This is a genomic window from Psychrobacter sp. NPDC077938, assembly GCF_044542635.1.
GTDB lineage: Bacteria > Pseudomonadota > Gammaproteobacteria > Pseudomonadales > Moraxellaceae > Psychrobacter.
This window is the reverse complement of sequence record NZ_JBITUW010000003.1, coordinates 23,801-81,471: the sequence shown is the minus strand read 5'-3', so window position 1 is coordinate 81,471 and position 57,671 is coordinate 23,801. Positions and strand designations below refer to the sequence as shown.

At 40.7% G+C, this 57,671-nt stretch carries 39 protein-coding genes, 1 tRNA gene and 1 pseudogene (1 of these 41 cut by a window edge); 26 read left to right on the top strand and 15 right to left on the bottom strand.

The genetic code is table 11. From position 1 onward, the window contains the following. The 4 genes in view from ACIGBM_RS06445 to ACIGBM_RS06430 are tightly spaced (at most 15 nt apart) and all read left to right on the top strand, a layout consistent with a single transcriptional unit that may run on beyond the window. Positions 1-806, top strand: the 3' end of a protein-coding gene (locus ACIGBM_RS06445) for an efflux RND transporter periplasmic adaptor subunit (RefSeq protein WP_397477166.1). It extends 1,027 nt beyond the left edge of the window; only the last 806 of its 1,833 coding nucleotides appear in the window; its start codon lies beyond the left edge, outside the window; the stop codon is at positions 804-806. Positions 807-821: 15 nt separating this feature from the next. After that, positions 822-3,017: a hypothetical protein gene (locus tag ACIGBM_RS06440; RefSeq protein ID WP_397477165.1), complete on the top strand. Its 2,196-nt coding sequence runs from the start codon at positions 822-824 to the stop codon at positions 3,015-3,017. After that, positions 3,010-5,025 (top strand): hypothetical protein, encoded by a 2,016-nt coding sequence (locus ACIGBM_RS06435; RefSeq protein WP_397477164.1) that lies wholly within the window; start codon positions 3,010-3,012, stop codon positions 5,023-5,025. Before ACIGBM_RS06440 ends, ACIGBM_RS06435 begins: the two co-directional genes overlap by 8 nt. Further along, positions 5,022-5,840, top strand: a complete 819-nt coding sequence (locus tag ACIGBM_RS06430) for an efflux RND transporter periplasmic adaptor subunit (RefSeq protein ID WP_397477163.1) — start codon at positions 5,022-5,024, stop codon at positions 5,838-5,840. The genes ACIGBM_RS06435 and ACIGBM_RS06430 overlap by 4 nt, the downstream gene beginning before the upstream one ends. A gap of 88 nt (positions 5,841-5,928) precedes the next feature. Here ACIGBM_RS06430 and ACIGBM_RS06425 read toward each other — a convergent pair. Beyond that, a pseudogene (locus ACIGBM_RS06425) lies at positions 5,929-6,087 on the bottom strand (IS982 family transposase); the annotation flags it as partial. 232 nt (positions 6,088-6,319) lie between these two features. Continuing rightward, entirely contained in the window at positions 6,320-12,031 is a 5,712-nt protein-coding gene (locus ACIGBM_RS06420) for a UvrD-helicase domain-containing protein (RefSeq protein ID WP_397477162.1), read from the bottom strand. A gap of 628 nt (positions 12,032-12,659) precedes the next feature. On the opposite strand from ACIGBM_RS06420, the gene ACIGBM_RS06415 reads away from it, so the two are divergent. The 9 genes from ACIGBM_RS06415 (at position 12,660) to ACIGBM_RS06375 (ending at position 26,983) form a co-directional block, all read left to right on the top strand. Continuing rightward, positions 12,660-13,682, top strand: a complete 1,023-nt coding sequence (locus tag ACIGBM_RS06415; protein ID WP_397477161.1) for a cyclic GMP-AMP synthase DncV-like nucleotidyltransferase — start codon at positions 12,660-12,662, stop codon at positions 13,680-13,682. Positions 13,683-13,690: 8 nt separating this feature from the next. Then, positions 13,691-15,382, top strand: coding sequence for a ThiF family adenylyltransferase (locus tag ACIGBM_RS06410; RefSeq protein ID WP_397477160.1), 1,692 nt, complete (start codon positions 13,691-13,693; stop codon positions 15,380-15,382). Next, positions 15,367-15,882, top strand: coding sequence for a Mov34/MPN/PAD-1 family protein (locus ACIGBM_RS06405; protein WP_397477159.1), 516 nt, complete (start codon positions 15,367-15,369; stop codon positions 15,880-15,882). The genes ACIGBM_RS06410 and ACIGBM_RS06405 overlap by 16 nt, the downstream gene beginning before the upstream one ends. A 3-nt stretch (positions 15,883-15,885) precedes the next feature. After that, on the top strand, positions 15,886-17,520 hold the full coding sequence (locus ACIGBM_RS06400) for an SAVED domain-containing protein (protein ID WP_397477158.1): 1,635 nt from the start codon (positions 15,886-15,888) through the stop codon (positions 17,518-17,520). Between the two features lie 38 nt (positions 17,521-17,558). Continuing rightward, positions 17,559-19,952 (top strand): AAA family ATPase, encoded by a 2,394-nt coding sequence (locus tag ACIGBM_RS06395; RefSeq protein ID WP_397477157.1) that lies wholly within the window; start codon positions 17,559-17,561, stop codon positions 19,950-19,952. Further along, positions 19,949-21,226: an McrC family protein gene (locus ACIGBM_RS06390; RefSeq protein WP_397477156.1), complete on the top strand. Its 1,278-nt coding sequence runs from the start codon at positions 19,949-19,951 to the stop codon at positions 21,224-21,226. The genes ACIGBM_RS06395 and ACIGBM_RS06390 overlap by 4 nt, the downstream gene beginning before the upstream one ends. Positions 21,227-21,539: 313 nt before the next feature. Further along, positions 21,540-22,601: an HNH endonuclease gene (locus ACIGBM_RS06385; protein WP_397477155.1), complete on the top strand. Its 1,062-nt coding sequence runs from the start codon at positions 21,540-21,542 to the stop codon at positions 22,599-22,601. 124 nt (positions 22,602-22,725) lie between these two features. Then, the gene (locus tag ACIGBM_RS06380; RefSeq protein WP_397477154.1) at positions 22,726-24,861 is read left to right on the top strand and encodes an ATP-dependent nuclease; all 2,136 of its coding nucleotides are present in this window, start codon (positions 22,726-22,728) and stop codon (positions 24,859-24,861) included. Beyond that, on the top strand, positions 24,854-26,983 hold the full coding sequence (locus ACIGBM_RS06375) for a UvrD-helicase domain-containing protein (protein WP_397477153.1): 2,130 nt from the start codon (positions 24,854-24,856) through the stop codon (positions 26,981-26,983). Before ACIGBM_RS06380 ends, ACIGBM_RS06375 begins: the two co-directional genes overlap by 8 nt. Positions 26,984-27,149: 166 nt before the next feature. Here ACIGBM_RS06375 and ACIGBM_RS06370 read toward each other — a convergent pair whose 3' ends face one another. Genes ACIGBM_RS06370 through ACIGBM_RS06355 form a run of 4 tightly spaced genes read right to left on the bottom strand, consistent with a single transcriptional unit; the run spans position 27,150 to position 29,257 of the window. Then, positions 27,150-27,470: a hypothetical protein gene (locus ACIGBM_RS06370; protein ID WP_397477152.1), complete on the bottom strand. Its 321-nt coding sequence runs from the start codon at positions 27,468-27,470 to the stop codon at positions 27,150-27,152. 10 nt (positions 27,471-27,480) lie between these two features. Beyond that, positions 27,481-27,774, bottom strand: coding sequence for a hypothetical protein (locus ACIGBM_RS06365; protein ID WP_397477151.1), 294 nt, complete (start codon positions 27,772-27,774; stop codon positions 27,481-27,483). After that, positions 27,771-29,015, bottom strand: a complete 1,245-nt coding sequence (locus ACIGBM_RS06360; RefSeq protein WP_397477355.1) for an Arm DNA-binding domain-containing protein — start codon at positions 29,013-29,015, stop codon at positions 27,771-27,773. The genes ACIGBM_RS06365 and ACIGBM_RS06360 overlap by 4 nt, the downstream gene beginning before the upstream one ends. Before the next feature lie 26 nt (positions 29,016-29,041). Then, positions 29,042-29,257 carry a hypothetical protein gene (locus ACIGBM_RS06355; RefSeq protein ID WP_045456309.1) on the bottom strand — a complete coding sequence of 72 codons (216 nt, stop codon included), beginning with the start codon at positions 29,255-29,257 and terminating at the stop codon, positions 29,042-29,044. A 188-nt stretch (positions 29,258-29,445) separates the two neighbouring features. Between ACIGBM_RS06355 and ACIGBM_RS06350 the strand changes: the two genes are divergently transcribed. Continuing rightward, positions 29,446-29,616, top strand: a complete 171-nt coding sequence (locus ACIGBM_RS06350) for a helix-turn-helix domain-containing protein (RefSeq protein ID WP_397477354.1) — start codon at positions 29,446-29,448, stop codon at positions 29,614-29,616. A gap of 476 nt (positions 29,617-30,092) precedes the next feature. Here ACIGBM_RS06350 and ACIGBM_RS06345 read toward each other — a convergent pair. Further along, positions 30,093-30,167: transfer RNA gene (locus ACIGBM_RS06345), tRNA-Gly, on the bottom strand. A gap of 260 nt (positions 30,168-30,427) precedes the next feature. On the opposite strand from ACIGBM_RS06345, the gene ACIGBM_RS06340 reads away from it, so the two are divergent. The 3 genes from ACIGBM_RS06340 (at position 30,428) to ACIGBM_RS06330 (ending at position 34,692) form a co-directional block, all read left to right on the top strand. Continuing rightward, complete coding sequence (locus tag ACIGBM_RS06340; RefSeq protein WP_397477150.1) at positions 30,428-32,098, top strand: alpha-keto acid decarboxylase family protein; 1,671 nt, start codon at positions 30,428-30,430, stop codon at positions 32,096-32,098. Positions 32,099-32,287: 189 nt separating this feature from the next. Beyond that, positions 32,288-32,623 (top strand): GlpM family protein, encoded by a 336-nt coding sequence (locus ACIGBM_RS06335; RefSeq protein WP_397477149.1) that lies wholly within the window; start codon positions 32,288-32,290, stop codon positions 32,621-32,623. 278 nt (positions 32,624-32,901) lie between these two features. After that, positions 32,902-34,692 carry a potassium/proton antiporter gene (locus ACIGBM_RS06330; RefSeq protein WP_397477148.1) on the top strand — a complete coding sequence of 597 codons (1,791 nt, stop codon included), beginning with the start codon at positions 32,902-32,904 and terminating at the stop codon, positions 34,690-34,692. A 155-nt stretch (positions 34,693-34,847) separates the two neighbouring features. Here the strand turns inward: ACIGBM_RS06330 and ACIGBM_RS06325 are convergent, their stop codons facing one another. Further along, positions 34,848-35,768: a LysR family transcriptional regulator gene (locus ACIGBM_RS06325; protein ID WP_201567603.1), complete on the bottom strand. Its 921-nt coding sequence runs from the start codon at positions 35,766-35,768 to the stop codon at positions 34,848-34,850. A 320-nt stretch (positions 35,769-36,088) separates the two neighbouring features. Here ACIGBM_RS06325 and speB point away from each other — a divergent pair, with 320 nt between their 5' ends. The 6 genes from speB to ACIGBM_RS06295 all read left to right on the top strand — a co-directional run bounded on the left by speB (position 36,089) and on the right by ACIGBM_RS06295 (position 44,758). Continuing rightward, entirely contained in the window at positions 36,089-37,057 is a 969-nt protein-coding gene (speB, locus tag ACIGBM_RS06320; RefSeq protein ID WP_057760617.1) for an agmatinase, read from the top strand. Positions 37,058-37,206: 149 nt separating this feature from the next. Then, positions 37,207-38,928: a 5-guanidino-2-oxopentanoate decarboxylase gene (locus tag ACIGBM_RS06315; protein WP_397477147.1), complete on the top strand. Its 1,722-nt coding sequence runs from the start codon at positions 37,207-37,209 to the stop codon at positions 38,926-38,928. Between the two features lie 105 nt (positions 38,929-39,033). Next, positions 39,034-40,845, top strand: a complete 1,812-nt coding sequence (dld, locus tag ACIGBM_RS06310) for a D-lactate dehydrogenase (RefSeq protein WP_397477146.1) — start codon at positions 39,034-39,036, stop codon at positions 40,843-40,845. Next, on the top strand, positions 40,826-42,232 hold the full coding sequence (locus ACIGBM_RS06305; RefSeq protein WP_397477145.1) for a YjiH family protein: 1,407 nt from the start codon (positions 40,826-40,828) through the stop codon (positions 42,230-42,232). Before dld ends, ACIGBM_RS06305 begins: the two co-directional genes overlap by 20 nt. Positions 42,233-42,387: 155 nt before the next feature. After that, a complete protein-coding gene (locus tag ACIGBM_RS06300) occupies positions 42,388-43,899 on the top strand; it encodes an aldehyde dehydrogenase family protein (protein ID WP_397477144.1) in 1,512 nt (503 codons plus the stop codon). Positions 43,900-44,146: 247 nt separating this feature from the next. Then, the gene (locus tag ACIGBM_RS06295) at positions 44,147-44,758 is read left to right on the top strand and encodes a TetR/AcrR family transcriptional regulator (protein ID WP_397477143.1); all 612 of its coding nucleotides are present in this window, start codon (positions 44,147-44,149) and stop codon (positions 44,756-44,758) included. A gap of 42 nt (positions 44,759-44,800) precedes the next feature. Here ACIGBM_RS06295 and ACIGBM_RS06290 read toward each other — a convergent pair whose 3' ends face one another. The 7 genes from ACIGBM_RS06290 to ACIGBM_RS06260 form a co-directional block, all read right to left on the bottom strand. Beyond that, a complete protein-coding gene (locus tag ACIGBM_RS06290; RefSeq protein ID WP_379544581.1) occupies positions 44,801-45,427 on the bottom strand; it encodes a CDP-alcohol phosphatidyltransferase family protein in 627 nt (208 codons plus the stop codon). A 67-nt stretch (positions 45,428-45,494) separates the two neighbouring features. Next, a complete protein-coding gene (locus ACIGBM_RS06285) occupies positions 45,495-46,127 on the bottom strand; it encodes an ATP-binding cassette domain-containing protein (protein WP_397477142.1) in 633 nt (210 codons plus the stop codon). Between the two features lie 132 nt (positions 46,128-46,259). Then, positions 46,260-48,023, bottom strand: coding sequence for an ABC transporter permease (locus ACIGBM_RS06280; protein ID WP_397477141.1), 1,764 nt, complete (start codon positions 48,021-48,023; stop codon positions 46,260-46,262). Then, positions 48,020-49,318, bottom strand: a complete 1,299-nt coding sequence (locus ACIGBM_RS06275; protein ID WP_397477140.1) for an ABC transporter substrate-binding protein — start codon at positions 49,316-49,318, stop codon at positions 48,020-48,022. Before ACIGBM_RS06275 ends, ACIGBM_RS06280 begins: the two co-directional genes overlap by 4 nt. Before the next feature lie 169 nt (positions 49,319-49,487). Next, positions 49,488-51,536, bottom strand: a complete 2,049-nt coding sequence (locus ACIGBM_RS06270) for an FAD-dependent oxidoreductase (RefSeq protein WP_397477139.1) — start codon at positions 51,534-51,536, stop codon at positions 49,488-49,490. Between the two features lie 362 nt (positions 51,537-51,898). Next, the gene (locus ACIGBM_RS06265; RefSeq protein WP_102078490.1) at positions 51,899-52,303 is read right to left on the bottom strand and encodes a hypothetical protein; all 405 of its coding nucleotides are present in this window, start codon (positions 52,301-52,303) and stop codon (positions 51,899-51,901) included. 455 nt (positions 52,304-52,758) lie between these two features. After that, positions 52,759-53,292: a DUF2058 domain-containing protein gene (locus tag ACIGBM_RS06260; RefSeq protein ID WP_397477138.1), complete on the bottom strand. Its 534-nt coding sequence runs from the start codon at positions 53,290-53,292 to the stop codon at positions 52,759-52,761. A 406-nt stretch (positions 53,293-53,698) separates the two neighbouring features. Here ACIGBM_RS06260 and ACIGBM_RS06255 point away from each other — a divergent pair, with 406 nt between their 5' ends. The 3 genes from ACIGBM_RS06255 to ACIGBM_RS06245 form a co-directional block, all read left to right on the top strand. Next, complete coding sequence (locus ACIGBM_RS06255; RefSeq protein ID WP_397477137.1) at positions 53,699-54,562, top strand: universal stress protein; 864 nt, start codon at positions 53,699-53,701, stop codon at positions 54,560-54,562. Between the two features lie 92 nt (positions 54,563-54,654). Continuing rightward, positions 54,655-55,338 (top strand): cupin domain-containing protein, encoded by a 684-nt coding sequence (locus ACIGBM_RS06250; RefSeq protein ID WP_397477136.1) that lies wholly within the window; start codon positions 54,655-54,657, stop codon positions 55,336-55,338. Between the two features lie 924 nt (positions 55,339-56,262). Beyond that, a partial coding sequence (locus ACIGBM_RS06245; protein WP_397477135.1) for an Ig-like domain-containing protein occupies positions 56,263-57,671 on the top strand: 1,409 nt, incomplete at its 3' end.

The window sequence follows — 57,671 nt, the reverse complement described above, 5'->3', positions numbered from 1 at the left end:
ATTTGGCGTATAAGTTTTTAGGTTTTATACTAATCCTATCGATACTAGCAGTAACGTTGATTCCTGTTGAAAAAATTATCAATGCACCATTATATTTAGAAGGTGAACAGCGTTATACCATTACAACGCCTCAACAAGGCTACATTACTGAGGTGTTAGCTCGCCCTGGTGATACAGTAAGAGTCGGTCAGACATTAGCAAAGCTTGAAGACAAGGACCTCAAGATAGAAACAGCGGAGCTGGCTAGTCAGCTAGAGCAGGCTGAAGGTCAGTTTCGACAATCTATGGCAGCGCTAGATGCGGCTGCTAGTGGACTTGCTGTGAACCAAAAACAGCAAGTCCAGTCAAAGCTTGATTTGGTTAATGAAAAAATCGCGCGAACCAATATAAAATCTCCTATTTCAGGCGTGGTAGTGAGTGGAGACTGGCAACAAAAAGTAGGTACACCAGTAGAAGTCGGTTCAGAGCTTTTTCAGGTGGCAGATGTCTCAAGTTATCGGGTAATTATGCATATACCAGATAAAGATATGAGTGAGTTAAAGGTAGGGCAAACAGGGAAAATGAAACTGACTAGCTTACCTGAGCAGACTTATGAATTTACTGTTACTAGATTGACAGCAGTTGCAGAAGTTAAAGATGGAGAAAATGGTTTTGTAGTCGAAGCAAGATTGAATAAGACGCCTATCCAGATCAATCCAGGCATGCAAGGGGTTGGTAAAGTTATAGTGGGTGAAACCAATTTGGTTAGCAGCTGGACTAAGTCATTAATAGATTGGATACGACTGAAAGCTTGGTCAATCTGGTAGGATAGCCGCTTACTTATGCAAACCTTATTTTCAGAACATTGGCATCTGGTCAAACACGTAAAACCAAAACTAAGAGAAGCCGTAGATGTCTTTCCTCGACGCCTTCGAGGTAGGTCATGGATATTTTTACATGACCAAGCCACTCAAAAGTTTTTGAGACTAACTCCTGAAGCGTGGATGATCATTAAGCTCATGAATGGCCGAAAGGACCTAGAGGCTATCTGGGAAGAGAGCTGTCTGGAGCAGCAACAATTGCAGCAAAATCAGCGATTTTATAATGATAGCTCAGAAGTCATCAGTCAGAATGATCTAGTGGGTTTACTAGGGCAGTTATATAGCAATGACATGCTACAAACCCAGATGTCAGCAGACTCTACTGAAATTGTGAAGCGATATCGTAAACAAAAATTTCAGGCATTTAAACAATCTTTTTTAAATCCAATAAGTATCAAAATACCTCTATGGTATCCAGATCAATGGTTCAGTCGTCAAACTGCGACCGCCTTGCGCATTTATACTTGGACCTTTTTCGTTTGCTGGTTGGCGGTTATTGTACCTGCTATGTTTTTGGTAACCTCACATTGGGAAGCACTTACTGCCAATCTGTCCGATAGAATTTTATCCACATCGAATTTGTTTATTTTATGGTGCACCTATCCTATAGTTAAAGCGGTTCATGAATGGGCACATGGAATGGCAGTCAAGGCATGGGGCGGGGTAGTACGCGAAATAGGGCTTATGCTAATCATTTTTATGCCAGTGCCTTATGTAGACGCAACCTATTCTTATCGATTTACCTCTAAATGGGTCAGAGCATTAGTTGCGGCGACGGGTGTAATGGCGGAGTTGTTTTTAGGAGCCCTCGCCTTATTTGTGTGGTTAAACGTCGAGTCAGGATTGGTAAGAGCCTTTGCTTTTAATGTTATTTTCATTGCAGGTGTTTCAAGTCTACTGGTCAATGGCAATCCATTGATGCGTTACGATGGATACTATGTTTTGACAGATTTAGTTGAGATCCCCAACTTATCACAGAGGGCTAAAAATTACTGGATTTACCTATCAGATCGCTATATGTTTGGCGCAAAGGATGCCAAGCCTCCTATGGGCTATGACAAAGAGCGTTTATGGTTGTTTGTATATGGCTTTATCGCTCCAATTTATAGGGTGTTCATCATATTTACGTTGATATGGTTCGTCGCTCAAAAGTATTTCTTTGTTGGCATTCTTATGGCAGCTGTATCTGCTTGGATGTCTTTTGGTTTGCCCATATATAAGGGAGTTAAGCACATCTATAAAGGTAACTCTCTTATTAAAAAAAGGGTGCAAGCGAAACAACGTTTTTATCTTTTTTTAGTATTAATAATTCTTTTACTGACCGTTGTTCCTTTTCCCTTTTATAGTGTTCAACAAGGTATCGCTTGGTTGCCTGAAAGCAACATTATAAGAGCAAATACTAATGGAACGATAGAATCTGCCGATATATCAGCCAGTAATCATATCAATAAATCAGAACGAATTGTATTGCTGAGTAATCGTGAACTCACACAGCAACTTGAAAACATTCAGCAAGAAATATTGGCGCTAACTTTAAAGATGAGGCAAGCACAATCTACTGATATTCAAAGCTTTTATGCTCTAAAATCTAAGTATGATGCATTGGAAAAACAAGAACAGATCTTAAAAAAAGAGGTTAATGCTTTAGAAGTATTGTCTCCTATTAAGGGGGTATGGTATCCAAAGTCTATTGATAAAATGATTGGAACGTATCTTAAGAAAGGCGATGTTTTAGGATATGTAGCACCTAAACAAACTCAAACTATCAGGATGGTCGTTGAGCAAGATGTCATGAACCTTATACAAGAACGTTTAAAAAATATTGAAATTAAATCTACTACTGACTTAGGGAAAAGTTATGATGCAATAATTGTACGTCGAACTCCTAAAGCTGCATTTGAGCTTCCATCGGCTGCTTTAGGGATTAATGCGGGTGGTAATATTATTGTGGACCCTAGTGATACTAGTGGCAAAAAATCAGTAGATCGAGTGTTCGATTTAGAGTTATTGGTAAATCAAGATCAGCTTCTAAAACAAGAGCAACCTTTAGGCTTTAACGATCGAGTTTACGTTCGTTTTGATATGGGCTATATGCCCTTAGGCTGGCAGTGGATGATTAAAGGCCGTCAACTTTTCCTTAAGAAATTCAATGTTTAATTCAGTATTATTACGCAAGTTACGTCAAAACCCTTTAGTCCTTTCAGAGGGAGGAAGGGAGGAGAGCAATCCCAATCATCCTAATAAACTCATTAGGACTTTTTCTAATTTACAGTCATTTTATGCAGTAAAAAGTTATAGACGATCACAAGCTACTTCAAGCGCTAAAGCTATTAGGAAACTAACGCAACAATATGCGACTTATGACGACTTCAAGCTACGACAATGTTTTGAATTAGCAATAAAGAGCTTAATCATAAACAAAGATATGACGCCTCAATTAAATATAGCTCAAGCATGTGTGGGTGAAGCTATCTATCGGACATTCGGCTTTTATCCTCATGATGTTCAGTACTTAGGCGCTCGTGTACTCTTAAGTGGGCAACTTGCAGAGATGCAGACAGGTGAAGGTAAGACTGTAGTCGCTGCCATAGCCGCTACTATAGCGGCAGCTTCTGGTGCAGCAGTACATGTGTTAAGTACAAACGAATACCTAGCTACTAGAGACTGTGAAGAGATGACGCCTCTGTTTGATTTTTTTTCTATCTCTAGTGGGTCCATTTCTTCTGAGATGGAAATTGAAGAACGTCAAAAGCAGTATGCTCTCCAAATATGCTATGTTAGTGCTAGTGAGCTTGTGTTTGATGTTTTAAAAGATGAGCTCAATATAACGAATGGAGAAACAAGAGTAAAAGCGAGCTTGAATAAATTCATTCATAATATCTTAAGTAATAGCGATCAGCATATCGTTCCAGCATTACATTTTTGCATTGTGGATGAAGCAGACAGCGTGCTGATAGATGAAGCAAGCACGCCTTTAATTATTTCGCAAGAATCTGAATCTATTATGGAAAAACTTGTCTTGCGATGGGCTTTAGATGAAGCAAGAAAATTAATAGAAAGTAAAGATTTTATTGTTGATTTGGTGAACAATGATATTGAGCTATTAAAGAATTTTGAGCGCAATATATCATTGCCTCCTGAAAGTGTAAGGCCTATGTGGCATACAAAAGCTTGGCAGAAGTTAATCCTCAAAAAAGCTTTAAATGCATTGCATCTATTTCACTTAGATGAACATTATATTATCGCGGAAGAAAAAATAGTTATCGTTGATGAAGCGACTGGTAGACCAATGCCAGATAGAAGTTGGGAACAAGGTCTACATCAGTTGATTGAACTTAAAGAAGGGTTGGATATTTCTAATACAAGACAAACTATCGCCCAAATTACATTCCAGCGTTTTTTTAAGCGGTACATACTTTTGGCAGGATTGACAGGAACTGCTGCTGAAGTAAGCCGCGAGATGTGGAACGTCTACGAGCTCAAGGTATGTATTATACCCCCTAATAGAAAAAACCTTAGAAAGAAAATGAGCACAAACTGTCATTTAACGCAGGATGATAAATGGAAGTCTGTGGCAGATGAAGCTGTCAAAGTGGCGAAAAATGGTCAACCAGTACTCATAGGTACACGTAGTGTAGAGTCTTCAGAAAAAGTACTGGATTTTATCAATAAGAATAATAATAACGAAGGATTAACCATCCATCTTCTTAATGCAAGACAAAATGAGCAAGAGGCCGATATTGTTGCTCGAGCAGGATTAAGCAAAACAATTACAATAGCTACCAATATGGCGGGACGTGGAACAGATATCAAATTGGATGAGACAGCTAAAAATAGTGGGGGATTGCACGTTATTCTCACGGAACATCATGATTCTAAGCGTATTGATAGACAGCTGATTGGGCGCTCAGCTAGACAAGGGAATCAAGGTTCTTACCAAGAGATTGTTTGTTTCAATGATACATTGTTATTTGCTCATAAAAATATTTGGCAAATCATAGGAAGTAATATCTATTTACCCATATTGAGAACATATCTATATTCACGAGCAATGAAAACTGCTCAAAATCGTGCACAGCAAAGACAATATGAAATCAGAATGAATACGTTGAAACAAGACCGCACTCGTCAAAAACAAATTGGGTTTATTGGAAAGTTAAAATGATCAACAATGATAAATTTCGAAATAGTACTGCTGCTATTATTTTTCTTCTATTTGCTCCTCAATTTGCGCAAGCTTCAGGATTTGGGTGCATGTTAAAGCCCATAAAAACTGTAGACATTCGCAGTCCTGTAGTAGGCAGATTAAGTAGTGTTCAAGTAGAGCGGGGCAATTACGTTAAAAAAGGGCAAGTGCTTGCACGGCTAGACAATAGCGTTGAGCAAGCTTCTACAAACTCGGCAAAATATCGCTCACAGACTCAAGCTCAAATCATTGCTGCCCAAAATCGAGTAAATGCTGCTAGGCAAAAGATGGAAAGAATGAAAATCTTATCCGATGCAAAATTTATGTCTACACAGGCCTTAGATGATGCAAATAACGAATTAAAAGTTGCTGAGTCTGAACTAGATGCCAGTATTGAAAGTCAGACCTTGGCAAAGTATGAGTATAAAACTTCACTATCAGAGTTGAATCGGCGTACTATAAATAGCCCGTTGAGTGGTGTAGTGACAGCAAGGTACTTAGATGCTGGATCGATAGTTAGTCCTACTGATGGTGAGCATCCTATCCTGACCCTTGCACAGACTGATAGATTAAAAGTTCAAATCATTGCACCAGTCAAATATTTTAATCGATTTAAAAAAGGTGGCCTTATAACCATCTCTCCTGAGGCACCTTTTAATCGTCAAATAAAGGCGAAAATTGCTGTTAAGGATTCAGCCGTTGATGCGGCTTCCGGTACTTTTAGCATAATATCTTATATAAATAATCCAGGAAATAAAATACCAAGCGGTATATTGTGCTCAGTGAAGTATTAAGCGTTTGCCATTAGGTATAGCAAAGTATTGAAAGGTAATGTTCTAACCTGAATTCGGAATAAATTCTCTATTAAGCTACTGATGGCATTCATATTGCCTTAACTTCTTGAAAGCCAGCCACATTTTTGATGGTGGGTTTATAGAGAAACCAGCAGTAAGCGATTAGTCCTGACAGCAGATTGGTGATGAACCCAGTCACACTACGATGGCGAGAGTGCTCAATTTGACACAGATTTTTCAACTCATCTGCTCGTATAAAGCACTAATAATGTTAATGCGTTTTTTTTGCTTGCAAGTTGTAGCTGTCAATATAAGGCTTGCAAATAGGTACCTAGCCATAAGGACGCATAGTTTTTACCATAAAGCCACTCTCGGCTAAGTAAACAACGGGGTTAGCCTTACTGTGTAAAGTTATTGAGTTTATTGGTTTTTAAAATCAATCAGCTAATATAAAATGAATTGCTTGTTTAAGTTTATGCTCACCTACACTCCACATTAAATTGAACATAAGGCACAATTAGATAATGGCTACCCTCGCTGCCATGATAACCCGCTTTTTCATACCAAGAGATATCCTGCTGATAAAACAGGGTAGTTGTAAAGCCAGCCATCAATAGATGTTGATTACCTTGCCCTTGAGAAGAATATGCTTTAGAAAAAGCTTTAGAGAACTGAGCGATTTGTTGACCTTTAGCTGAGTAAAAGCCATCGCTTTTCTTATCTTGTTTATAGCAAGCGACATCAAATAGTCCCAGAATGTTATCTCGTGTTTTCGCCCAGCTATCACGGCAAAACGTCTGTTCTACAAACGTGCGACCTTCGTCATTAATCAGTGCGCGCGGCGTCAATACCAGCTCATCCAAACGCATAAAGCGATGAAAAGTCAACATTGAGGGCGGACTAATTACAGGCAGGTCAATTTTCTCAGCATGAGTAAGCAATATTTTAGCTAGGGTAGGGTGATGCGCTTTATGATGGAGTAGTAAGCTCAACGTTTGCTTAGCCCGTGTCAGTGCTACATATAATGGCCTATCATGACTATAATCTGCCTGAGCGTTTGAAGATGAGTTTGAGAGTTGATCATCAATGACATAAATATGATCAAACTCCATCCCTTTCGCACTATGATAAGTGATCAATATAACCTGTGTTTTATCATCGTATAGAATAGACTCTATCGCTTGTAATACCTGCTCATAAGTCACGTTTTCTATATCTTTTGTGCGGCTAATAATCGCATCCCAAGCTTTATCTAAATGGTTTAAGCTTTGCTTATCTCGCCAGCATTCCAAAAATTCAGCAACATTACCCTCAATAAAGTCTAAACGTTTCGCGCTCAAATCTTTAAATAGCGCTTGTCCTATAAAGCTATTTATGGGAGTAACTTGCTCATTCTCATTATAGCGCTGACTACTAATATTTAGAGCTTCAAGATAATGCTGTATGGCATCGAAATATGACCATTTAGGGGCTAGTACGGCTATGGTTTCTGGCGCTGCATTTTTTTGTTCATTACTCGCTAAGCGCTGCTCAATATCAGACGCGATCCATGCTGCCATGTCAACGCCTTTGGTTTGCTGGTAGTAGCCATAGCGAATAGGACTGTTAGGATAGGGTTTAGTCGCCTTGATGCTATGCTCAGCCTGCTTTAGACGCTCACTACTTGGCAATGTAGTAGCTATAAATTCATTGGCAAGCTCGACTATATTATTAGCACTACGATAGTTATTGAGCAGATAGTATTTTTGCTCAGTATTAACGTGGTAGTTGTCTGCAAACTGCTGGATATATTGAATACTAGCGCCACGAAAGGCGTATAGGTTCTGGTCGTCGTCACCAACCACCATCAAATAGCCGCGCTGCTCAAAGTTATCATCAGTAGCATCACTATCAGCATCTATAGCAATATAGCTATCATTGGTGTCGCTATTATTGTCATCTTGTGTTTGTAGATCTGCTAATAGCCCAATCATTTGATACTGATATTCATCGATATCTTGAAACTCATCGACCATGATGTACTGAAAGTGTTGCGGCCGCTCTTGTAGTTGACTGATGGCCTGCTCAATCATCCACTGATAGCGAGCATTATCACGGCGTTTTTGTAAGTTTTTCTCTTGGCTTAAATGCTCAATGCGCGTGGCAATCTCATCAAGCGCGGCATCGGGTGCGTCTTTTTCACTCAGTCCTGTGATTTGCCGTGCCAGCCCATGAAATGTTTGAATGGTAACATTGATCGCATGATAACCAATCAAAGCCAGTAAGCGCGATCTTAGTTCAGCTACTGCCAAACGGTTATAAGCCAATATCAAAATTTTCTCAGGCTTGATTTCTTCTATCATTAACAGATAAGCGACTCTATGTACCACCACGGTGGTTTTTCCAGATCCTGGACCAGCCAGTACCATGGCCGCACGGCTTGTTTCTTTGATGATTTGTACTTGAGTGTCACTAAAATATTTAGGCAAAATCTCTTTTTCATAATCTTTGATATAAGGTTTATGCACATCGATATCGTTGTTAATATAGGTTTCAATGACCTCAGATAGCGGCTTAGTAAAGTAGTCCTCAATCAACGCTTTTTGGACATCAGCGTCTGCCTGTAGCCAAAAGTTCAGCATATGGATGCGAGCGCAGCGATCTTGATAATGGGTTTGCAAATACTGATAGGCGTTTTCATGATACTTTGAAGTGGATTTTCGGTGTTTGCCAATAAAGAAAATAGCATCTTGCGTGTCGTCTAATCGGCTAAGCTCAATCAGCTCTAAGCGCTGTAACTGCTCAAGTTGGGTCAAGATAGTATCAGGATCGCGCTTTAATTTTTGGGCTAAAGTATCTAGATGAAACTCTTTACCATCGCCATCTTTTTTATCGGGTAGGGCAGGTAGCAGATGCGCTTCATATAAAGGTGTCAAATCTGCTACGAGCACTTTTGCATAGCGAACCCAGCTCTCCCAATTGTCTGGCAGATCCTCATCAATTTGCCAAAATTTAGTCTGATTTGTGGAGGAAACAAACACTTGGGTCGTACCATGATTGCGCGTTTTTAAGATACCTAGTGCTCGAAACATAGGTAGAATATGACGTTTACTAGATAAATTATGGCGCTGCTGAATCAGCCAGTTGTCGAGTGCTTTGGTATTGAGCTGGGTGGTGCCTTGCATTTCTATCGCTTCAGTGCCACTTAGCGCGCCATAGCTGCTATTTAGACATTCCTCTAAAGCAGTAATAATACGGCTTAAGCGATTAAATTCACCCTTTAAATAGCGGTGTGTATATTTTAGTCGTACACGTACCACAACTTGCCACTGAGCATGACCTTGATTGACCAACTCACGTAACCCTTTTAAGAGTGATTTAACAGAGTAGCCAAGTGCCAGTGCCAATTCAGGTAAATGGTAGCGAGTAAGGCCCGTATTGTTATCATTACTAGATCCTTCGTTACCGCCAGTCTTAGCGCTAGCTATGTTTGTTGTCACCGTGCTTAAGCTATTATTTGAAAGCTGCTGTAATTGAGTATATAGATTAGACATATTAGTATGTTTGCTGGCAGGCGGTTGGCTTGAGAGTTTGATACTGATCCAAGCCGGTTGCTGGTCTTTTTCAGTCAGCAATCCGTAACGCTCGAGCGCCAATAAAGCCACTCTTACTTGGGTATTAAGTTGTTCAGTCTCGTCATCTGGTGCAAGTATGGGCGCTAGTACACTGCTAGGAAACCATTGATCTTGCATGGGTTTACTGAGAGCTGGACGTATGGCTGTCCAACAGTCTCTTAAGGTATTTGTATTTGGTATGCGTGACTCACGCTCTTGGAAAAACAAAGCTTCAATATCTCTTTGACCCCATAGCATATATGCTGCGCCGACCTCGTACGACTTACGTGCTGCACGGCCAATCTCCTGAATATAAGACTCAAGGTTATTCGGCGGCCCACTATGGATAACAGTATGGATGCCCTCTTTATCAATGCCCATGCCAAAAGCATTAGTACAGACCACTACGTCTAGTTCATCATTTTTAAATTTTTCAAGTACACTCTTTTTCTGCCCCTCATTTAATTTAGAATGATAGGCGGCGGACACTAAGCCTTTTTGGGCGAAATCGTCAGCATATTGATCACAGCCTTTACGGTTACGCAGATAAACTATAACTACGCCTTTTTCAGGATGTTCTGGATATTGGTTTTCGTACCAAACTTTGCGCTCATTTATAATGTTATAGATATGTGCTTCACGCTCGTCCTTGGCTGCTTCTATAAAATGCGCAGTAATATCGTCACGCCAAATCTTAAGGCTTTCGATAGGGGTACCATACTGTACCAAAGGTTTATTGTCAGTTAAGGCAGTAAGCTTATTTACCAGCTCACTTTCTAAATCATCTTTGACACGTGTGGAGGCTGTGGCGGTCACTAAGCTTATGGTGGGTGGTAAGAATTCCGACGCGTTACTGCTAATATTTGTTCTAGATGCGTTAGTATTGTCCTGATCAGATATCACTTCTAACATATCAAGCTGAAGTTTACCCTCTTTAATGTCTTTTTGGCGCTCAAGCTGCTTTGTAAAGTGTTCTCGAAGCTCGTCGCTATAACACGCCATCATGTGATCGGCGATACGCAAAAAGTCTGGCCGAAAATCAGTGCCCCATTGGCTAAGCGTATGCGCCTCATCTAATACCCAAAATGCTGGTGGGCGATTTTTGAGTAGTTGACGAATACTATGTGTACGTAGCCGCTCTGGACTCATATAAATAATATCGATATCGCCTTGCCAAATACCTTCTAAGATGTCTTTTTGGGTTTCTATGGACTGCCCTGAAGTCAGATAAGCAATACGGTTGGCGTAGTCTGGCAAATCAGTATGCAAGTTGACAACTTGGTCTTCGATTAATGCCTTTAAAGGCGATATCACTACGGTCAGCTGACGTTGGTACCTACTTAATATCAGTGCAGGTAGCTGGAAGGTCAAGCTTTTACCGCCACCTGTTGGCAATATGCCAAGAGGGATGTCCTTATTCATCAGTACTGCTTTGACAATAGATATCTGTCCTTCGCGCAAACGCTCAAAGCCAAAAAAGTGCTGACACTGTTGATTAATCCAATCTTCACTCGGCTCACGCAAATGCCAAAAAGTATTTTCAGCTTGGCTAAAACTACGTCTGTGGAAAGGATGCTTGATAAGCCATACTGGACGGCGTGCTTGTGGCTTATCAAAATATCTTAGCCAGTTAATAAAGGTGGCTAAACCAAGATGTTGCCATAGTGTTGAGTGCGCTTTATCATCATTGCTTATATGAGTATTGCACATACAACTTTCTAATAGGTTGATAAGATCAGTTCGATTTCCTGCGGGCAAGCTGTCAAAGATAGCTTCTATATCAAAGATATTGTCTTCATCTATAGCAAAGTAGCTTTGACGGCTGAACATATGCAAATGCAAAAGCTGTGGTAATAGCTTGTGCAGTAGTATTTGCATATTGGTAGGTAGGATTTGCCACGCCTGTGTGCAAAGTCCAAACACACAGCGACTTTCTAAGCAGTCAAGGACTGGATTATTATAATCGACATTGGCTTTGTAGAGCTTAGCTAAGGCGTGACTAGGCTGGTGTGGAATAAATAGGCAGCTCAGTATCAGTGTATCCCAAGCTTTCGCTTGCCAGCCACGCAGTTTGTCAGAACCGTCAAGCTGGTTTGTTGATAATGTATGTTTATAGCTAGTGGTCGATAATGCGTCGTTTAATAGCGAATATAGGTGAGGTAAATCAAACTCAATTAGATGATGGCCACCTAAAAAATCAGCTTTATTTAATAGCTCATAAACGACATCTGACTGCTGTCGAAATTGCTGAGCATTAAAGTGCCAATAGTAGTCGTTGATTAAGAAAGCACCATCTATTAATTTCTCATTTTCGGGGTTAATCTCTAAATCGAGCCAGAGAGTTTGTTGTGGATTCAACTTTGAGAGTAGTTCAGAGGCACTCTGAACGGCTGTTAATTTCTCTATATACTTCGTTGCATTGAGACGTAGAAACTCCGGTAAGCTGTTTGGCTTTGATGTTTGCATATCTGCTGTAGATGGAAGTGCACTATTGATGGGATCAGAGATATCGTTATGACTGTTTTGAGGACTCATCTGCCCAAATATTCTGGAAGGTGAAAAAGAAGTAGGTTGGATAAAATCTGGTAGGTCTGACATGCTTTCAGCTTCTAAGTAGTAAGTAAATAAACGAACTATAGTATACAATTTTCTTTGTCTTAGCCAGGGTCATAGTGGGCGAGCACTTGCAAGTATTATCATATTCTTAATAAACCCTAATATTAATAACAGCATCTAGGTAAAAACCAAAGCTATAAATATAGTGCTAACGCCGAGTACTATCTAGGGTTAGCATCATATTTTTTTTGGTTATGAAGATATAGTTACTGTCAGTGCTTAATCAGATAGTCTGCACATTAGCCGCACGACTAAATAAGCCTTTTGAGAAGGAGTTGTTGGATATTTTTCAGGCTTGATTTGATTGGAGACGGGTTAGCTGTCGCATGTAACCTAAGGAGGTTAGATGCGTTTTAAGTAGGTATGAGAAATAAACTATTCAGAACTATAACTATCTATCATGAAAGCGGTTCAAGAGTATTAGATAAAAATACTTGTAATTTTTTAGATAATATTAGTAGCTCGTTATGAGTGCTTAGGTTGGCATTGCAATTAGTCCTACTCTTTACGACACACAATGTCGTTTCTTATGGTTTATATCTATCAATGTCTATAGAGACTTGATATATTCTATAACCATTAAAACTTAATAATTGTTGAGAGGTGTAATATGGCAAATTTGCAGAAGCAGTTCTTAGAGTTTCATGATGCTATTAAATTAGGCACTTACGAAGAGAACGACTTTTTACGTGAAAAACGCGACCTAATCATCGATAAGCTTAAGAGTAAATTGGCGGAAAGAAAAGACGATGGTTATCCTCAGTATGAAAGAAGCTTTAATCAAGGAAGCTATGCTTTAAATACAGGTATCCAACCTATAAGAGACGGTGATTATGATATTGATGTTGGCGTGCTTCTTGACTGCCATAAAGAAGACTATAAACCGGTCGAATTAAAAGAGTTAGTCGCAGACTGTATAAAACACAATAACCGGACTGTAGAAGTGAGTCGTTCATGTGTGACAGTGACATACATGAAAAATGGCAAACCAGATTATCATGTTGATTTGCCAATCTATGCTAAGTCTAGCAACGCATACGATGATACATACTATCTAGCTAAAGGTAGAAAAGGGTTAGCTGAAGATAAGCGAGTTTGGCAGGCAGCGGATCCTGAAGGTATCAATTCAATAATTAATGGCTTATACAAAGGTAATGATACCTATGAAAATAACGGTTCTGATCAACGTAAACAGTTTCGTAGATGCGTACGCTACTTAAAGAGATGGCGTCATCATAAATCTGTTGGGATTCATAGCATTGGGCTGACCATGGCAGCATATTATTGGTTAGAGCCCGAAGTAGAAGTTAAAAATGATGGAGAAGTTCTATTAAGCTTGGTCAAAACTATCTTGAATAATTTTGATTACTTTGGTCGTCTCAGCATGAATCTGCCTATAACACCCGGTGGCGATTTACTGAAGTCTGTCAGTGATGAAGACATGGCTACTATCAAGGAACGTTTTGAGACACTAAGGGATAATTTACAGTCAGCTGTCGATGAGCCAGATGCGCATGAGGCCAGTAAGACATTAAGAAAATTTTTTGGTGATGACTTTCCAGTAGTAGCCAAAACTGATAAAGCCAAAAGAAGTAGTGAAGCACCGTATGTGAGTACTGGCTCATCAGCATAGGTAATGTTATGAAAATCAGCGATGGCATACAGCAAAGCTTCAAAAATTATATTCAATCTCTTGGTGGTAAAAGCATTGAGAGCTATGATAAAAAGGATGGTTTTATAGCCATTGGCTTTGATTTAAATATTCATGGTCAGTCAGTTCCTTTATCAGTCAAATATGTTGGTCAAAAGCGTTGGCTATCTTTGCCGACAGTATCGGTTGCTCCGTGCACCTTGCCAGCGTTAGCTCATGTGGGTAATGACGGCTTGATATGTGTCACAGATCATCAAGGTGAGATGTTTGATAGCGCTGACTTATTTGGTCTCTTCAAATATGCTGTAGATACGGCTACAGGCATTCTGACGAATGCCCTTAAACTGTACAGTGTTGGAAACAGAGAGGCTTTATATGAAGAGATCGATGGTTATAATCAAACAGTCGTATCAGCTGCCCCTATTATTATTGCGACACATAATCCGAATCAGTCTGACAGCTTATATGCATGGTGTATTAACTTTACAAGGCAACGCAATACACCTCAATGTCATCACATCAAATGCTTAGTTGACGGAGCTAGTCAACATCCACCTAGCTCCAGCCCTTATACTGCTATAAAAGTAACTAAAATAATCCTGCCTCGTATTGAGGATTTTGTTATTCCTAATCTTTTTACATCCTTCGATGAACGTTGGTGGGAACAACAAACTTTAAACTTCAGTACCCAACAGTTAGACAGCTTAAATAAGAAAAGTAAGTTTAAAATCGTTCTCTTAGAGATACCCACGCCTAAAATGCATACTTACTTGGTCATCTCCTATTATCAGGATATGGCTTCGAATAAATATCGTAATTTTAAGGTACAAACATTACAGCGCGGTTGGCGCGAGTATTTACTTAATCGTACTGGCATTGAGTCTCAATTTTTAAGTAAAAAGACGGTTGTGATAGCCGGATGCGGTTCAGTTGGGTCAAGAGTTGCAGAGATATTGGCTGAGTCAGACGTCGATAAATTAGTACTGGTTGATTATGATGATATGAAAACCGACAACATTATGCGGCATTACCTTGGAATACAAGATGTCAACCAATCAAAGGTTAGTGCTCTTAAAAATCGTCTCCAACAAAACATACCTGAGTTAGAAGTAGTAATCTACAAAACTACTATCTTAAATTGGCTTAATAGCCAGAATGATGAACAGCTATCTGAAATTCATTCCATAGTGCTAGCTACTGGTCACCCTCCAACAGAACTAGAGGTATGCCGCCGCTTATATACTTACGAGGGAAACGTTCATGTTGTATCTGGTTGGCTAGAGGCTTACGGGTTGGGTGGTCATACTCTAGGGTTTAGAAGCAATGAGAATACCTGTTTGAAATGTCTTTACTATGATGACGATGGCAATCCTTCAAATTATATAAAGACCAGTTTATTTAGTAACCCTTCAGGCATAGTTTTATCAAAAAATATTACTGGATGCGCTGGAGCGTTCACAGCATATGGTTCAGTCCATGCTATGAAAACAGCAGTAATAATGGCTGAATATGTAATCGAGAATAAAGTAGGATTACAGTCGTGGTGCGCTACCAATAAGTTACCGACCAACTATAACTTGAAGGCCACTAAACATCATACATTGGCTCTACAAAATGGTGGCTACTACTCACAGCCTTTAAATACTATTAAAGTGGCAGGTTGCTCATGTTGCAGTACCTAAATAACCGCATCGTATGGAAGGAAAATAATAAAGCATACGATGGCGCAATAGCAGAGTCTGTCATAGCCACATGGTTTGATTTTAGACAATCACGAGCCAAATCCAAGGAAGCAGGCGGTATATTATTAGGTAGCTATTATCCAGACAGTCATACCATAGTAGTCGACGACTTAACGACGCCAATGTTCAGAGATAAGCGTACTCGAACCACTTTCTTTCGTTCCAAGTCTCACGATAAAGCTCTGAAAAAATATTGGAAAGATACCAAAGGTTTTGGTGGTCTTCTAGGGCTATGGCATACACATCCTGAGCCAAAACCTAATCCATCTGTTACTGACTTGAATGATTTAGCTAGTCAATTCACTAGCTCTAAATACCTATCAGAACGCATTTTGTATGTCATCGTTGGTACTAGTCATATTGGATTTTGGATTGCCTACTCTCAAAACTCTAAAATATTTCTAGGCTATTTACCTTTTTCTACTGAATTGGACGATTAAATAATGACTACAAATAACCTATCTGCGGTAACTCAGATCCCGCTTGATCAAGCCCTAAATAAAAATATATTTACCGATCTTAACTCAGCCAAACAATATCTCGACCATCTTAAAGGTACAGGACTACAATGGGATCATGTCGGCTTTCTTTCAGACGCAAGCTACCACAACTTACTGACATTGTTGTTCAGTAATAGTGAGTTGATTGATATTTTTAGATTTTCTCTTCAGCGTGACGATAATGAAAAGTTGGTTTCATACATAAGTGATAGCTATGTAATAGACACGAGGTTAAGAGTTTCTGAAAAGGAAGAGTTTGGTTTAGAAGATTTTCAGACATTAGAAAGTTTTAAGGAGCTATGGGATGAAATTACAGTTAGCTCTAATAGGCTCAACGCTAAAAAAACTACTGAATTATTCAAACGCTGGAGTTTAGGTCGAGAGAAAGTTACAGGAAGAGGAAACCAATTCAGTGAATCAACTAAACGTATCGTTATGGAAGAGAGTCATGGTAGATGCATGTTTTCTGGCTGTGGTTCAAGATTAGATTTTGATTCATTATCAGGACATAGGGGTAACTTCGGTTATATGGCTCATAACATTGCAGCCTCTGAGAGTGGCCCTAGAGGGGTAATGTACTTATCAAAAAATCTGGCTGACGAGCCAAGTAATGTTCTATTATTGTGTGATGTTCATCATAGGTTAGTAGATCGAATAGCAACTTTAGATTATCCTGCATCTAAATTACAAGCTATGCGAACCATACATATTCAGCTATGCAACAACCTTCTCAATGCATTGAGTTATACACCTGTTCCAGTATATTTTATTCCGTGGAGCGTAAATGGACAAAGTATAGAAATGCCAGATCCGATATCAATTTCGAAATCATTGAACGTATTCAATTGCAGGGCTAAACACGATTTAACTCCTTTAGATTGGGGTGTAAGTGATTCAATGCAAAATTCTTATGAATTTCATAAAAGATGTTCTGAGCATATAGGAGACTGTGTTAATCAAATAAAAGCATGGACTAAAGGTAGTAGCGCAGCTGTGTTCGTTTTAGGTCCAACTTTTGCTTTAATAGGTTTTGGTGCGAAATTTGGTAATAAATCTAAATTAATGCCAATGCTCCGTTACAGAGATGCTAGTAGTTGGATGTGGCCTGGAGTACAGCCTAGAGAAGATGCATTTATCATTGACGAGCCAAAGATTGACTCAAAGCATTCAGAAGTTATTGTTAGCATTAAGTTAACTTTCCCCGCTGCGATGATTGATTCAACAATTGACCATCTTAATCAGCAAGCCCAAGACAAGCTTCCAATAATAAACATATATCCTCCTCAGAGTTACGGATACGGTAATGGCGCAATAGCGCATCCACTTGAGGGTGAGAAACTAGCTAATAGACTTAAGGAAATTTTTACTAACTTGAATCAAATGTATGGTATCAAAAAAGTACATCTATTAGTTTGTGCCTCAAATGCGGCCTGTGTATATATTGGTCAAGCTGTTGATAGATTTCAGCCTGAATTTATAGTCTACGATTATGGAACTAAGATGATGGAGCCTAAACTCAGAATATATAACGACGGGAATACTACAGTCATTGAATGTATTAGAAAAAATTGTGAATAATTTCAAAAACTAATTAAATAATTTGAGGAAGTAGCTGTATGGATACAACAAAAATAGATAGTGATTTAGTATCGAAGCTCATTGAGCTAAGCCAAGACGATGCGATTACAAGTAGACCAGAAGGCGTTGAAGAGCTTTATGAAGAGTTTTTAAGTAAGTTTCCAAAAAATAAAATAACTGAATTAACTCAGGAGCAATACTGCTTAGGTCATGGATCTATCACAGATAATTATTGTCGATGGATAGAGCGCGGGCTACAGCCTATATTTGGTCGTTATATGCCAGGTACGGCGAAAGGACACCTACTTTATTTGAAAAAAGATGGAACACTATATAAGCATCAAAGCTTGAGCGACTTAAGTGACGATGATGCATTAAGTTATGTTCTTAAGATCCATCAAATAATAATCGATGCTGACGTTAACGCTGATATCACTTGGATTGATCAAGATAATGAGGTATATGATCGCGCAGGTGTAGAGCCTAAATGTGTTATGGGAGCAGGACGTCGTGCGCGTTTAATATCTATATACAATCCAGATACTATCTTGCCAATTTCATCTACCGACCATATCGAGCACTTTCTGAAAGCGTTTGATGTTCCAGAGTCAAGAATACCACCTTATAATCAAGTCATCCGACGCTTATTGATGCTTACCGATATATACCAAACTATTAAAAAGGAACATGATTTAGATATCACTCCCCATGAGTTTATGTCTGTGCTTTACAGTGAGCAATTAGGTATTAAGCCAAGCAGAATATCTATCTACAACGATACCAACGAAGAATTAGATGAACTAACGATAAGCATGTTTGATAATGAAGCGCTTAATCGTATCGTCTACGGTCCACCTGGAACAGGTAAGACCTACTGTACTACAGAACTCGCTGTACAGTGCGCTGCTCCCGATTGGTATTGTGATTTTAATAATGATCCTCTAGACGAATCAGGGAGAAGAGAGCGTTTAAAAGCTAAGTATGATGAATTAACGGATAAAGGTCGTATTGCATTTACTACCTTTCATCAAAGCTTTTCTTATGAAGATTTCGTTGAAGGTATTAGACCTATAGTCGTAGAAGGAATAGATGGGAGTTCAAATATTAGCTACGAAGTGGTTGATGGTATTTTCAAGCAATTATGTACTAATGCCAGAACAACAGAGCAGACAGGCTATACACAAGCAGTCAATATTGAAGGTAAAAATATATGGAAGCTTTCTTTAGGAAATACTAATATCTCCGATGAAAATGAGATATTTAATGAATGCATTGATAACAATTATGTGCTTCTAGGTTGGGGTGATGACATCGACTTTTCGAACTGTAGTAATCGTAGAGAAGTAGTTGCAAAGATAGAGCAATCGCATAACATTTCTTTAGCTGATGATCCTAATAATTATAAAGCTACAGCTGTTAATACTTTCAAAAATGCAGTTAGTATTGGTGATCTAGTAATCATATCTGATGGTAACCATAAGTTTCGTGCTATTGCCGAGATTACAAGCGACTATGAATTTTTAGATACAAAAGAACGCTCTGGTTTTCAGCAATTAAGAAAGGTTAAATGGCTACGTATTTATAGCCCGAGTTTGCCAAAAGAGCGTTTATTTGATAAGTCATTGTCTCAAATGACTATTTACCAGTTACGTAACACAACTATTAATCGAGAAAAGTTAAAGCAATTGCTTACTCCAGAACCTACTACTAATTCTAGCAAGTTACCGCATTTGATTATCATTGATGAAATTAACCGCGGCAACATATCTCGTATTTTCGGTGAGCTTATTACATTGCTTGAGTCTGATAAGCGTAAAGGTGGCTCCGATGCGAGAGAAGTAACATTACCATATTCGAAGTTACCGTTTTCAGTCCCATCAAATCTATACGTTTTAGGTACTATGAATACTGCAGATAAATCTCTCGCACAACTGGATTTAGCCTTACGCCGCCGATTTGATTTTATTGAGCTATTACCTAAGCCTGAACTATTAGATGGCATAACAGTTCATGGCATTGCTGTATCTGAAATATTAACAGTAATAAATCAGCGTATTGAAGTACTGTTAGATCGTGAACACACCATAGGTCACTCGTATTTTTGGTCTTTGAAAGACTTAGATTCAGACGAAGAAAAGGAAAAGGAACTAGGTAATATTTTCAAGAGACGGATTATCCCGTTACTGCAGGAGTATTTCTTTTCAGATTGGGAGCGTATTGGCTGGGTATTGAATGATCCTAGCAAGCATACATCAGAACAGTTTGTTCAAACTGGGAAGATAACTCCGACCGTTAGCGAGTTATTCCATAGTAGTATTAAAGGTCTAAACGATCGTCGTTACCTTATCAATGAGACTGCTTTTAACAACCCTGAATCCTATAAGAAAATATTAATCCAGCTTAAGTCTAAATCTTCGGATGGCGAAGCATGATTCAAGTCAGAGAGTATGCTCAGCTGACTACCAATCAAACAGTATTATCTAGCTTAGACTTGGCTATCATTGAGCAAGAAACTTTTGATTGGTTAGTGGAATTAAGTGAAAAAGAGAGCTATGGACGGTTTATTACTTATAAGCGTCCAAATTACTTACAGTTGCATTCTTATGTAGGTTATTTAGAAAGTCCTTGCGGCGAAGGTATTGAGATACTACCAAAGACAGGATTAGTTTTACAGGAGCCAGATAAGAGCAGAGAGGTCTTATGCAAAATGCTAAGCTCCGTCTTAAACCTATCCTATAAAGAGGCTCAATCTGCCAGTCTCAATCGAATGAACTTACCTATTCATGAGTGGATATACTACCAGTTTTTATATTTGCTAAAGGAGCTGGTAGCGTCTGGGCTCAGATTTGACTATCAAAGAATTGAAGAAGAAAGTAGATTTATTCGTGGCCAGCTTGATATTACAGTTCAACAAAGGCAAACGGTTGGCCGAGCTCATCTTTTTCATATTCGTCATGATGTCTATCATCCAAATCGACTTGAGAACCAACTAATCAAAACGGCATTGGACTACGTACAGCAGCACTGTAGGAGTTCTGAGAACTGGCGACTGGCTAATGAGCTCTCACACATCTTAGATCCTATAACGAGTCTTAGAGAGCCTTTAAACTCAATGCATAAGTGGTCAGATATCAAAATATTGCAATCCTACCAAGCGATAAAGCCATGGTGCCAGCTAATACTTGAAAAGCTCAATCCAAACTTTCAAAAGGGAGAGCACCGGGGTATTGCATTGTTATTCCCAATGGAAATTTTGTTCGAGAAGTATGTGGCAAACTGCTTACGACGAGATATCAAGGCGCCCTGGCAACTAACAACACAGGCTTCTAATAAGCACATGGTGAATGCACAAAAAGATTTAAAATCGCGCTTTCAATTAAAGCCTGATTTATTAATCAGTAAAGAAAGAAAAAACCACCATGTACTTGATACCAAATGGAAGTTAATAAGCTTCAGTAATAGTGATAACAATTTCAATATCAGTCAGTCGGATATTTATCAGTTATTTGCTTATGGTCATAAATATTTGAACGGGTATGGGGACATGATGCTTATTTATCCTAAGCATCATCAGTTCGAAACACCTTTGGAATGCTTTTATTTAGGAGAAAAATTGAGGTTGTGGGCAATACCATTTTGTATGGAAACTGACAAATTGATTATCGGTGAATGGGTAGAAAGGTTTCCATCTTTAACCCAAGTTTGAAATTGTAGTTCATACTGATTTCATTCATAAATCTGCTTAGGTCATTTTTATCGTCTTTTCCAATTTTGCTAAAAGAAAGGTAGGTGATAACGAATTAGAATCGCCGACATTCTGTATGCAAGACAGGTGCTATATCAACTGAGCTAATTAAATATTACTGTAAGTGCTGTTGTACATCAGAAGGATAATCTAGGATAGACAGCCCCAAGAACTCTTATTTGATGAAGCTCTACCAATTTGACATAGATATTTTTGACAGTATAAGTAGTAATTTTATTAGAATGAGCTACTGTATTTTTAAAGGATTATTATAGTGCCCACGGCAGAATTTCAGCTCAACTTTTTAAGACGTATTCAGTGGATGCTTGAATCTAGCTCCTATACCTCGACCTATAAATTTGCCTTATTAATGGCAATGGCCAATCTGTCTATAGAGTCTGGAATTAATGATGACAGTGAACTCAGTATTTCTTATGAGCAGTTAGCAGAGCAGTTTATACAGCTTTACTGGACACAAGCATTACCATACTCAGATCAAAGTAGTGATTCTGTACTCAGACAAAGCAGTACAACAGGGCAGGCTAGTGTTATTAATAGCATTCTAGATTTGCAGCATAAAACTAAGACAACCAGTCTGACTATGGCTCGCACACAAAATATCAAACTATGGCAATCGACTATCAAAAATATTTCTTCGACTATCAAAAAGTACCCCGCAAGATATCTGCAAAGTGCGGAGGACAAAGTTAGTCGTGAGTTCTTATATGTTTATGACACAAAATCAAAGGTAATAACTTTAAGACCTGGCATTACATACTGTTTTACACGCTTTAGTAAAATAGTTAACAAGCTGTGCCAGCAATACTGGACAGAGTTCATACGTAAGAATAGTCGCAACCAGACATATTTTAGCGATGATATTGATTTGCAGCAGTTCTTGTTTAACCAGTCGCGCCAAAGTCTAAAAGTGTTAATACCTATACTGATTGATACTCAGCAGGGACAGTGCTTCTATTGTCATAAACCCTTGAGAAACAATATCGAAGTTGATCACTTTATTCCTTGGTCGAAATATCCAATTGATACGACTCATAATTTCGTACTTACGGAGCATAGTTGCAATAATAGTAAGCGTGATTATCTGGCTGAAGAGCTGTTTTATGAAAAGTGGCTAGAACGCAATCAACAACACGGTCATACGATTGAAAAGGAGGCGAAAACTATTGGTTTTACCACCAATCAACTTCGCTCTGAAACAATTAGCAATTGGGCTTATCAAATAGGAGTGGAACATGAGGATTTAGTCTGGTCACCAGAACCAAGTATAAAACTACGAACCATTAACCCTAGTTTACTGCCTAGGCTTAGGGGATAACTTTATCAATGCCACTTCTAGTGTATTGGTATCCTGCCAAAAATAACTTCTGTTTAAATGGTTTTTGCTATACTCGACTATAGTTTAGATATTCCTATAATGTAAGTAGTTTAGAGGTTAGCTTATGTACTTAGATAGTATACAGATTGAAAATTTCCGTAAATTTGGCGAGTTAGACAATACTATTTGCTTCTTAGGAGGTAGTGGTCAAATTGATATAGCTAAATCAAGCACCTTAATTATAGGTAAAAATAATTCAGGTAAAACTACGATTGCTAGAGCTTTAGATTTTACTTTGAAAAGTTGTCAGCCTACTTCGAGCGACTTTAATATATTTTTTCTAAAGAAACTTGTTGAGGAGTATAAAGTGTCTGATAACTTTGACAATGTATCTTTACCTGAGCTTACATTTACAATTGTTATTAGATATGATGAACACGAAAATGGCGACTTACTATCAAATATTGCTGGTTTCGTATCAATCTTGAATAATACCGAGGATGATAACAAAGTAACTATAACTATCAAATACTCTCTTCAAGAAGTACAAGCTTTCAAAGAAACAATAAAAAATTTGAAAACTAGTTTGATTGAAGATAATAAATCTTTAACAATACTTGATTTGAGTAATGTATTAGATTCCTCGGATATTAATTTCAATATTTCATATGTAAATAGCGCCGACCAAATAGTAAATAATTTTAAAATAAAAAAACTTATAAAACTCAAAGAAATCAAAGCAAATAGAAGGCTTGATGATGATATATTATCAAATGTATTTAGTAAAATAGTTTCATACCAATTTACTGATAATCCTGAAAGTAAAGAACGATTAGGCTCAGATATTAGAGGTATTAATGAAACAATTACCCAAACTGTCAAAGATAAAAATGAATCTATAGCTCAAATTTTACATCAAGTTGAAGATAGTAATCATGTGGGTCTTAACTTATCGGGAAATGTTGATGAGAAAAATATTTTGTCTTATCTCATTAAATATCAGTTTGTGAATGGAGATGATGACTTTATCCCAGAAAATCAATTTGGCTTAGGGTATATTAACTTACTTAATATTATTGGTGAAATTGTTCACTATGTTGATAGCTATGAAAGAGGTAGCAATAAAAACTGTATTAACCTGCTTTTTATTGAAGAGCCTGAAGCTTTTATGCACCCCCAAATGCAGGAGTTTTTTATTACACGCATTCAAAATGCAGTCGAAAGAGCTGTTAGTGTAGCTAATCCATCATCTGAATCACCTGAATTAAACTGCCAAATTATAATCACAACACATTCATCACATATTGTTAACAGTAAAATAACTGCGAGTGGTTCATTTAATAATATTAACTATTTAACATCAACTAAAACTGATACGGATGTTATCACCTTGACAGATGAGAAGATTAAAGGTGATGAGCACGACAAAAATTCATTGAAATTTATTATTAAACATATTAAATATAAAGTTTCTGAATTATTTTTTGCAGATGCAGTAATTTTTGTTGAAGGTGTCACTGAAGAAACTCTACTTAAGTATTATTTAGACAAAAATATAGATCTTAACAAATACTATATATCTATATTTAATATTTTAGGTGCACATGCCAAAGAATATTATGCTCTGATTAAAACCCTTAAAGTCCCATGTCTAGTTATAACCGACCTTGATATAAAGCGAGAGGCTTGCGAAAAAGGGCAGACACATAAACAAGATGATATATGTCTAATTTGTAATCGAGATGATTCAAAGAGTTATAGGCAAATAGAAGACTTGACAAGTAGAACCACGACTAATAGTACTTTGAGTAAATTTAATGAAGACAATATTAATTTACAATCAATCGCAGCTAATGATAGCTACTTAGGAGATGGCAATCTAAAATTAGTATATCAAAAAATGCCAATAGCAGGATATTTTGCAACTAGTTTGGAAGAAGCATTTATTTTAACAAATTACAATAACGACATGATTAACAATACTTTAAAACATTGTAAACCTAATATATACAAAGATATTCTAAAGCGAAATTGTGGAGATGAGGCCCACAGCGAACAAGAAAACAGGGATAATCTCAAGCTTTATTCCTTCGAGTTGCAATGTAAGCTTAGTGATGCTAAGACAGATTTTGCAAGTGATCTATTATATCAATGTATATTAGAATCTGATGTAGGAAAAATACCAAATCTACCAGAATATATTATAGATGGCTTTAACTGGTTAGCTTCAACGCTTAGAGGAGATGATAACAATGAGTAGTCCTCTAGAAGATGAAAAAAACGTGCAGTTAGAAATTGAGGCTCGATTAAATAATCATGAGAGCATTTGTTTTAAAGCTGGGGCAGGGTCTGGAAAAACGTATGCTCTAGTTGAAGCAATCCGTTATTTACTAAAAAATAATCTATCCAGATTAAAAAAAAGAAACCAAAAAATAGTATGTATAACTTATACCAATGTAGCTACTCAAGAAATATCCAATCGGCTTGGTTACTCTGATAACGTTTTAATTTCGACGATTCATGAAAGACTATGGGATATGATCAAACTCTATCAAAATGAATTGGTGCTAATACACAAAGATAACTTAGTAAATCAAATTCAGAAATTACAGACTTATTTATACAATGAGGAAAGTGACTGTCATGTTTTTGCAGTCTTAAATAATACTGATAAACAATATTTTTTGGATTATATGTCTGTTCACAAAGACAGTTATTATCAAAGCTATAGAAAACCAGCTCGTGAATTTAGAACATCGATTCAAGAATTACCTGCAGCGCCTTCGTTTTTTGTAGCTATGCTAGCTAATGTAGCTAATTTCAAAAAAGTTGTTAGTTCTATTTTTAAAGTTAAAAACTATCAGGACTGCATAGATAGAATAGATTCAGGCGAAGACAAACGTGTAACTTACACCAGTTTATCTAACCAAGACCGCTTGCATAGAATGAGATTTAGCCATGATACGCTGTTACAGTATAGCGATGAACTTATTGTCAAATATCCAAAGTTACAGCGTATTATAGTTGATACGTATCCCTATGTATTTATCGACGAGTATCAGGACTCTTCGCCAAAAATAGTAAAGATATTTAATACTTTAGATGACTTTGCTAGAACGCATTCAAAAGAGTTTTTTGTGGGGTACTTTGGAGATACTGCACAAAATATCTATGATGATGGAGTTGGTCATAAACTGGATGAATTGCATTCTGATTTGATTCATATAAACAAGATATATAATAGAAGGTCTTCAGATCAAGTTATAGATATGATTAATAAGGTTCGTAACGATGAGATAAAGCAAGTATCAGTTCATAGCGAAAATAAAACGGGTTCAGTGGGTTTCTATCATTATAGTAATGGAGTTCAAAATGATACTAGAGAAGCTGTAGTGGGATCTTTCTTAAATACTTACATTAGTGAGTTGGAAGAAAGTTCATCTAGTACGACACCTGAACCTAAAATTGACTGTCTTATTTTAACTCATAAATCTGTAAGCCATTATTATGGATTTGGCACTTTGTATGACTTAGTTAGTAGAGCTCAAAGTATAGATTTCAGAGATATTTCTATCAAGTTCTTATCAAAAGAGCTATCAAAATTAGATGATAATATCCTCCATGTCTATAGGCTTTTAAATCTAAAAAAGATCTTGAACAACGGAAATATAAGCTTTCAGGATTTACTAGGTAAACAACAGGATGGTATTTCATTTTACGAGGCGAAAGCATTCGTTAGAAAGTTACAAGATTTATTGCATGCAGATAGCTTAAGTGAGTTGATTCAAAATATATCAGAATTGTGGGAGCAAGAAACTACCAACGGCTTAAATGGCAATAAGGTATTAGAGTCATGCTTTAACCATGTGCTAAATTTTCAACCAAAAAATCTAGAGGGTTATACAACCTATGAAGAGTATATGCTTAGCCATATAAGGCAGTTAGTGATGAAAGATGCTGATATGGCTAACGACGCAGAATTAGATACGTTTGAACGATTACTATCATTAAATCTTAAAGAATGGCTGCTATGGTATGACTATATAAATAGAGAGCAGTATTCAACTAGTGTAGATAAGGTTCGTTTCCATACTTACCATGGTACTAAAGGTGCCGAGTTCGAGAACGTTGCTGTGATACTAGAGAAGGGGTTTGGCAATAGAGATCAAAATAAATTTATGGATTATTTTATAAGTTTAAATAGTAAAGTTTCATTAGATGAAAAAAGTTTGGAATACAAAAAACTCTTAAATACTCAGAATCTACTTTATGTTGCTTTCTCAAGGGCCATTAGCAATTTGCGAGTTTTATACCTTGATGATATCAGCTCATTCCAAGATTCTTTGGGAGGTTTATTTAATCAGGTAGAATTACTTGAATGAAATAAAATAATAACTCTAGTCAGTAAAAATGGAAAGAAGGTTTTAATCTTAGCCAGTGTTTGAACATCGTATGTAGTGGCATACTAGAACTAGACTGTGCTCAATAGATGCTTTATATGAAAAAGCCAGACAACTTAAGCTGTCTGGCTTTTCTGATGGTTAACACTCATTTTCTTTCTTTATCTGTCCGCCATAAAGCATGCTCACATATTGTACATAACCAATTGTCTTTTGCACGCATATAAGGGATATCTGCTGGTACTTCAATTGGACAAGCATAACCGCAGTATTCACATACAACATCGTCCAAGTAGGCATAACACTGAGCGACTGTCTCAAACAGTACTTGAGGGCTAACCTCATACTTCTTGCAGAGTTCCTTCACATGCTCAACAAAGCCGCTTTTATTATCGTATGCCCAGTAATCCTCACATATTTTGATATCATATGTGCTCTGCGTCATATCGGGTTGAAGTTTTACACTCATTATATCCTCCTTAGTAGCTGCCGTAGCTAGAGTGCGGTAATAGCTCATAAAGCTCGCTTTGAAGCTTACTGCTCATGTCTTCCACAAAGTAGCCATCCTGAGCATCCAAGCGCTTCTGCACCCACACACGCATCGCCATATCATTATCAAAGCATCGCTTCACTCCTAAGAAGCGTGCGAGTTGATGACCAGATGAGATGTACAACTCACGCATTAATGCATTAGCGATAAGGTTTGCATCCTCGCTGATTGCACCATCAGGTTTAAACTCACCAAACAGCTCTTCATAATTGATGATTTTCATAGTGACGTCTCCTTGTCAGTTTGTGCGTTTGTGATTAGTCCTTCAGTGTCAGAGCTATTCGATGTGCTTGTTAACTTCTCCTTGCTTGCTAAGAGCAAGTTATCCATCGCTGAGCCATCTTGACGGGTAATATCAGGGACATAGCGGCTGTAGACCCGAAACAACATCTCCGTACTACTGTGACCCATTTGCCGAGCTATCCATTCAGGATTCTCACCAGCAGCGAGCCAGAGAGTCGCTGCGGTATGCCGAGTCTGATAAGCACGCCGATGTTTCAAACCGAGTAGGGCAAGCGTGGGTTTCCATACCCGTCTATTCACATTACGGTACTCCATCGGATTGCCTTGTGAGTTGCAGAATACGAACTCTGACTTACCATAGGTGCGTGCTTTCTGCTCTAACAAGGCGTCATAGACCAACTGCGATATCGCAATATCACGCTGTGAGCCTAATGTCTTTGTTGGACCCATCTCACCATTAACTAATGCCTCTCTTATACTGATCTCACGGCGATCAAAGTTAATGCAGTCCCACTTCAGCCCATCTATTTCACTGGTACGCATTCCTGTAAAGAAGCGAATGGTGTAGTAAGGCTTATAATCAGCGCGTACATATTTTAAAATCAGCCATACCTCAGCTAGCGTAAAAGGATTTACATCCGGACGCGCTTGTTTGAGATTCTTAATATTTTTATAAGGCATCTCAAACTCATGGCGATCTGATGCTTCTTCTAGTATCATACGAAGAAGTATCATGATCTGGTTGATCCGTGCTACTGACAGACTTGACTGACCATCTTTACCGTAACGAACTTTGGCGAGGGAGCTACGGAAGGTCAGCAAGTCTGGTTTTTTTATAGCATGTACTGCTTTGCCACCAAACTCAGGTAATAGGTACTTATCTAAAATAATCTGTGTCTTTTGCCGATAACTCGGCCGCCATTCAATTTTCCTCTCCTCATACCAAATATCGACAAACTGCCTAAAGGTCGGATTGCGACTGATACAAGCTTCTGCTCTATCAGCCAGTGTCGCCATTTCCTGTGCTCGTTCACTTTTTGGGAAGTAAGCAGCGTAGTCGAATATATTTAGGGTGATTTCTGCTTCCATTTTTTCGATAATTTTAGCCAGCTTCTTTCGATTAGCTGGAGTGTCTGTGAGATTAGTCGTCTCACGGCAACGCATATTCATATATCGAAAATCTACGAATAGCTTGCCACGTCTCGATCTTATTGAGGCCATCATTTAGCTCCTTGTTCATGTGGAATTTACTGTAAGGCCATTCCGTTGATAGCACTCATCACCGGTTTACACATATCTTCTTCGATACGCTCCCATACATATAAAATCTTACGACCACCGAAAGGGCGTATATAGTGAATGTTCTCGATCAAGACAGTATCCTTGAGTTGGTTACGGATAGTACGCGCATCGTATTTGATACGTTCGGCTAGTTCTTGAGTGGTGAGATAAGTCTGTGACATAATAGTTCTCCAGTCAGTATTAAATAGTTTTTAATGAACACTTTGTTGTTGCCAACGAGTACTATATTAGCAGAAAAGTAGTCATTGGCAAGTACTTTTTACTTACCAATAAGGAATTTATTGTGATTTCATGTAACTTACCGGTTCTTTTAGCAGAAAGAAGGTTGCGTGTAGCAGATCTAGTGAGAATGACAGATATAAGTAAATCGACGCTGCATAGAATCTATAATGATGATACAACTAGAATTGAGTTCGATACTTTGAGTAAGCTATGTAATGTCTTAGAAGTAACGCCAGGGGATATTTTGAAGTATGTTCCAGATGAACTTAATATAGAAAACTCTTCAGAAGAGGAGTAACTTGACTATCATGATAACCTTCGATAGGAAATTGCTAGCTAAAGACTTATTAGGGCTAAAGCACACTTGCAAGGATTAGTAGTTTCTATTATTAGGTTGGAGTCATCATTTTTTAAGTGACGATTATCTTTAAATACTATGGATCTTAAATACATTTCCAATAAATGAGGCATCTAAAAAACACGTTTTTTGCTAAATTGAGGTTGGGTTCAAAAATCATCATAGTGCCAAATTTACTAGGTTAGGTGTCATGATGGTTTTATAGTTAAAAATAGCTAGGTTGTAGTCAGTTATATAGCTGAGGTTTTAGGGTAGGGCACAGTTTGGGCACCACATGGGCACCGCCATGAAAACAGGATCTTTGTTTGAGTAGTTAAACTTAACTATATTCAAAAAGATATTTTGATAATTTCTCTGCAAACCCTAAAAATTGGACAAAAAAAAGCCTCACTATTAAGTGAGGCTTTTTAAGTATTTGGAGCGGGAAAAGAGATTCGAACTCTCGACCCCAACCTTGGCAAGGTTATGCTCTACCACTGAGCTATTCCCGCTAATTATCAATTAACTATCGTCAGTTGATGAAGGCGTATTATACGCAGTTTTTTTTAGGTGTCAATACCTATGACGAAAAAAATTAAAGTTATTAAAATAGGCGTGTCTTCTGGCCATAGATATATGTTATAACGGTTTATTATAATATGTATTCCAAAAGCTTTGTAGTACAAAAATAAGCTGGGACGCACTTTATAATTTAACCGTAATCACATTCACAATTATCAATACTTACAAAGATAAGTCATAAGGATAAAAAATGAGTCAACAATATACCATCGCTGATTATTTGTTTGATCGTGTCGCAGAAGCGGGTGCCTCTGAGATATTTGGAGTACCTGGTGATTTTAACTTAACTTTTTTGGATAACGTTCTTGCTTCTGACAAGCTGCGCTGGGTAGGCAACACCAATGAACTAAATGCTGGCTATGCTGCCGATGGCTATGCACGCGAGCGTGGATTTGCCGCTATGGTAACGACCTTTGGCGTGGGCGAGCTGTCAGCGATCAACGCGACTGCAGGTTCTTTTGCTGAGTATGCGCCGGTATTGCATATCGTAGGTGCACCAAGCACGGCGCTACAAGATTCAAAGCGCCGTATTCATCATTCGCTTGGCGATGGCGTATTCAATCATTTTATTAAAATGGTTGAGCCTGTGACGGTAGCCCGTGCGCAGCTTACTCCTGAAAATGCTGCTTCAGAAATCGATAGAGTGATTCGCTTAATTCTCAAAAAGCATCGTCCAGGTTACCTATTGCTATCACCAGACGTTGCGCGCCAGCCTATCTATCCACCAACGACCAAGTTGATAGATAGCCAAGAAGATATTACTAGCCAAGCGGCATTATCAGATTTTAAGCAAGCACTAACCGAGTTTTTGCCAAACAAGACCACGACGCTAATGGCAGATTTGATGGTGCATCGTTTGGGCTTACAGTCGCAGCTCAAAGCACTGATCGCTCATACTGATATTCCTTATACCACGCTATCTTGGGGCAAGACGCTGCTTGATGAAAATAGTGATCGTTGGGCAGGAACTTATGCGGGTGTTGCCTCACGTCCAATTGTGAAAGATGCGGTAGAAAACTGCGAATGCCTCATCAAAGTAGGGGTGCAATATACTGACACTACTACCGCAGGGTTTAGCCAAGATATCAATGAAGATGTGGTCGTAGACTTGCATTATGAGCGTGCTTCTATCAGCGGTAAGAACTTTGCACCGATTGCGCTAAAAGATGCGTTGCAAGCCCTGCATGAAGTAATGACCTCTGGCATTAACATCGTGCCAAAACCTTTCTGTGAAGAAGTTAAGCCGCACGAACAAAAAGGCAAAGACAGTGAGGCTATCCGCCAAGATGATTTATGGCATATTATCGCTGACCGCTTAGATCACAATAATTTGGTGTTTTCTGAACAAGGGACAGCCTATTTTGGTATCAGTGATGTGCGTCTGCCAGAAGGGGTGACGTCATATGGGCAGCCGATGTGGGGCTCAATTGGCTACACGTTACCTGCCAGCTTGGGCGCGGCAATCGCATCGCCAGATAAACGCAGTGTGTTATTAATTGGTGATGGTTCAGCATTGTTGACTGTTCAAGAGTTGGCGGTAATGATTCAAGAGCGCATCAATCCTGTGATTGTCTTAATCAACAATGACGGTTATACGGTAGAGCGCGCAATTCATGGCGAAAACCAATACTATAATGATATTCCTAAATGCGATTGGCAAATCATGCCGCGAGCGTTTGGCGCGACAGAAGCGAATAGCCTATTACTCAAAGCAGAGACAGCAGGCGAGCTAAAATCTGCTTTTGACAAAGCTGCTGCGACTACCGATAAGCTTATAATGATTGAGGTGATTGCAGACAAGCATGATATCCCGCCATTACTGGCAGACATCAGCGCGGCACTAAAGCCAAAAAAGGATTAAATAACTCGTAGAAGCTTACTGAATAAAAGTAACAGCCCCATTTAGCAAAGTAGCTAGATGGGGTTTTTTGTATTTTTTATCATACGGATTAATTAATCAGCGATTGCTCTTATATCAGTTTGCAGACTTTAGTATCATGGCGGATTGGGCTACGTTCAGCCTTTATAATCAACAGGAGATGGACCCGTCGTGATTTGGTTAAAAATGCTTATCGGCGCATTGATGGTACTGGCGATTCAAATGTTCGCCCAAACCCGATTTTTCTATTTGGCGGCGCTTGCGCCACTATTCCCCACCTTTACGTTAATCAGTCACTTTATCGTTGGTACTGAGCGCAATCCCGCTGATTTAAAGGTCGCGCTGATATTTAGTATGCTTGGTGTCATACCGCATTTGATTTATACCTTTGTGGTGTTTTTTAGCATCAGTTATATGAGTTTATACAAGGCACTGCTATTAGGGGTGGTCGCTTGGACGGTTGCGGCTGCGATTCTGGTACTGACATGGCAATACATTCAGGGTTAAGTGATATTAAGACGTAAACTCTTTTAGCATAGCAATGGCATTTTGTGGGCTTCACTTTAATATTTGAGCGTTTTTTATTGAAGTATTTTTGTTGAATTAGGATTGGCTGCTAGTTCTGATAGTGATGCTAATATCATCATAAATAATTGTCATTCATATTTTGAATAACGGCCGCTTATGATAGGCTCACTGGTGCAATATCTACTAACAGCAAGATAACGAAAACCCCATCGCAATCAATTACTATTCTTAATAATAAAAAATAGGGCTCAAAAAAAATGGATACCTTAAATATCCTGTATCTCGTAGGCGCAGTACTAATTTTCGCCAGTATCATGGCAAGTACATTATCGGCGCGCTTAGGCGTACCATTGTTGTTGCTGTTTTTGATAGTGGGTATGTTGGCAGGCGAGCAGGGTATTTTGGGTATTGAGTTCTCTCAGTATGCGCTAGCCAATTTCGTAGGGCAGGCAGCCTTAGCTTGTATCTTGCTAGATGGTGGTTTACGTACGTCCTTTAAATCGTTTCGAGTAGGGCTAAAACCTGCGATTACGCTGGCCACGTGGGGCGTGTTGGTCACGGTCATGGTGCTAGGGGTCTTTGTCACTTGGCTGCTCGATGTCGATTGGCGCTTTGGTTTGCTGATGGCAGCGATTGTCGGCTCAACCGATGCAGCAGCGGTATTTTCTCTATTACGTAATGGCGGCGTCAAGCTTAACGACCGTGTACAAGCCACGCTTGAACTTGAGTCTGGTGCCAACGATCCCTTGGCTATTTTATTAGTCACTGGTTTGATTGCCCTAAATGTTGATCCTGATGGTCAGACAGTATTTGGCTTTTTAGTTTTATTACTACAGCAGCTAAGCTTTGGGTTAGGCATGGGCTTATTGTTCGGTTATTTCTTATCCCGGTTATTACCCAAGGTGCATTTGGCAGAAGGCATGTACGCCATTTTAATCCTCTCCGCTGGCTTGGCTGTGTTCGCCGCGACCAATCTCATTGGCGGCAGTGGATTTTTGGCGGTATACCTCACTGGTGTGTTAATCGGCAACCACAAGGTGCGCTCGACAGAACATGTCATGCGAGTGATGGACAGCTTTGCTTGGCTGTCGCAGGCGGTGCTTTTCGTAGTATTAGGACTATTGGTCACTCCGTCAAACGTCCTCAATGTCTGGCATTATTCGGTTGCGATCGCGCTCTTTATGATCTTTGTAGCGCGTCCTATTGCCGTCTATACCAGCGTAAAACCTTTCAAATTTAAAGACAGAGAGATTGGGTTTATCTCTTGGGTTGGTTTACGCGGTGCAGTGCCTATTACCTTGGCAATTTTACCTGTCATGGCTGGTATAGATAACGCTTTTATGCTGTTTGATATTGCCTTTGGTGTCGTCGTTCTGTCGTTGATTTTGCAAGGTACGACCATCCCGACGATGGCAAATCTGTTTAAGGTACGTATTCCAACTAATAAAGACCCCAAAGAAGAGCATGAAGTCTGGGTATCCGATAAGGCCAGTATCACGCTGTATGAGTTTGAGGCAAAGTCGGGTGCATTTGCCATTGGGCGTCATCCTATGGGTATATCCAAAGGCATCAACCCAGATGAAATCAGTGTCTTTGCGCTAGTGCGTAATCAGCAAATCGTAGTAGTCGATGACAATACAAAGCTAAAATTTGGCGACAGTGTCTGGTACGCCATGAGGGGTAATCACGCGAGCAAAATCGCCAAGATTTTTAATGACACGACATTAGATCGCAAAGCTATCGATGATTTCTATGGCGATTGGTTGCTATCACCGAGTGTCAAGCTTGGTGATTTGCCGTTTTTTACAGGAATTATGGCATCTGAGACTCTGGTAAAAACACTCAAAACGTCCGATGAAGACAGCGAAAAAAACATGTGGGAGCAGACGGTGGCTGAGTATGTGAAATCACATTTAGGTACTGCGCCAGTGTCGGGCGATACTGTTGTGATAAGCGATGAATGGTCGCTGGTTATTAAGGAAGTCGATGACAAAGGGAAGCTAAGAACCATTGGTCTAAAGTACCAAGACCAAGCAGCGACCGCCTAAAATTTTGTCGCAAATTTTTAACAGCTGATGATCAAAACAATAAGATAAAGCCTTGTCTTTAAAAGCATTACTTTCAATGCAAGACAATGCTCCAGCTACTAGGACACTGTGATTAAGAAACACTGAGAGTCCGAGTAGCAAAATCTGCTGATAAATTAGGCTTTAGAATAATTCTCTGACAACAAATTTATCATTTTATTCAAAAAATCTGCCACATGCTTGTGCAGATTCTCTCGATATGCCCAGTGATGCTTCACTTCATAGCTTGCTTCATCAGGCAGTAGTATTTTCATCAGCCCCATCTCTTCATAGCGCATTGCTAGATCGCGTGGCAAGTAACCAACATGGTGACCTGCTAGGATAAGCTGCGCGGTGGCTTCCATCTGATAGGTAGTTGCGCTCAGTATTTTTGGGCGAATATGGTTGATACTGACATCAGTAATATAGCCTCGTTTCACCCAATGATGGTCTTGCTCTAATTCCTCAAATGTTAGCTTGTCAGGCTCATGAAATGAACGATGCTCACGCCCGCAGCAGACGACTTGTGTTTCGATAAAAGCAGGTTGAAAGGTCAATAGCGGCGGAAAGCTACCAAAATACCCCACACCAATATCACTCTCGTTACCAAGAAGCTTTTCTATCATGCTCTCAGGACTTTGCACGTCAATCGAAAAGTGTATTAATGGATTGTCACGGTAGCTAGCAGCCAAACACTGACGCAGCGCATCATAAAAAAGCGTCGGCATCTGATCGATTAAACACAGTCTGATGTGACCACCACGCACAGAATCTAACTGACGGATATAGTGCAACTGATGTTGAAAGCTGGCAACGGCCTCGGTAAAACTTAAACAAGCCTCATATACTGCTGCGCCATCTTCTGTGAGCTTAAATCCTGCTCGACCACGATGGCACAGCGTCATTCCTAAGCGGTCTTCTAAATGGGTCAAATGTCCACTGATGACAGAAGTCGTGACATTTAAGCGTGACTGAGCAGCTGTTACGCCTTGGCATTCTACGATGGCCATAAAGCTACGTAGTGTTTTTATATCTATTTTTATCAGCTCATCTAGCATCGATCGCCACCCTATATCAAATTAATTAAATAGTAATGGATAAGAATTGAGTAATTTTCATCAACCTTGCTTTTCTATATGTATTCGTACCATCCACTAAGGAATAAAAAGTAAAAGCTAATTTTATCAAGGTTTTAAGATTACCTAACAAAATATTCTGCTTGTCAAAACTTCTGATAATAATATGTAAATTTCGTTTACTACGAAAAAATAGAAGTTTGCTTCTGAATTTTACCATGGTTCATGCGCTTATATTTATGTATTGTCAATGGCATGTAGCAAATTGTGTACTTAAACCAAATAGAACAAGGAAGTAACTTATGACATTCAATCAACCATTAAGCGGCAATGATATGCCAAGATTTGGCGGTTTCGCTTCTATGATGCGTCTGCCAACTCAAGCCGATGCTGAAGGGTTAGATGTGGCGTTTGTTGGCGTACCTTTAGATATTGGTGCATCCAACCGTAGCGGTGCAAGATTGGGGCCTAGACAGATTCGTGATGAGTCCAGAATGATTCGTCCCTACAATGTGGCCACTCGCGCTGCGCCCTTTGAGTCATTACAAGTCGCTGACATCGGCGATGTGCCTATCAATACATTCAACCTGCTAAAAAGCGTTGATATCATCGAAAAATTCTATACCGATAAAATCGTCAAACACGGTGCGATTCCTCTAACACTAGGCGGTGATCATACTATCGCGTTGCCTATCCTACGTGCACTAGCCAAAAAACATGGCCCTGTCGGTATGGTGCATATCGATGCTCATGCTGATATCAATGATGATATGTTTGGCGAAAAAATCGCTCATGGTACGCCGTTCCGCCGCGCTGTCGAAGAAAACCTCATCGATGGTAATCGTGTGGTGCAGATTGGTCTACGTGGTACAGGCTATAGCGCAGAAGAGTTTGACTGGTCAACTGAGCAAGGATTCCGCGTGGTACCTGCTGAAGAATGCTGGTATAAGTCGCTAACACCGCTCATGGCTGAAGTACGCGAAAAGCTAGGCGATGGTCCTGTTTACTTGAGCTTCGATATCGACGGTATCGATCCTGCCTTTGCCCCAGGTACTGGCACTGCTGAAATCGGTGGTCTGACCTCTACTCAAGGTATCGAAATCATTCGCGGTATGCGCGGTCTAGATGTGGTGGGCGGAGATTTAGTTGAAGTGTCACCACCTTATGATCCATTCGGTAACACCTCGGTATTGGCGGCGAACTTATTATTCGAGATGCTATGTATCCTGCCGGGCGTACGCTATGACGACAAGGTTAAAGCGGTTTACTAATCACCATCAATGATTACCTCTATAATGAGCAGCCTTTGCAGCCAGTAATTAGTGACTAATAATCGGTATGAAAGAAAAAATACAAAGGTTGTTTTGAGGTATTGATAATTATCTGAATATTCAGCGAAATTTTTTAGGATGACTGACCCATGACCCAATTGACGCAAACGCCTTCTTCTTTGTCGGACACTTCATCACTGACCTGCGGTGAGCTATTGGTGCAGTGGCTAGAGTATTATGGTGTAGAGACCGTTTTTGGTATCCCTGGTGTACATACGGTAGAGCTGTATCGCGGCCTTCCAAATACCAATATTCGTCATGTAACGCCGCGTCATGAACAAGGCGCTGGGTTTATGGCAGATGGCTACTACCGAGCTTCTGGCAAGATTGGCGTGTGTTTTATTATTACTGGCCCTGGTATGACCAACATTATGACAGCGATGGCGCAGGCACTGGCTGATTCGATACCAATGCTAGTGATTTCTAGCGTCAACAAAGTCAAAGACACAGGTAGTGGCGAAGGGCATTTGCATGAGTTGCATGATCAGCAAGGCATGATTAGTAAAGTAGCATTGACGAGTACAACCATTTGGCAACCTGAATCGCTACCGAAAGTCATTGCAGAAGCTTTTGCCTTATTTAATGGTGCACGTTCTGGGCCAGTACATATTCAGCTGCCTATCGATGTCATCACCGCTGATGCCAGTCATGTTGCTAAACCGCCTAGTTTAAATGCTGTAGCAAATAGCGAAGCTAGTACAAATAATTTGAGCCTACCGCAGGTCACAAGACCATTGCCGAATCCTACGCAATTAGACCTAATCGTGCAGTCATTAAAAACCGCGAAAAACCCTGTAATACTTTATGGAGGCGGCTGTGTCGATGTCGATCAAGATGCACAGCGATTGGCAGAGCTGATAGATGCACCAACGTTTTTGACCATTAATGCCAAAGGCTTGCTGCCACCTGGTCATCCATTAAGTTTGGGTAGCAACCAGTCGTTAGACGCAGGCCGCGCCGTGATTACCGAGGCGGATTGGGTGTTAGCGATTGGTACTGAGCTTGGTGAGACTGACTATGATGTGTTCTTTAATGGTGGGTTCAAAATCAACGGCACGCTGGTACGTATCGACTGTGATGCCCAGCAATTGCAGCGTCCATTTAGAGCCGATATCGCGGTATTATCCGACGCACAGATGGCGATTAGTGGTTTATGCAGCAGCTTAGAAGGCCAAACATTCGATCATCATGCACTATCACGTGTCAATGAGGCAAAGCAGGCCATCTTGAAGGACGTAACGACAGACTTTGCGGGTCAAAATGCATTACTGAAGCTGATTAGAGATGAGGTAGAAGACGTCATTTTCGTTGGTGATTCAACGCAGCCTGTCTATAGCGGTAACCTTGGTCTTGAAGCCTTGGCGACGCGTAAATGGTTTAACTCATCGACAGGTTTTGGCACATTAGGTTATGGGTTGCCTGCTGCTATTGGGGCCATGGTTGGCTCAAATCTACCTGTCGTCAGTCTAATGGGTGACGGCGGTATTCAATTTACGATTGCCGAGCTCATCTGCGCCGCTGAGCTTGAGCTACCATTGATTGTTTTGCTATGGAACAACCAAGGTTACGGTGAGATTCGTCGTTACATGGAAGAGGGCGGTTTACCACTAATTGGCGTCAATATCAAAACGCCAAACTTTGAGCCACTAGCAGCAGGGTTTGGCGCTGGCTATCGTAGAATCACCGATAAGCAGCAATTGCTAGACGCATTAAAGACAGACACGAAGGGTAAACAGCCAATCATTTATGAGATTGATGAAGCAGATGACTTTCTAAAAGAAATGGCTAAGACAGTGACTTATTTTAATTAACAGTAATACTGGCGCTAATGCCACGGATAATAACGAGACTGATAGTCACAGGTCTAAAAAACGACAAAAAAATGACAAACTCTGGTTACGCAAGGAAGGACGTTCATGACGCCCAATGCTAGAGAAATGTCAGAAAGTAGACATGAGCAAATACCGCGTTTGTTGACGGAGCTTGCTGCTGTCGTTGGTACGACCAATGTATTGACAAAACCTAGCCAACAGCAGTCTTATGTGCAAGGTGCGATTGAGGCTGTCACGGACGCGACCGTAGCAGTTGTGATACCGCACTCTCTTGTGGCACTATGGCGCGTCATTAATATCTGTGCTGCGGCCGATGTGATTATCATTGCTCAAGCGGCCAATACAGGTCTGACGGGTGGTTCAACGCCGAATGGAGATTATGATCGATCACTAATCGTAATCTCTATGCAGTTATTGGGCGGCGTGCATTTACTCAACGATGCAGCAGAACTGGTTGCTTTGCCAGCCGCTACTTTGCAGCAATTAGAGTCTATCCTTGCTCCATTAGGGCGTGAGCCGCATTCAGTACTGGGCTCTAGTTGTGTGGGCGCATCGGTGATAGGCGGCATCTGCAATAGCTCGGGCGGGATGTTGGTGCAGCGTGGACCTGCTTATACTGAGATGGCGTTATTTGCCAAACGTAATACCTCAGGGCAGTTTGAGTTAATCAATCACTTAGGAGTTGATTTAGGTACACGCTCAGAGGAAATGCTTGAAACTCTACAGGCTGGTACATTCAATGAAAATCTGAATAGTACGAACAGTAAAGCATGTACCAACTACCATTATCAACACGAAGTCCGTGATTGTGAGGCAGGGACACCTGCTCGATTTAACAATGATCCCAACGGTCTGTATGAAGCATCTGGTTCAGCTGGCAAGGTCATTGTATTTGCGGTGAGGGTAGCGACCTTTGCCAAGCCTAAAAACGAGCAAACGTTTTATATCTCGACCAACGACGCTGATACCTTGACCACACTCAGAAAACAATGGTTAAAAAGCGAGTTGAAATTGCCTGTGTTGGCAGAGTATATGCATAAAGACTATAACGACATTACCATGCACTATGGCCGAGACACTTGCTTGAGTATGCGTAAGCTCCCTGCCAGCAAGATAGGGTCGCTATATCGACTGCAAGCAAAGATTGGCTACTATCTGGATAAGTGGCATCTCCCAAAGACGCTGCCAGATTGGATACTGCAACTAACATCTAAGTTTATGCCGCTGTCATTACCAGCCATTTTGACCACGCAGGCATGCTCATATAAATACCATTTGATTATAAAAGTCGCAGATGGTTTTGATAATGGCATTAATAAAAATTCTGATAAAAATGATGGCAACAATATCGCCGCTGCGCAGAATTTTTTGCAAAACCATCTACAGCAGTATCAAGGTGCGCTGCATATATGTACAGAGCTTGAATCACAATCGTTATTGGTATTTCGCAGTGCCGCCACCGCTGCCATGTTTCGTTATCATAATTTAAATCAAGATAAATTTGGCGAGCTGCTATCGACCGATATTGCCTTACCTAGAAATGCCGTAGATTGGGATGAGACTCTACCTGAACACTTGCAAGAACAAGTCAGCAAAACTTTTTATTTGGGGCATTTTTTCTGTTATGTCATGCACCAAGACTATTTATTGAAACCTAAGACCAATGCCAAGCAATTCAAGGATGAGCTGCTGGTATTTTATGACCAACGTCATATTGAGTATCCTGCTGAGCACAATGTGGGGCATGTGTATCCTGCTAAAACTGAGCTACATTATTTTTATAAAAAACTGGATCCAACCAATTCGCTTAACCCAGGTATTGGTCAGACAGAGAAATGGAAAAACTGGCAATCATCGCCCATCAAGGAGAAATTAAATGACGAGTTATATGGATAAGTCGCAGCAGCCGATTTTAGGGAATAATACGGTCGATCCAGAAACGCCAAAAGCAGGACAGTGGCGTGCAGCAATGTGGAAGTTTTTGTTGTTTTCAGCATTGGGTATTGCGTTATTTATCATACCGTTTGAGTGGGATGGTAAAGTCACGATTTTATTGGGTGTATTGACCGATACGCTACAATCCGCATTAGGTGGTTTGGTGACCTATATCACGATGGCGCTCGTGACGATATCTTTTTTTGGTGCGCTGGCTGTCAAAGCGTTAAAGCCAAATCTGAATGAAGGTTCGCTTGCTAAAAAACTCTTTGATGTTGAGTGGTTTTGGCTTGCTATCCGGTTTTTAGGAATGGCATTTGTTTGGATGATTTTTCTACAAGTTGGCCCTGAGTTTATTATCAATCGGAATACGGGCGGCGTCATTTTCGAAGATTTGATTCCTGTTTTGATTCCGTTGTTCTTCTTTGCCATTTTATCGCTGCCATTTTTGACTGATTTCGGCTTGATGGAGTTTTTGGGTACTTTAGCCAGTAAAGTATTTATCAAGCTTTTCAAACTACCAGGCCGTTCTGCTGTCGATGCAATGTCTTCTTGGTTTGGTGCAGCGTCTATCGGCCTGCTAGTGACTATGCAAGAGTATGACAAAAGCTTCTACAGCCAGCGTGAAGCTGCCATTATCGCGACCACATTTTCAGTCACTTCTATCGCCTTTACCTATGTGGTTGCCAAAACCATCGGCGTAGACAATAACTTCGTCTTCTTTTATCTGACTATTGCGCTAACTGGTTTTATCGCTGCGATTATCATGCCACGTATACCACCATTATCACTCAAGCCTGATACGTATCACTCGGGCAAAAGTATGCTAGATGAAGGCATCCCTGCTGAATATACAACGTACCAGTGGGCGGTCAATCGTGCCGTCACCCGCGCGCATTCTATGCCTAGCTTAGGTAAAGTGTTCAAACGCAGCGTACATAATCTGTTTGATATCTATTTGGGATTGATTCCAGTAACGTTCGCTATCGGTACGATTGGTCTTGGTTTAGCAGAGTACACGCCTGTCTTTAATTGGATTGCGACACCGCTTGTACCAGTACTTGAATGGTTACAGATTCCAGAAGCGGCCAAAGCTGGCCCGGCCATGATTATGGGCTTTGCAGATATGTACTTGCCAGCATTGGTCGGTAAAAGCATTGAAAGTGAGATGACACGATTCATCGTTGGTGCTGCTTCAATTACTCAGATTATCTACATGTCTGAAGTAGGTGCGCTGATTTTGAAGTCAAATATTAAGCTAAATGTATTAGAGCTATTTTTAATCTTTATCCTTCGTACGCTTATCAGCTTGGTAGTAATTACGTCTGTGGCGCATCTACTGTATTAGTGGCGTGTCTAGTATTCACAAGGCATCTAGCCTGACGATAATATACAAATGGTCGGTTTTTCTGTAGTCAGTTAAACCGACCATTTAATCAATGACGTTACGGACGTTACGCACATAAAGACAATTTGATCAAAAATATAAGGCGATTGACCATTATGGAAATGCTGAACTCTACAGATTTAACCAGAGAAACTGCCATACAAACGGCTCAAAATGAAGTTGTATTAAATGCCGCTTATATCAATGGTGATTGGGTTACGATTGAAGTGCTCGCGACCGATTCTAATCATTCAAATAACCATGCGTTGTATGATCCAAATTCAGGCAATGTAATTGCAACGACACGCTTATGCACCAGTGCCCATGTAGAGCAGGCAGTTGCAGCGGCTGATGAAGCCTTTGCTAGCTGGTCACAGACCACGGTAAGCGAGCGTGCCCGCTATCTAAATGCGATTGCGGAGTCTATGGAGCAGCAATTCGATAAGTTGGTTGGACTGTCTGTATTAAACAACGGTAAGCCAATCGAAGAGGCAAAGATAGACGTCGGAGACGCCATTGCTTGCTATCGTTACTATGCCAATCTCATCACAGAGCAGGCAACATGGTCTAAAGTATCAACGCTTGAGTCAGGTATTCGATTGTTAAAGACATACTCGCCAGTAGGTATTTGTGCGCTGATTACCCCTTGGAATTTCCCAATGGTGACGACTTCTTGGAAGCTGGCGCCTGCGCTAGCGGCAGGCTGTACCGTGCTATTGAAACCGTCTGAAGTGACATTATTACCAGAGCTTATGCTAGGTAATATCTTATCGGAAATTGACTTGCCAAAAGGGGTGGTTAATATTTTACCGGGTGCTGCTGAAGTGGGCACTGCTATGACCAGTCATCCGCTGATTGACAAAGTCTCTTTTACTGGCAGTAATGTCGTCGGTGAAAAGGTCATGATCCAAGCAGCAAAAGGTATCAAAGACATTAGCCTAGAGCTGGGTGGCAAGTCTGCTATTGTGGTATGCGCCGATGCTGATATTGATTATGCTTGTGATTTAATCATTGGCGGCATATTTACCAATGCAGGTCAGATATGCTCGGCCACGTCGCGATTGGTTGTCCATAAAGACATCGCTGAACAGCTTTTTGAGACGTTAAAAGTAAAAACGGAAAGTTTGCAAATGGGTGATGGTTTCGCGACAGAGACGCAAATGGGTCCATTGGTTAGCGAGCAACAGTTAAATCAGGTCAAAAAATTCTTTGATATTGCGACAGCTGAAAATCTGGACTGTTTAACCGGCGGTGAGCTATTAGAAGCATCTGGCTATTTTGTAAAGCCAACTGTCTATACGAATGTGCCAACGACCAGTCAGTTATGGATGGAGGAAGTGTTTGGGCCTGTATTAGTCTGTGCAACCTTTACTGACGGCGCAGAGGCTATCCGCCTAGCCAATGATAGCAAATTTGCTCTAGCAGCAACCATCGTTTGCGCTGATGAGACTGCCGCACTTGAGATAGCGCTACAAATCAAAGCCGGGCATATCTGGATTAACGAGCAACAAATCGTATTGCCAGAAGCAGGCTGGGGCGGATTTAAGCAAAGCGGTATCGGCCGTGAGCTGGGCGGCGATGGTTTGTCCGCTTATCAGAAGAGCAAACATGTATTGTTGACCGATTAATTAGATTTCAATTAGATTATCACTAGCCACTGTAGAGACTATTTACTAGCTATCAGCATGACTGTTGAATTATTGTAGAGTGATTGTTGATAGCTAAGTCACGCTCTAGCATTACGTTTGTTTACCAGACCGTTTCTTATATTAACTTTACTGTCGCACCCATTCAGGATAAAATTGAGCAATCATTCAAGTTTTATAGCCGTGCCCATTTTTATATGAGGTCACGGCTTTTTAAATGGGGCACATTATGTCACGCACCGCACTTTACAACCGTCATGACGCCTTGGAGCGTGCGCTACAGCTTTTTTGGCAAAAGGGCTTTCATGCTACTTCTCTAAAAGACATCGAGCAAGCGCTCGATATGCGACCAGGCAGTATCTATGCCGCTTTTGGTAATAAAGAAGGCCTGTTTCAAGAAGCGCTAGAATACTATGCGCGTCTAGGATTGACTGAGCTTGAGCGAGTGTTGAGCCATCATGAAACGCCTTTATTGGGACTAGCCGCTTATATACGTCAGCTTGGCGGGATTCGTGACAAAGCATTACCGAGCCGAGCCTGTATGTTGGTCAAAAGCTTACTAGAGCTGGGTGCGCGTGAGCAGACAGCGTTAACCAAGGTGGAAATGCTGTTGGCAGGTATGGAGACGCGATTTATAGAATGCTTTAGAGAAGCGCAGAATGTTGGTGAGATGGATAGTGAGTTTGATCCGGTTAGGCTTGGACGCCGTCTACAAGCAGAAGTTATGGGGCTACGTGCCTTTGCCCAGCGTGACATAGAGAGCTCGACGGTACACGCCCTTGCTGAAGATATGGCCTTATCTATAGAAGCACTGCGACTAGATGATTCAGTAAATGCTTAGAGGTTCATTGCTAGGTTTCAATATGACGTATATCTCAGGCGCTTACTTGGTAGATTCGAGCTGCTTGAGGGTATGATACCCACCATGTATACGAGTGAAAATAGTAACAGCGCAGGCGGTAGCAAAGATACCAGCAAGTAGCACAAAATGCTGCGGCCAAATACAGAGAGCGATAAAAAGAGCAATGGTCTCGGTGCCTTCTGTAAGACCGTTGAGGTAATAAAAGCTCTTATATTTAAACTGCGGCTTGTCTAATTGAAATTTTTCTGCAGAAATCGCAAAGGCTAAAAAGCTCGAACCTGTCCCAATAAATGCCGCTAACAACAAGGCACCTGCTATAGCGTTTTGTGCAGGATTGGCCAAGATAAACCCAAGCGGTACGGCTGCATAAAACAAGAAGTCGAGCGTGATATCTAAGTAACCCCCAGCGCTTGAGCTTTGCTGTGCGTAGCGTGCCATTGCGCCATCCAGCCCATCAAAGATACGATTCAATATAATCGCTGCTAGCGCGCCATACCATAGCTCAAACGCGAGTAGTGGTAATGCCAACATACCGACCAAGAACCCAGCTACTGTAAGCTGATCAGCCGTGATGCCGAGCTTATGCAATGTCGCTACTATCGGGGTCAGCAGCGGCTTGATAACGGGCGTAATGAACTTGTCTAACATGCGAGCTGCCTTTTATATTTTGCTTTCTTTGTCATTTTGGCTGAGTGTTTGACTCTGATGTCCAAAATTATCGTCCTACATAAATCACTTTACCATTGGCTGCTTCAGCGTCGCTTTGGTCGTGAGTGACCATAATAGCAGGCAGCTTATGAGTACGAATCTGATCGAATACCAATTGCCGTGTATCCATTCTCAATTGTGTATCAAGTTTGCTAAACGGCTCATCAAGTAGTATCGCTTTGGGCTCACTCAGTAGCGTGCGTAGTAGGGCAACACGTGCTTGTTGACCACCTGATAAGTTATCAGGATGACGATCTCCCATCCCTTCTAAGCCCACTTGCGCTAAAGACTGCGCTATTTTTTCAACTCGCTGTTTTTTATTTTCTTTTGGCATGGCAAAAGCAATGTTGCCCGCGACTGATAGGTGTGAAAACAGCAGTGCGTCTTGATACAGAACACCAATACGGCGCAGATGCGCAGGCAGGTGAGTCACGTTCTCATCGTTTAACCAGACAGTACCCGTCGCGGTAAAATCGCTCGCCAAAGTGCCTGTTAGCCAGTTCAGTAAGCTGGATTTGCCACTACCAGAAGGGCCCATCACGGTTAGGATGTCGCCACCAGCAATGTGCTCATTGATACTCAATAGCTGCTCGTTTTGACGAAACAGCTGTAAGTCTTTTATCTGTAGAGATGATGGCATCAGGAACCCTTTATTTGCGTTTTCTATGACTAATTATTTTAGTATTTAGTATTTTTAGCAGCTAGTTTTTTCATAACGGCCGTTTTCGATAGCTGATACTTTTCACAACTGTTCTTATTCATGAGCAGCTTGCTACCGCGCGCCACTTCTAAAGAAGTATTTGGGTAGCACCCAAGCCAATATAAAACCGATGAGCGGTAGCGCCATTTGCATAATGGCATAGACAGCACTGGTACGCCTACTGGCACCATTCGCCAGTGTCACCGCTTCTGTCGTGATAGTGGCAATACGTCCGCCACCCGCCAATAGAGTTGGTAAATACTGACCAAAGCTGATTGCTAAACCGAGTGCTATAGCAATCAAAATAGGGGCAAATAGCTGCGGCAGTTTTATCTGAAAGAACACTTTAATTGGTGCAGCACCGAGGCTGGCGGCCACATGAGCGAAACGTGAGTCTAAGCGTCGATAGCTACTGGCCAATGATAAAAACACGTACGGTAGCACGAATAAAAGGTGGGCAAATGCCACATTAAAAAATTCTGATTGATAATTGGCCAACTGCTGTAACCATACTAAGCCGAATAGAAACGCAATACTTGGCACCAAGAGCGGTAAGTAAATAATAAAACTGGTGAAGTGTGACAGTGGTTTAGCACTCAATTGCTCAGCTTCCAAGCATAGCAAAGTCAGAAAAACAGCAAAGGCAGTACTGACGGCCCCAATGCTAAGCGTATTGACCAATGGTGTGCTCATTTGGGTAAAGGCACTTTGAAAGTGTAATAGTACGAATTGCTCTGGTAGCATCGCCGGAAACCGCCAAAATCCTGCAAATGCCCATAAAACAAGGCCGGCGAGTGACAGTAGCATAAAGCCAATCACGCCTACGGTAAGAGTGGCGGTGACTTTTTGCCAGATAGTATCTGCATAATGACGTTTGCCATTAACTGATGAAACATTAAATATTGTTTTGATAATTTTTTCGCCGCCCAGCCAAAAGGCGACTAAACCTGCTGTCAATACGAGTTGTAATAATGCGCCTGCTGATGCTTTGATACGCAATGTCAGGTCAACATCGTTGAACCATTGTATTATAGAGACAGCAAGCGTTGGCGGTGTGTTAGGGCCCAATATCAATGGCATCTCGACACTCGCACTGGCATAGGCCAACACGGCCAAAATCGGTAAACGTAGAAAAGGATATAACAGGGGCAAGACCGCCTTAAAAAAAGCAGTAATTGGGTAATAACCTAAATTGAGCGCAACGGTATATTGTTGACGCAGTTTTTTGCCAAGTTCAGGCTGAGCAAGCGCGCCCAGTGCCATTAATAATAAAAACGGCAGCTCCTTTAAGGTTAAACCCAAGATGATGCTGATACCGTATGGATCATGCGGAAACATACCGTCGGGTGCCATCTCCCAACCAGTTAGCCAAGGAGAGATGAGCCGTGCAAACATACCTGACGGCGCAATCAAAAACCCAACGGCAATAGCTGCAGCTGCATGAGGAATGACCAAGATAGGGCTTAATAAATGCTCAACACGCTGCAACCAAACACTGTTAAAAAACGCGGCCAATATCATCAGGGCAATAACAAAAGCAAGTAGGGTGCTGATAAGTCCCGTAGCAAGACTTAACGCAGCCATCTGCGTGATGCCAGGCGTTTGCCACAGGTCTATAAATCCTTGCAGATTCAGAGTCGTTTTCTCAAGGGCAGGAAGCCAGCTCAGAGCAGGCAACAGAACACAGATGAGGCCACAGAGTACGGGTAATATTAATATGAGAATTAAGAGTTTGGGACTAAAAGACACGATACGCGTAAACAGATCTTTTTTCTCAAGCGTGATAGGCTTAGGTTTATCACCTTTTTTCGTCATTTTATCAAAACCTTGGCTCATGGACTCACCCCATAACGTGCTTGCCAGCCTTGCTGGATGGCCTCTACCCAACTTGGATGCGGCTCGCTTACCGTGCGTTTGACACTGTCAAAGGGCAGGGCGCTTGGATGGGGCTGCTTGGTTTCGAATAATGCTTGTTGTGCAGGGCTAAGTGTAGATTGAACCAGTACGCTTTTGTCACCCCATACCGAAGGGGTTTGTTTTTTTGCTTGGGCTTCTGGACTCATCAAAAAGTTGGCTACTAATTGCGCCGCTTGAGGATGACTAGCGTTATAAGGAATAGAAATAAAATGAGTATTGCTTAAGCTGCCGTCACTCATCGCATAGCTGCGAATACTTTCGGGTAAGTCATAACGCTGCACGGCCGCAGGAACCTCTGGTGCCGAAAAGGTAAAGGCGAGACTCAGCTCCGTATCATCGACCAAGCGCCGCATCTGCGCACCTGTCTGCACGAACTGCTCGCCATTACGCCATAAGGTTGGATGAAAGTCATCCAAAAACGCCCATAGCGGGTCTAATACGAGCGCGGTGTTTTCTTCAGTGGCAGGCAAGTTGAGCTGTGCGCTAGTGTTTTTACCCGTTTGAGCGTCTTGTTGTTCATGCAGCATAACTAAGACGTATTTTAAGAAACTCATACCCAAAAAATCAGGTGGCTTTGGGTAGCTAAAACGGCCAGGGTTTTGTGCTGTCCAAGTAGTCAGTTCAGTTAGCGTTGTTGGCGGCTTACTGGTGGATAAGCTGTCGTAATAAAACGTTAGAGAGGCTTGTCCCCAAGGTGCTTCCATACCATCAGTTGGTACACCAAAATCGAAATTTACGGTTGGATTGTTTTCTGGATCAGTCAACGCAAAATTGGGCAGTTTGTTTGCCCATTGCTTAAGTAGCAATGAGTTCTCACTCATGGTGGCAAAGTTAGCACCATTAATCCAGACCAAATCAACACTGCCTTGATCGTCATTATGGGCGGATTTTTCTGCGAGTACCCGACTGACTGCTTCACTGGTGTCGCTCAATTTAACATGAACTAAGTTGATATTATATTTATCATCGACTTGATCGGCGACCCATTGTAGATAGGCGTTAATTTGCGGATCACCGCCCCATGCATAGAAATAAACGTCTTGATTGCTGCCTTGGGCTTCTATCTGCTGCCAAGGTGACAAGTCTTGGTTAATATTGGCAGTAGTTGGCGATGCTGTGCTTGCTGATATACCAATACAAATGCTCATCACCATAGCGTAGGTGCTATATCGCGTAAGACGTTTGAGCATCGGTAAAGTGGTAATAACGCGCATTCAAGTTTCCGTTATGATTTAAATGTTAGTAAAGCTGGTAAAGATTTCATAGTCTGCCATGTCAAACCAAACAGATACTACGAAATCTAAACCAGCTTTGTTCAGCTTTTTTTAGAGCTTTCCTACCAGTTGCATCATTTAACGATGCCTACGAGCAAACTGTCATTAACTAACCGCGACGCCAAGTATGGTATTTCTCTAACCAGCTTAATACGGTCTCAGGCGCATGAGCACGTTTCCACTCACCAGCGGCGTATTTGTTGCCTTCTGCCCAAGTCGGGTAGCTATGAATGGTGCCCAAAATCTTATTGAGACCCAGACCATGTTTCATGGCCAGTACAAACTCAGCGATTAGGTCGCCTGCATGTTCAGACACCACCGTAACGCCCAGTATTTTGTCTTTACCTTTTGGTGTGATGACTTTGATAAAGCCTTTAGCCGCGCTATCTGTAATGGCGCGATCCAGCTCTTCAAACTCAAAACGAGTAATCTCGTAATCGATGCCTTTATCAATGGCCTCTTGCTCGTTGATACCGACACGAGCGACTTCGGGGTCGATAAACGTAACCCAAGGAATGACGCGATAATCTACTTTAAACTTCTTCAGATTGCCAAATAAGCCATTGACTGCAGCGTACCAACCCTGATGGGCAGCGACATGAGTAAACTGGTATGGACCGACAATATCGCCTGCAGCAAAGATATTGGGATATAACGTTTCGAGATATTCGTTGGTCACGATAGTACGATTGGTTTCGATACCTAGCGCCTCTAAACCATAACCTTCAAGACGTGCGCTACGACCAACGGCACAAAGTAGCTCATCATACTCGATATCTATTTCTGTTTCATTGTGTTTGACGATAATGTATTTTTTGCCATCACGCATCTCGCAGCGCATCGCTTGATGCGAGGTCAAAATATTGACACCACTATCAGCAAGCGATTTGTGAGCAAAGGTAGACACTTCAAGGTCTTCTTTACCCATAATGCGATCGCTCATCTCAATTTGCGTCACATTAGAACCCAATCGAGCAAAGCTTTGAGCAAGCTCGCTACCGATTGGACCACCGCCCAGTACTACTAGCTTTTTCGGAGCTTCTTCTAGTTCAGCAAACTTAGTCCATAGCGTGTCGCTGGTTACGTAACCTGTTTCTTCTATACCTGGCAGAGGTGGTACAAATGGGCGAGCGCCAGTGGCGATAACGATAGTACGCGCTGTTAGGGTTTGCATACCGCCGTCATTTAGCTGGATTTCTACTGTCCACGGGTCAATCAATTTGGCATAGCCTTTGACCACATCGACGCCCAGATTGGTATAACGTTCAACGCTGTCGTGCGGTGCAATATCAGCCACTACTTGCTGTACGCGTGCCATCACTTTTTTGAACGAAAACTGCGGTACAGTGTTCTCTAGACCGTAGTTTTCACCATGGCGAATTTGATCAGCGATTTTTGCGCTCTTAATGATGGCCTTACTAGGTACACAGCCATAATTGAGACAATCACCGCCCATTTCACCTGCTTCAATCAGTGTGACTTTCGCTTTTACTGCGGCGGCAATGTAGCTTGTGACCAATCCACCAGCGCCTGCGCCAATCACAATCATATTGCGATCGAACTTTTTAGGTTTGGTATGGCCTTTATAAACACGGCGTTTTTTGAACATGTTCAACACTCCTTTTGCTATTAATGGGAAGAAACCTAATAACGCAAACGAGACAATTAAGTTGAAAGATAAAATACCCGATAAGCTGTCTATTTGTGCCAGCTGTGTCCCTGCATTGACGAAGACAAACGTCCCAGCCAGCATGCCGATTTGACTGACCCAGTAGTAAGTCCATGTTTTAATAGACGTTACACCCATCAATAGGTTAATCAAGAAGAATGGAAATATGGGTACCAGACGTAAGGTAAATAAATAAAATCCACCTTCTTTTTCGACGCCTGCATCAATAGCTGCCAACCGCTCAGGAAAGCGCTGTTTGATGGTATCACGCAGTAAATACCGCGATGCCAAGAAGGCAATGGTAGCACCAATACTCGATGCAAATGAGGCAACGAGTAAGCCCTGAACCAAACCAAATAAAGCACCAGCGGCTAGCGTCAGAATCGCAGCGCCTGGTAAGGAGAGGGCAGTGACGACGACATATAGTAAGAAAAACCCACCGATAATCAATAGCGGTGACTGCGCTTTGTATTCATTAAATTGCGCCATCGACCCTTTTAAGCCATCAAGCGTCAATAATTGATTTAGGTCAAAGTAAAAAAAGCTTGCCGCTAATATCAATATTAATAGTATTAAAAATATTCTTTTAATCATGAAAAGTCCGGCCAAATAAGGGAGCGAAGGCTAAAATCGTAGTTATTACTCAAACTGTAGAATGCTCATCATCTGAATAACTAAACTTAAGTAACAATACTTAAGTAACTATAGTTGAGTAACGTGGCGATCAAATCGAATTGTCTGAATCGCCTAACTACGATAAAAAATTTAAGTCGGCAGTCTTAATAGTATATAAATTATGTCTTGTTGTCTGATGTTTATACTACTGTAGCAATAAGCACTGCCGCTGACATTTATACTGGAGACGTATTTTTACCCAATGTTAGGGTGTCATAGTCTCTCATTAAGAACAGCGCCAAACAGGCTGCCAGCATTGGCCATGCAGCAAAGAACAGCAAGTTATCAAAAGGTGTTAGGTAAAGACCAAAAGATGCAAAAGTAGAAGCGGCGTGTAGTAATAAAATGATGCCGTATGTCCACTTTTTGAATAGACCCATGACAAACGAGAAGATAAGAATGATTTGTAAGCTACCAATCAGGTAAACAATAGTGATGCCTAAATTTTCTAAAGCGTAGAATTTAGCAAATACATTGGCGGCATGCTCAGGATTTACGAATTTGTCGAGTGTCCAAAAGAAGAATACGATGAAAACACCAAGGCGAAGAAACAATAGTGAGAGTGGCAAATGTTTTGGCATGAATTATCTCTTTTTGAGAAAAAGTAAAAGTGAATTGGAACAAATTAAGCAAATAAAACGGGCACGATGGCACCGAACTATCAGGTAACAAACATAGGTAAAATATGAACAATGTTGAGTGATTACTCAAAAATAAACAAAGTATTACCACAAAATGTACTAAAAACGCATTGTAGTAGTTATTGAATAACTGTTCAAGTTGATTATATCCATATTCTAGCAATTATAGGGTTGGGTTACTTTCTTTAACCAAACCAGCAATGTTAGGTTAAAGAAGCCCGATTTGTGTACGTTTGATTGAGTCTATCGACACATTTAACGTTTATCTTGCGCTATAAAGATTTGCATAACCCGTATAAACGCAAAAAGCCCTTTATAGAACGTAAATCCTATAAAGGGCTTTTGAGGGGATGCTTATAACACTATAGTAAAGCCAACAGCAGTAAAATAATGCCTTACCACATCAAGTCATCTGGAATCACATAAGCGGCATACGGATCGTCTTCTGCCAATGCTTCTTCAGCAGTGTCGTTGGACACAACCATAAAGCCTTCCATTTTTGAATCGATACGGTCAGCTAATGGGCGAGGCAGTAGCGCGTAGCTTTCTTCCAAGCGTGCGATAACCACGTGACCAGCCACGATTTGATCGTACAGTTTCTGAGTGATAGCGATTTTCTTTACTTTGGATTCATCGACAAACTGATAGCTAACCTCACCTTCTGTCTCAGTAATTTGATGCTGCTTAATCATTTGGACAATATTGGCCTTTAATGCTTTCACTTCCAATATGCGTTGTTTCTCTTGATTAAGCTTTTGATCCTTTTCTAGCTTTTGAGCTTGCGCCTCTGCCAGCGCTTTCTTTGCTTCGACGCTTTCTGAGTCACCAGTACGCTTGGCATGTTGCGTTTGCTTGCTGATCTTCTTGGCCTTTTTGCTATCAACCAAGCCAGCCTTTAATAATTGAGCCTGTAGGGCATTTTTTGCCATAATCCAATCACCTAAATAACGATACCGAAATCATAAATATTAAAAAATACATTGTAGCAAACTTTGCTAGCGCATGTGGTCAGACGATGATAAGACTTTATATATAGCTAGGTATCAGTCTGCGGTGAGCCATGCACGATGCTGTCAGTAACAAATTGCAATTATTGCAAAAGGGTCGCACACATCGCTGGATGAAGCTGTGTAAATTGGTTATTATCAAATGAAGGGGTAAATTTACTTAATAAGATAATTTTTGAAAGGGTAACTATTATAAGGTAAATGAAACATACCTCAGTCAGAATACATAAGCCAAAGAGAATGAATCAGAGTACATAAGCCAAAGAGCATAGCTTGGTCAGAACTAACAAGCTGTATAGGATTAAATAATTAAATTTAAGGACAGATTATGACAACATCACAGCACATTTTGGCCTGTATTGACGGCTCGGCAGTGACTGAATCGGTTTGTGACTATGCAGCTTGGTATGCCAGTAAACTAAACGTACCTGTTGGATTATTGCATGTCAGTGACATACCAGCATCGACCAGACGGGATTTATCAGGTGCTATAGGCATAAATAGCCGCCAGTTTTTATTAGAAGAGTTGTCCCAGTTGGATGAGCAAAGAGCAAAAGTCGTCAACAGCTATAGCAATGCGTTGGTACAAGATGCAAAAAGCCACATTCAAAGCAGTTTCGCTAATGTCAATGTTCGCGTTTATCAACGCCATGGCAAGTTGCTTCCTAGTATTGAGCATTTTAAAGAAGAAAATCGTGCGATTGTTATGGGACGACGCGGAGAGGACCATAAGAATAGTCGGATCAATATTGGTAGTCAGATCGAGACAGTCGCTCGTGGGTCAGATATTCCTATATTGATTTGCTCAGAGAAATTTGAAGAGCCAAGCTCGTATATGATTGCCTTTGATGGTAGCAAAACCTCTATTAAAGCGGCAAGAATGGTGTCAAAGAGTCCACTATTAAAAGGTCTAAAAGGCCATATCGTGATGGTGGGAAATCATAACGACGCTGCTAAGCAAAGTATGAGCGCCGCCGCCGCACAGTTAGAAGATGCTGGGTTTGTTGTTGAAGCACATCATTTATCTGCTTCTGATGCGGTGGACGGATTGTTAAAGTTTCAGGTAGAGAACAATGTCGACATTATGGTCGTAGGTGCGTACGGACATTCGAAATGGCAGCAACTGTTTCTCGGTAGTACAACGACAGAAATTATCGCTAGCACGTTATCGCCGGTCATTCTAGTGCGGTAATAACGTCATATATTTGTGTTTATCGTCTAGGGCGTGTCCTCAGTTTCATATTGTGGGTACGCCCTAATCATTTAATACCTTTGGAATACTTTATGCTAATTAATGCAGATTTTTCACAACGTGCTTCACTGACTCCTGAAGCACATCAATGGATTAAGTCACCACAAAATGGTGTAGAGCGTGTGATGCTTGATCGTGTAGGCGCGGAGAAGGCTCGCGCTACCAGTCTTGTGCGTTACGCGCCAAACTCTTACTTTCCACATCATCTGCATCCAGGCGGCGAAGAGATTTTGGTATTATCAGGCACTTTTTCTGCAGATGACACTCATTATCCAGCAGGTTGGTATCTACGTAACCCACCGACTTCAGGTCATCGGCCTTATAGTGATGAAGGTGCTGTTATTTTCGTCAAGTTACGGCAAATGTCGTCTGACGAAACGCAGCACGTGGCGATCGACACTTATAATAATGATAACTGGCAGCAACAAGGTAACCGTACTGTCTGCCCGCTTTTTTTTGATGGGGTAGAGCGCGTTAGTCTACAGCGTATCGATGCAGGCGAGTTGCTATTCACTGAGACAGTCCATGGCGGTGCAGAAATATTAGTCGTAGCAGGTGAGCTAATAGAGGGTAAGCAGGTATATCAGCAGGATAGTTGGATACGCCTACCGATAGATGCAAATGTACAAATAAAGGCAGGGGTGGAGGGTGCAACCATATACTTAAAAACTGGCCATCTTGACCATGTCATTGGTTTAGATATTGAAGAAACTTAAATAGCACTTATTAATTGTATAGACAAAATATAAAAATAATTTGGTACTTCTAATTCTTAATTATGACGTACCAAATTATCACTTCATAAAATTAATATATTATAAGCAATACTCACTTTTGTGTGAGCTTCATCAAAAAAGATACCAAGTATCATCTTTTCCTATCTGTCTTCGAAAAATTCTAACCTTCCAAATAGTTTCTTCTAGAAAATTAGCCTAAGTAATTAAATAGAGTGCTTTTAAATAGCGCTTTTGGCTAATCTTGTTTTTTTACCATCAGAAATTCTATTTATTTCTACAATAAATGAGAATGAGTATTATTTATATTTTTACTATCTATTTGTTAAAGAATCTTAGTTTGTAAAAAATATTCATTGTAGTTCTATTCTCTTATCAAACCTACTTGTTATCTATAAGGTTAACTACTGAAACGTATTTATACAGGTTAATCTAAAGATAATATACCTTTTAAAATCAGATTATATTCGAGAAATAGAATATTGTTTACAAATAAGCAAACAAACTCTGTTGACCTATAAACCTAGCGTATTATTATGAAAGTAACAGCATAAAATATATCCGTAGCTTGCTATGAAACGTATACAAGTATTTTTTAACGAAAAGTGAATATTTACAAAGTCTAATAATAAGTAACAAAAGTTCTCTAAACTATTTGTGAATTAGATTTTTGTTGATAGAATGCATCATTATGTGAGGTTGTTATTTCTTATACATTGATATTAAGGTTTAACTAATATTTTATTTAAATATGTGTTTTATTAAATATATTGATATTTTAGAGCGACTTTTTATACGAATGATACTGTAGTTTTTTTAATAAAAGATTATGTAAACAATACTAATAAACGAAAACATTATTCTAGATTGATATGTATTTAGAATTAATTAATCAAGGATGATCCTATGAGCACTATCACAGTTAAAGTAAATGATAAAATTCAAACAATTACTGAGCACAAAGTATTTACACAGAGTAACCAACCCACAGTCATTCAAGCTATCGACAAAACAAACTATGAGTTTTTTGATGAAACAGCAGGCCGCGCGCCAAAAAGTATCGCTACTAAAAGAGTAGACAAAGATCTTCATGTTTCATTTGAAGGAGAAAGCGTAAATCCTGATCTAATTATTAAAGAATTTTACGATACTATTGACAGTGCAATTGTAGGTATTGCTGAAGACGGCAGTTATCACTATTATTCGACTGAAACAGGTCAAATTGTAGATTATGCAAATGAGTTACAAGGAAGTGATGTTCAGGATCAATTAGTTAGCGAGAACGTACAAACGAATACTTGGTGGCAAAGTTTCACAAATAGTGAAGAAAACAATCTTGCACCATGGTTATTGGGTCTAGCAGGACTAGGTTTAGCATCCGCTGCTTTTTCTAGCAGTGGCGATGATAGTGATGCAGACGCTGATGCTGATGCTGACGCCGATGCCGATGCCGATGCCGATGCCGATGCTGATGCCGATGCTGATGCTGATGCTGATGCCGATGCTGATGCTGATGCTGATGCTGATGCTGACGCCGATGCTGATGCTGATGCCGATGCCGATGCCGATGCCGATGCCGATGCCGATGCCGATGCTGATGCTGATGCTGATGCTGATGCTGATGCTGATGCTGATGCCGATGCCGATGCCGATGCTGATGCTGATGCTGATGCCGATGCTGACGCTGATGCTGACGCCGATGCTGATGCTGATGCTGATGCCGATGCTGATGCTGATGCCGATGCTGATGCTGATGCCGATGCTGATGCCGATGCTGATGCTGATGCCGATGCCGATGCCGATGCCGATGCCGATGCCGATGCTGATGCCGATGCTGATGCCGATGCTGATGCCGATGCCGATGCCGATGCTGACGCCGATGCTGACGCCGATGCTGATGCCGATGCTGATGCCGATGCTGATGCCGATGCTGATGCCGATGCCGATGCCGATGCCGATGCCGATGCTGATACCACGGCACCAACTGCGCCAGTGATTGACAGCTTTGATGGCACCACCGTGGTAGGAACCGCAGAAGCGGGCAGTACCGTGACCATTCTCGATGCCAATGATCAACCGATTGGCACGGCCACCGCCGATGGTGCGGGCGACTATCGCGTGACCCTAGATACGCCACTGGCCAACGGAGAAGCCATCACCGCCACGGCCACGGATGCAGCGACCAACGTCTCATTAGAGTCGGCACCAGCGCTTGCGCCTGATACCACGGCACCAACTGCGCCAGTGATTGACAGCTTTGATGGCACCACCGTGGTAGGAACCGCAGAAGCGGGCAGTACCGTGACCATTCTCGA

What these genes read in the sequence shown, in the direction of transcription:
- ACIGBM_RS06440 (WP_397477165.1), top strand. Translation starts at nt 822, where the DNA reads ATGCAAACCTTATTTTCAGAACATTGGCATCTGGTCAAACACGTAAAA.
- ACIGBM_RS06435 (WP_397477164.1), top strand. Translation starts at nt 3,010, where the DNA reads ATGTTTAATTCAGTATTATTACGCAAGTTACGTCAAAACCCTTTAGTC.
- ACIGBM_RS06430 (WP_397477163.1), top strand. Translation starts at nt 5,022, where the DNA reads ATGATCAACAATGATAAATTTCGAAATAGTACTGCTGCTATTATTTTT.
- ACIGBM_RS06420 (WP_397477162.1), bottom strand. Translation starts at nt 12,031, where the DNA reads ATGTCAGACCTACCAGATTTTATCCAACCTACTTCTTTTTCACCTTCC.
- ACIGBM_RS06415 (WP_397477161.1), top strand. Translation starts at nt 12,660, where the DNA reads ATGGCAAATTTGCAGAAGCAGTTCTTAGAGTTTCATGATGCTATTAAA.
- ACIGBM_RS06410 (WP_397477160.1), top strand. Translation starts at nt 13,691, where the DNA reads ATGAAAATCAGCGATGGCATACAGCAAAGCTTCAAAAATTATATTCAA.
- ACIGBM_RS06405 (WP_397477159.1), top strand. Translation starts at nt 15,367, where the DNA reads ATGTTGCAGTACCTAAATAACCGCATCGTATGGAAGGAAAATAATAAA.
- ACIGBM_RS06400 (WP_397477158.1), top strand. Translation starts at nt 15,886, where the DNA reads ATGACTACAAATAACCTATCTGCGGTAACTCAGATCCCGCTTGATCAA.
- ACIGBM_RS06395 (WP_397477157.1), top strand. Translation starts at nt 17,559, where the DNA reads ATGGATACAACAAAAATAGATAGTGATTTAGTATCGAAGCTCATTGAG.
- ACIGBM_RS06390 (WP_397477156.1), top strand. Translation starts at nt 19,949, where the DNA reads ATGATTCAAGTCAGAGAGTATGCTCAGCTGACTACCAATCAAACAGTA.
- ACIGBM_RS06380 (WP_397477154.1), top strand. Translation starts at nt 22,726, where the DNA reads ATGTACTTAGATAGTATACAGATTGAAAATTTCCGTAAATTTGGCGAG.
- ACIGBM_RS06375 (WP_397477153.1), top strand. Translation starts at nt 24,854, where the DNA reads ATGAGTAGTCCTCTAGAAGATGAAAAAAACGTGCAGTTAGAAATTGAG.
- ACIGBM_RS06370 (WP_397477152.1), bottom strand. Translation starts at nt 27,470, where the DNA reads ATGAGTGTAAAACTTCAACCCGATATGACGCAGAGCACATATGATATC.
- ACIGBM_RS06365 (WP_397477151.1), bottom strand. Translation starts at nt 27,774, where the DNA reads ATGAAAATCATCAATTATGAAGAGCTGTTTGGTGAGTTTAAACCTGAT.
- ACIGBM_RS06360 (WP_397477355.1), bottom strand. Translation starts at nt 29,015, where the DNA reads ATGGCCTCAATAAGATCGAGACGTGGCAAGCTATTCGTAGATTTTCGA.
- ACIGBM_RS06355 (WP_045456309.1), bottom strand. Translation starts at nt 29,257, where the DNA reads ATGTCACAGACTTATCTCACCACTCAAGAACTAGCCGAACGTATCAAA.
- ACIGBM_RS06350 (WP_397477354.1), top strand. Translation starts at nt 29,446, where the DNA reads ATGACAGATATAAGTAAATCGACGCTGCATAGAATCTATAATGATGAT.
- ACIGBM_RS06340 (WP_397477150.1), top strand. Translation starts at nt 30,428, where the DNA reads ATGAGTCAACAATATACCATCGCTGATTATTTGTTTGATCGTGTCGCA.
- ACIGBM_RS06330 (WP_397477148.1), top strand. Translation starts at nt 32,902, where the DNA reads ATGGATACCTTAAATATCCTGTATCTCGTAGGCGCAGTACTAATTTTC.
- ACIGBM_RS06325 (WP_201567603.1), bottom strand. Translation starts at nt 35,768, where the DNA reads ATGCTAGATGAGCTGATAAAAATAGATATAAAAACACTACGTAGCTTT.
- speB (WP_057760617.1), top strand. Translation starts at nt 36,089, where the DNA reads ATGACATTCAATCAACCATTAAGCGGCAATGATATGCCAAGATTTGGC.
- ACIGBM_RS06315 (WP_397477147.1), top strand. Translation starts at nt 37,207, where the DNA reads ATGACCCAATTGACGCAAACGCCTTCTTCTTTGTCGGACACTTCATCA.
- dld (WP_397477146.1), top strand. Translation starts at nt 39,034, where the DNA reads ATGACGCCCAATGCTAGAGAAATGTCAGAAAGTAGACATGAGCAAATA.
- ACIGBM_RS06305 (WP_397477145.1), top strand. Translation starts at nt 40,826, where the DNA reads ATGACGAGTTATATGGATAAGTCGCAGCAGCCGATTTTAGGGAATAAT.
- ACIGBM_RS06300 (WP_397477144.1), top strand. Translation starts at nt 42,388, where the DNA reads ATGGAAATGCTGAACTCTACAGATTTAACCAGAGAAACTGCCATACAA.
- ACIGBM_RS06295 (WP_397477143.1), top strand. Translation starts at nt 44,147, where the DNA reads ATGTCACGCACCGCACTTTACAACCGTCATGACGCCTTGGAGCGTGCG.
- ACIGBM_RS06290 (WP_379544581.1), bottom strand. Translation starts at nt 45,427, where the DNA reads ATGTTAGACAAGTTCATTACGCCCGTTATCAAGCCGCTGCTGACCCCG.
- ACIGBM_RS06285 (WP_397477142.1), bottom strand. Translation starts at nt 46,127, where the DNA reads ATGCCATCATCTCTACAGATAAAAGACTTACAGCTGTTTCGTCAAAAC.
- ACIGBM_RS06280 (WP_397477141.1), bottom strand. Translation starts at nt 48,023, where the DNA reads ATGAGCCAAGGTTTTGATAAAATGACGAAAAAAGGTGATAAACCTAAG.
- ACIGBM_RS06275 (WP_397477140.1), bottom strand. Translation starts at nt 49,318, where the DNA reads ATGCGCGTTATTACCACTTTACCGATGCTCAAACGTCTTACGCGATAT.
- ACIGBM_RS06270 (WP_397477139.1), bottom strand. Translation starts at nt 51,536, where the DNA reads ATGGCGCAATTTAATGAATACAAAGCGCAGTCACCGCTATTGATTATC.
- ACIGBM_RS06265 (WP_102078490.1), bottom strand. Translation starts at nt 52,303, where the DNA reads ATGCCAAAACATTTGCCACTCTCACTATTGTTTCTTCGCCTTGGTGTT.
- ACIGBM_RS06260 (WP_397477138.1), bottom strand. Translation starts at nt 53,292, where the DNA reads ATGGCAAAAAATGCCCTACAGGCTCAATTATTAAAGGCTGGCTTGGTT.
- ACIGBM_RS06255 (WP_397477137.1), top strand. Translation starts at nt 53,699, where the DNA reads ATGACAACATCACAGCACATTTTGGCCTGTATTGACGGCTCGGCAGTG.
- ACIGBM_RS06250 (WP_397477136.1), top strand. Translation starts at nt 54,655, where the DNA reads ATGCTAATTAATGCAGATTTTTCACAACGTGCTTCACTGACTCCTGAA.